We start from the raw sequence: 46483 nt of genomic DNA, 5'->3' as shown, positions 1-46483 counted from the left end.
CCAGGTTGATTTTTTCGGTGCGGCGTTTTCTCGGGGGGGTACACGGTGATGGTGGGGGCCCGGTGGGCGTGGGGGGGGGGGGGCCCATGCCCCGTCCGGGTCCCGTGCTAGCGGATCGGCATGCCCGAGATCGTGCGCGCGATCACCAGCCGCTGGATCTCGCTCGTCCCCTCGAAGATGGTGTAGATCGCGCTGTCGCGGTGCATGCGCTCCACCGGGTACTCGCGGGTGAACCCGTTGCCGCCGAGGATCTGGACCGCCTGCGCGGTGACCTTCTTGGCGGTCTCGCTCGCGAACAGCTTGGACATCGAGCCCTCGGCCGAGGTGAAGGGCTTGCCCGCGACCGCCATCCAGGAGGCCCGCCACACCAGCAGCCGGGCCGCGTCGATGGAGGTCCGCATGTCGGCGAGCTGGAAGGCGACGCCCTGGTTGTCGATGATGGGCCGGCCGAACTGCGTACGGGTCTTCGCGTAGTCCAGCGCCACCTCGTAGGCGGCGCGCGCCGTGCCGACGGCCATGGCGCCGACGGCGGGGCGGGAGGCCTCGAAGGTGGCCATGGCCGCGTTCTTCACGCGCTCGCCGCCGCCCGCCCTGGCCCGCTCGTGGGCCCGTGCGAGCCGCTCGTCCAGCTTCTCCTTGCCGCCGAGCAGGCAGGAACCGGGGATCCGTACGTCCTCCAGCACCACCTCGGCGGTGTGCGAGGCGCGGATGCCGTGCTTCTTGAACTTCTGCCCCTGGGAGAGACCCGGGGTGTTCGGCGGCACGATGAAGGACGCGTGCCCCTTGCTCCCCAGCTCCGGGTCGACGACCGCCACCACGATGTGGACGTTGGCGATGCCGCCGTTGGTCGCCCAGGTCTTGGTGCCGTTGAGCACCCACTCGTCGGTGGCCTGCTCGTACACGGCGCGGGTGCGCATCGCGCCGACGTCGGAGCCGGCGTCGGGCTCGGAGGAGCAGAACGCGGCGACCTTCACGTCGTCGGGGGTGCCGTACATCTGCGGGATCCAGGTCCCGATCTGCTCCTCGGTGCCGTTGGCGACGACGCCGATGGCGGCGAGTCCGGTGCCGACGATCGACAGGGCGATGCCCGCGTCGCCCCAGAACAGCTCCTCCATGGCCATCGGGATGCCGAGGCCGGTGGGGTCGAAGAACTGCTGGGCGTAGAAGTCGAGGGAGTAGATGCCGACCTTGGCGGCCTCCTGGATGACGGGCCACGGAGTCTCTTCGCGCTCGTCCCATTCCGCGGCCGCGGGGCGGATCACGTCGGCGGCGAAGCCGTGGATCCAGTCCCGGACCTGCTTCTGGTCGTCGTTCAGCTCCATGGTGAACTCCGCCATGTCCCCTCCATCTTTCGTCTCGCCTGCCGTACAGCTGGTCGCAAAGAAGTTGTTACCAACGGTAACCCCCACTCCGACTCCAGTCTGTTACCGGCCGGTAAGCACTGTCAAGCAGCAGCGATGACCGACCGCCGATGAGATCACCAGGGTGTGCGGGGTGTTACGTTGCGTGGGCCTCAGGACATCGCAAGGGCGGGGAGTGACACGGCATGGAGACCACACGGCAGGCCGGCGAGCCGGGAGCGGCCGAGCGCCGGCGGCGGGAGCTGCTGGAGGCCGCCGACCGGGTCGTCCTCAGGGACGGCCCCAAGGCGTCCATGAACGCCATCGCGGCGGAGGCCGGGATCACCAAGCCCATCCTCTACCGCCACTTCGGCGACAAGGCCGGCCTCTACCAGGCCCTGGCCGTCCGGCACACGGACGCGCTGCTCGACTCGCTGCGCGCGGCCCTCGACGCCCCCGCCGAACGGCGCAGGCGGGTGGAGGCCACCCTCGACACCTACCTCGCCGCGATCGAGGCACGCCCCCAGGTCTACCGCTTCCTCATGCACCCGGCCGAGGACTCCCAGACGCCGGAGCGCGGCTTCGACGTCGGCCTGCACTCGGCCCCGCTGCTGCGCCGCCTCGGCGAGGAACTGGCCCAGGTGATCGGCGAACGCGTCGACCTCGGCCCCGGCGGCGAACGCCTGGCCCGGGTCTGGGGCCACGGCATCGTCGGCATGATGCACGCGGCGGGCGACTGGTGGCTCGGCGAACGCCCCTGCGAGCGCGCGGAACTCGTCAGCGCCCTCACCGACCTCCTCTGGGGCCGCCTGGCCACAGCCGGCAACCGGGCGGACGGCCCGGGCTTCTGAGCCCACCCGGTCACATCCGGCCCCGCCAAATCCAGCCCCGCCGGGAGGCATCCGGCGCCGCCGGGGCCAAATCCAGCCCCGCCGGCGTTTGGGGCGCGGGGTCTGGGGCGGCGCCCCAGGGCCCCCGGCCCCGCCGGGCTCTCACTCGCCCAGCGCGTGGATCCCGGCCGCACCCCAGTCGGTCTTCCGGATCTGCCGCCGCAGCTTGCGCAGCCGCAGCCCGGTCACCCGGTCCGCGTACACCCCACCGGCCAGGTGATCGCACTCGTGCTGCAGGCACCGCGCGAAGAACCCGGTCCCGGAGATCCGTACGGCCGCCCCGTCCGAGGTCACGCCCTCCACCACCGCGCTGTCCCAGCGGAGCGTCCCCGCCTCCAGCCCCGGCAGGGACAGACAGCCCTCGGGTCCGGTGAACTCGTCCCCGTCCGCGGACACCAGGCGGGGGTTGACGATGTGCCCGACGTGGCGGACGTCCTCGTCGTCGGGGCAGTCGTATACGAACACCCGCTGCCCGACGCCGATCTGGTTCGCCGCGAGGCCGACGCCCTGCGCGGCGTACATCGTGGCGAACATGTCCTCGATGAGCCGGTCGAGGGCCGGACCGAACTCGGTGACCTCCGCGCAAGCGGAATGGAGCACCGGGTCGCCCAGCAGGCTCATGGTGCGGACGATGCCGGAGGTACCGGGGAGGGGGCGCTGTCGCATGGCCGTAAGGGTACGACGGGCGACTATATGAGGAGATCTTCGGCAGACCGGGGGCGCCGCGGTCGGGGCGCGGGCAGGTCATGGATAGGCTGGGGGCGACCGACGCAAGGAGGACAAGGGACGATGGCAGGCAACACGGAGCCGCTTTCGCCGCGGGCCAAGCTGGCCGTGACGGCGGGCAAGGCCGCGGCGGCGGTGTCGCGGGCCGCGGGACGCGGAAGCGGATCGGTGATCGGAGGCAAGGTCGCGCTCAAGCTCGACCCCGATCTCCTCGGCGCGCTGGCGCAGCATCTCGACGTCGTCCTCGTCTCCGCGACGAACGGCAAGACCACGACGACCCGGCTGATCGCGGAGGCCCTGCGGGCCAGCGGTCCGGTCGTCTCCAACGCGCTGGGCGCGAACATGCCCGCGGGCATCACCTCGGCCCTGGCGGGCGGTTCGGACGCCCGCTACGGCGTCATCGAGGTGGACGAGAAGTACCTGGCCGGAGTGGCCCGGGACGTCACCCCCAAGGTGATCGCCCTGCTGAACCTCTCCCGCGACCAGCTGGACCGCGCCGCCGAGACCCGCATGCTCGCGGAGAAGTGGCGCGAGGGCCTCTCGGGCTCCAAGGCGGTCATCGTCGCGAACTGCGACGACCCGCTGATCGTGTGGTCCGCCTCCTCCTCCTCCAACGTGGTGTGGGTCGCGGCCGGCCAGGAGTGGAAGGACGACGCCTGGTCGTGTCCCTCCTGCGGTGGCGTCATGCAGCGTCCGGGCGACGACTGGTTCTGCGGCGAGTGCGGTTTCCGGCGTCCCACCCCGAGCTGGGTGCTCTCCGGTGACCACGTGCTCGACCCGCACGGCAGCGCCTGGCCGATCAGCCTCCAGCTGCCGGGCCGCGCCAACAAGGCGAACGCGGCCACCTCGGCCGCCGTGGCAGCCGTCTTCGGCGTCCCGCCGCAGGTGGCGCTGGAGCGGATGTACCAGGTGCAGGCCGTCGCCGGACGCTACGACGTGGTGAGCTTCCAGGGCCGCGAACTGCGGCTGCTGCTCGCGAAGAACCCGGCGGGCTGGCTGGAGACGTTCTCCCTCATCGACCCGCCGCCGACCCCGGTGATCCTGTCGGTCAACGCGCGCGGTGCGGACGGCACGGACACCTCGTGGCTGTGGGACGTGGACTACCCGCGCCTGGCCGGCCACCCGATCTTCGTGATCGGCGACCGCAAACTGGACCTCGCGGTCCGCCTGGAGGTCGCGGGCCTGGACTTCCGGGTGTGCGAGACCCTCGACGAGGCCGTGCAGCTGGCGCCGCCCGGACAGATCGAGCTGATCGCCAACTACACCGCCTTCCAGGACGTGCGCCGCCGCGTCGGCAACTAGTACCCATAAGGACAAGAGCATGAGCGACAACAGCCTGCGTCTGGTGTGGGTCTACCCCGACCTGCTCAGCACGTACGGAGACCAGGGCAACGCCCTGGTCGTCGAGCGCCGGGCCCGCCGGCGCGGCCTGGACGTGCAGCGCGTGGACGTGCGCAGCGACCAGCCGATCCCGACCTCGGGCGACATCTACCTGATCGGCGGCGGTGAGGACCGGCCGCAGCGGCTGGCCGCGGAGCGGCTGCTGCGCGACGGCGGGCTGGAGCGCGCCGTCTCGAACGGGGCGATCGTCTTCTCCGTCTGCGCCGGGTACCAGATCCTGGGCCAGGAGTTCGTCAACGACGTCGGCCAGCGCCAGGAGGGCCTCGGCCTGCTGGACGTGGTGACCGTGCGCGGCGAGGGCGAGCGGTGCGTCGGCGACGTGCTGGGCGACATCGACCCGCGGCTCGGTCTGCCGCAGCTGACCGGCTTCGAGAACCACCAGGGCGTCACGCACCTCGGCCCGACGGCCAAGCCCTTCGCGCGGGTCTCCATGGGCCGGGGCAACGGCACGGGTGACGGCACCGAAGGCGCGTACAACGACACGGTGTTCGGCACGTACATGCACGGTCCCGTGCTGGCGCGCAACCCGCTGATCGCGGACCTGCTGCTGAAGCTGGCCCTCGACGTGAACGCGCTGCCGCCCATCGACGACCGCTGGTACGAGGCGCTGCGCGCCGAGCGGATCGCGGCCGCCACGCAGCCCGCGTAGCCTCCCCGCACCCGTCGTTCGGCCCGGATTCCCCTGCTGGGGTCCGGGCCGACGTGTTTTCGTACGACTGATCTGACCAGCATGTGGAGGATGGTTCAGTCCACCCTCGATCCGCTTGTAGGGTGCTGGGTAGTTCCAACCGGACGACGTGGTCCGGTCGTCGGCCCACGTTGCAAAGGTCCTCCTGCCATGCGCATTGGTGTGCTCACTTCCGGAGGCGACTGCCCCGGGCTCAATGCCGTCATCCGCTCCGTCGTGCACCGCGCCGTCGTCGACCACGGGGACGAGGTCATAGGTTTCCACGACGGCTGGCGCGGTCTGCTGGAGTGCGACTACCGCAAGCTCGACCTGGACGCCGTGAGCGGCATCCTGGCCCGTGGCGGAACGATTCTGGGCTCCTCCCGGGTCCAGCCCGCCCATCTGCGCGACGGCGTGGAGCGGGCCCGCGGCCACGTCGCCGACCTCGGCCTCGACGCGATCATCCCGATCGGCGGCGAGGGCACGCTGAAGGCCGCGAACCTGCTCTCGCAGGGCGGCCTGCCGATCGTCGGCGTACCGAAGACGATCGACAACGACATCGCCTCCACCGACGTCACCTTCGGCTTCGACACCGCCGTCGGGGTCGCCACCGAGGCCCTGGACCGGCTGAAGACCACCGCGGAGTCGCACCAGCGCGTGATGGTCGTGGAGGTCATGGGCCGCCACACCGGCTGGATCGCCCTGCACTCGGGCATGGCGGCCGGCGCGCACGCCATCGTCGTGCCGGAGCGCCCCTTCGACATCGAGCGGCTGACGGCGATCGTCGGCGAACGCTTCGAGCAGGGCAAGCGCTTCGCGATCGTCGTGGTGGCCGAGGGCGCCAAGCCCGCCGACGGCAGCTCGATGGCCCTGGAGAGCGGCGGCACCGACATGTACGGCCACGAGCGCTTCGCCGGCATCGGCAACCGCCTCGCCGTCGAGCTGGAGGAACGTCTCGGCAAGGAGGCCCGGCCGGTCATCCTGGGCCACGTCCAGCGCGGCGGCACGCCCACCGCGTACGACCGGGTGCTGGCGACCCGCTTCGGCTGGCACGCGGTGGAGGCGGCCCACCGGGGCGAGTTCGGGATGCTCACGGCGCTGCGCGGCACGGACATCGTCATGGTCCCCCTCGACGAGGCCGTGCAGACCCTGAAGACGGTCCCGTCCGAGCGCTACGACGAGGCGCAGAACGTCCTGTGATCTTTCCCCCTTTCTCCGCGTCACTCCCGTAATGGCCGCCCCCGGACGATTCCCGTCCGGGGGCGGCATTACTGTGGTGGGGCACCACGGGTCAAGGGAGTGAAGAGATTGAGTTACCTCGCGCACGACGGCATGGACATGGAGATGGACCTGCCGCCCTTCACCCTCGGGCGCGGGCTGGAGTTCTCCTTCGACGCCTTCTTCCTGATCGGTTCGGTCCTAGGCCTCGCGCTGTACGCGTGGGGTGTGGTGCGGCTGCGCCGGCGCGGGGACGCGTGGCCGGTCGGCCGGACCGTCGCCTTCACCATCGGCGTGCTGAGCGTGGCCCTGGTGATGTGCACCAAGCTGAACGACTACGGCATGGTCATGTTCAGCGTGCACATGGTCCAGCACATGGTGATCAGCATGCTCAGCCCGATCCTGCTGCTGCTGGGCGCGCCCGTGACGCTGGCGCTGCGCGCGCTGCCGCCGGCGGCCCGCGGCCACAAGGGGCCGCGCGAGCTGCTGCTGATGCTCCTGCACAGCCGGTACATGAAGGTGATCACCCATCCGGTGTTCACCATCCCGATGTTCATCGCCAGCCTCTACGGCCTGTACTTCACCCCGCTCTTCGACTTCCTGATGGGGTCGAAGACCGGTCACATCGCGATGATGGTGCACTTCCTCGCCGTCGGCCTCGTCTTCTTCTGGCCGATCATGGGCGTGGACCCGGGTCCGCACCGCCCCGGCTACGTGATGCGGATGCTGGAGCTGTTCGCCGGAATGCCCTTCCACGCCTTCTTCGGCATCGCGCTGATGATGGCGAGCGAGCCGATGATCAAGACGTACGCGAACCCGCCCGCCTCCCTGGGCATCGACCCGCTGCTCGACCAGCAGTGGGGCGGCGGCATCGCCTGGGCCTTCAGCGAGGTCCCCTCGGTGCTGGTCCTGATCGCGCTGGTCTACCAGTGGTACCACTCGGAACAGCGGGCGGCGAAGCGCTCCGACCGGTCCGAGGACCGCAACGGGGACCAGGAGCTGGCGGCCTACAACTCGTATCTCGCTTCGCTCCAAGCGCGTGGCCAGTAGCGCGGGAGCACCCTGAGGCGCCACCATGGGGCATGACCGGATCCGTGAAGGCGATGGCAGTGATGACCTTCGCCTCTCTGGTGGCGATCGCCACGTATTCCGTGGCCCTGGGAAGCAACGGCTGGCTGTGGTTCGGCTGGGTCGTGCTGGGGCTGCTCACCGCGGGAATGGCCGCCTCGGGCGGAACCTGAGTAGGTACCCGAGTACCAGCGCCCTCCACCCCCCGGCGACCCGTCCGTAGGATGTCCGTGACCACGGGACGTCGACGGGAGCCGCTTGGTGTTCTACCACTTGCTCAAGCACGTGATCCTGGGGCCGCTGCTGCGGCTCCTGTTCCGGCCCCGCATCGAAGGACTGGAGAACATCCCGGAGGACGGGGCCGCGATCATCGCGGGCAACCACCTCTCCTTCTCGGACCACTTCCTGATGCCCGCGATCCTCAAGCGGCGCATCACCTTCCTCGCGAAAGCCGAGTACTTCACGGGACCGGGGGTGAAGGGACGGCTCACGGCCGCCTTCTTCCGCAGCGCCGGACAGATCCCGGTCGACCGCTCCGGCAAGGATGCCGGTCAGGCGGCGCTGCGCGAGGGGCTCGGGGTGCTGTCCAAGGGCGAGCTGCTCGGCATCTACCCGGAGGGCACCCGCTCGCACGACGGACGGCTGTACAAGGGCAAGGTGGGCGTGGCCGCGATGGCGCTGGGCGCCGGGGTGCCCGTCGTCCCGTGCGCGATGGTCGGGACCTTCGAGATCCAGCCGCCCGGACAGAAGATCCCCAGCATCCGCCGGGTCACGATCCGCTTCGGCCGGCCGCTGGACTTCTCCCGGTACGAAGGGATGGAGGGCGAGCGGGCCGTGCTGCGGGCCATCACCGACGAGATCATGTACGAGGTCCTCGCGCTGTCCGGCCAGGAGTACGTGGACCGGTACGCCGCCGAGGTGAAGGCGGAGGAAGAGGAAGCACGGAAGAAGGCCCGGCGCAGGACGCGCTGAGCCTTCTCCCGTGAGGTGGTGCGGAGCGGTTGCCGCCCGGTTCCGGCTAGCGGATGGCGGGGAGCTCGTCGATCACCCGCTGGTCGGCGGCCGGGGCCGGCGCGATCAGCTTGGCGGCGACGGGGGCCGGGGCCACCGGAGTGGCGTGCGGAGCGCACTTCACGTCCTGGGCGTCGACCTTGCCGGTGAGCAGGTAGGTGTCCACCCGGGTGTTGATGCAGGGGTTCACCAGGCCGGTGACTCCGTGCGAGCCGGCGTTCTGCTCGGTGATCAGACGCGAGCCGGCGAGCCGGTTGTGCAGGGAGACCCCGCCCTTGTACGGCGTGGCGGCGTCACGCTCGGACTGGACGATGAGCACCGGCGGCAGGCCGCGGTGGGCGCCGACACCGACCTCGATGGCGTTGTGCTGCTTGGACTTCCAGGTGGCGCAGGGCAGGTTCATCCACGCGTTGGCCCAGGTCATGAAGGGGTACTGGGCGTGCAGCTTGGTGTTGTCCCGGTCCCACTTGGACCAGCTGGTGGGCCACTTGGCGTCGGCGCACTCCACGGCGGTGTAGACGGCGTTGCCGTTCTCCGCCGAGGCGTTGCCCGCGGTGTCGCTCATGTCGGGGGCGATGGCGTCGATCAGCGCCTGCGTGTCGCCGGCCTCGTACGCGGCCCAGGTCTGGGCGACGGGCACCCAGGAGGAGTCGTAGTACGGGGCGCTCTGGAAGAAGCCGATGAGCTCGGCCGGGCCGACGATCCCGCCGAGCGGGTTGGCCTTGGCCTTGGCGCGGAGCGTCAGCCACTTGGCCTCGACCGCGGCGCGGGTGGTGCCGAGGTGGAAGGAGGCGTCGTTCTTGGCGACCCAGTCCTCCCAGTCGTTCCAGCGCGTCTGGAAGGCGATGTCCTGGCCTAGGTTGGCCTCGTACCAGATGTTGTCGCGGTCCGGGTCGACGACGCTGTCCACGATCATGCGGCGCACGTGGGTCGGGAACAGGGTCGCGTAGACCCCGCCGATGTAGGTGCCGTAGGAGACGCCGATGAAGTTCAGCTTCTTCTCGCCGAGGGCGGCACGGATGACGTCCAGGTCACGCGCGATGTTCGGCGTGGTCATGAACGGCAGCATCTCGCCGCTGCGCTCCTTGCAGCCGTCCGCGTACTCCTCGGCGAGCTTGCGCTGGGCGTTCTTGTCGGCCTTGCTGTCCGGCACCGGGTCGGCCTTGGGGGCCTTGACGTACTCCTGCGGGTCGATGCAGGAGATCGGCGCGGAGTGGCCGACGCCGCGCGGGTCGAAGCCCACAAAGTCGTACGCCTTGGCCGTGTTGACCCACAGCGGGCTCTTGGTGGTGGTGCGCCGGGGGAAGCGCATGCCCGAGGCACCGGGACCGCCGGGGTTGTACAGGAGCGCGCCCTGGCGCTCGTCCTTGGTGCCGGTGCTGACGGCGCGGTCGACCGCGAGGTCGATCGTCTTGCCGAACGGCTTGCTGTAGTCCAGCGGGACCTTCACATAGCCGCACTGGATGGGCTTCTCGAAGCCCCAGTCGGCCGGACAGTCCTTCCAGTCGATCCCGGTGCGCGCCGCGCGGGCGGCGGCGATCGAAGTGCCGATCGTCTCGGCGATCTGGTTGTCGCGGCCGTAGGACCCGGACTCGAAGGTCTGGGCGGCCGACGCGGACGGGGCGAGCAGCAGGCTCGCCGCCAGCGTGCCGGTGATCAGTGTGGCGGCGCTCCCCAGCGCCGCGTTGCGTATCACGTGGTTGTTCCCCCTGCGTCATCTGCCGCCGTGAGCGGCGTGGTTCGTGCCGGTGTGGATGTGCGTCGGCACGTGCAGGGGATACTTCCGCCTGACCGGGAGCGGGCGACAGAGCACGGGGCGGTTCTTTGCCAACCCGATATCCGGAAATGCGTGTACCGCTGAGCGGTGTCGGGTTCGTCCCGGGTTCGCAGGCCCCCGGCCGGGGCCGCCGCCCGGCTTCACCAACCGTGGTCGGCGCAGGCGGAGTCGAGCAGTTCGCGCAGGCGCAGGGCGTCCGGGGCCAGGGCCGTGACCAGGACGGCCGGTCCCGCCAGCGGGGTGAGCGCCGCGAACTCCCCCAGCATCCCGGCCTGCGGCGGGGACTTCGCGAACTCCGGGTCCACCACCAGCAGCTGGCCCAGCGCCCGGTGGCCCGCCAGTCCCGCCGGACCGTCCCAGCCGCCGGGCGCACCGGGACCACAGGCCAGCTCCTGGTCCAGCAGCGGTTTCCCGTCCCGGGTCACGGTGAGCCGGGACCGCAGCAGGCCCGGAGCCTCCCCGGTGCGGCCGAGCACCTGCTCCTCGCGCAGCAGGAGCCGGGCGGTGGGCGCCAGTTCGGCCCGGGTGGACACCCGCAGGTCGCTGCCGCGCACCGAGACGAGGGGCTCCGGAAGCCAGCGCACCGCCGCCCCGTCCGCGAGCCGGAGCCGTACGTCGTACCGCGCGGGTTCCCCGTGCCGGCCGGGCAGCGCGAGGGTGGCGGCCGCCGAGCGGAGCACCAGCCGGGCGCCCGGTCCGGCGGTGGCCTCGATCCGCAGCCGGTCGCCGCCCAGGGGGGCGCTCATGGCGCCGACCAGCATGACGCCCGCCTCGCCGGGCCCGCCCCGGGTGCGGCGCAGGGCCAGCGGCCCCTCACCGGCCAGCAGCGGCAGCACGGTGGAGCCCCGGCCGTCGGCCACGGCGCCGATCCGGGCGGTGGCGCGGAGGCCGGCCGGAGGGGGCATTCCTTCCGGGCTCGCCGCGGGGAGCGCCGTAGGACTCGCCGTGGGGCTCGCCGTGGGGCTCACCGGGCGGTCCAGGCGGCGATCCGCTCGCGCACCCAGGCGGCCACCGGGGCCACCCCTTCCTCGCTGCGCAGGGACTGGAAGGCGACGGGCAGTTCGCCACGCTGCTCGGCGGCGTCGCGGGCCATCCGGCCCAGGTCCGAGCCGACGTGGGGGGCGAGGTCGGTCTTGTTGACGACGAGCAGGTCGGCGGTGGTGACGCCGGGGCCGCCCTTGCGCGGGATGTCGTCGCCTCCGGCCACGTCGATGACGAAGATCTGGGCGTCGACGAGGCCCCGGGAGAAGGTGGCGGTGAGGTTGTCCCCGCCGGACTCGACGAGGATCAGGTCGAGCCGGCCGAGCCCCTCGAAGGCCTCCTCCAGTTCCTCGACGGCCTCCAGGTTGGCGGAGATGTCGTCGCGGATGGCGGTGTGCGGGCAGGCGCCGGTCTCGACGGCGCTGATCCGCTCGGGCGGCAGGACGGCTTCGCGGAGCAGGAACTCCGCGTCCTCGCGGGTGTAGATGTCGTTGGTGACCACGGCCATGGACAGTTCCGTGCGCAGGGCCCGGCAGAGGGCGGCGACGGTGGCGGTCTTGCCGGAGCCGACGGGCCCGCCGAGGCCGATGCGCAGGGCCCTGCGGGTGCCGTCGGCGCGCAGCGGCTCGGCGCTGTGGGTGTGGCGGTGCGGGAAGGTCACCGTGTGGTCGAGGTGCATGGCAGGCTCCTTGAGCTGAGGCGGGGGGGCGGGTGCGGGGTGGGGCGCGGGTGGGGCGCGGGTGGGGCGCCCGCCCGTTCCGTACGGGGCGGGCGGGCGCCCGGTCAGGAGGCGAAGAGGCGTACCGGCCAGTCGGCATGGGCCTGCGCCGCGATGTCCAGCAGCGGCGAGGAGGCCGCGGGCAGGGTGTGCGTACCGTCGGCGCGGGCCCGTAGCGCGGCCCGCTCCGCGTGCCGGGACACGGAGTCCAGCTCGGGGGCGAGCCCGGCCAGGACCCGGCTCGCCTGGAAGGGGTCCAGGCCGAGCAGCCGTACGGTGGCGGTGGCCGGCCCGCTCACGCTCTCGTACGCCGCCACGTGCGCGGCGTCGAGCGCCCCGAGCCCCGCCGACCGGGCGGTGACGCCGAGCACCACGGGCTGGTGCGCCCCGCGCGGGAACGCCGCGGCCAGCGCGTCGAGTTCCGCGCCGGGCCAGGTGGCGCGGGCGGCCCGCATCAGCTGGCGCCCGAGCCGCCGCCCGGCCGCGCGCAGCGCGGGCGACGGGGTCCGGGCGTCCGCGGCTTCGTCGAGGTCCGCCGGGTCGATCCCGAGGGCGGCCGCCGCGGCGAGTGCGGCCGCGACGAGCCCGGCGGTGTGCAGCCGGCCCCGGCAGAACTCCGCCAGGGTGGCGGCGTCGTGGATCCGGCCCGCCTTGCAGGCGGCCTCGGCGCCGCCGGAGTGGGCGTGCCCTCCGGCGGGGAAGCGGCCGTCGGCGAGGACGAGGAGGGTGGCGAGGCTCATCGGAAGACCTCGCCCCTCAGAAGAGGCCCCATCAGAAAAGGAAGTAGCGTTGGGCCATGGGGAGTTCCGCCGCGGGGGCCGGTTCCACCACTTCGCCGTCGATGGTGACGGTGAAGGTGTCGGCGTCGACCTCCACCCTCGGCATGGCGTCGTTGTTGCGCATGTCCGCCTTGGTGACCTTGCGGGTGCTCTCGATGGCTACGAACTCCTTGCCGAGTCCGAGCCGTTCGGGCAGTTGGTCGTCGAGGGCCGCCTGGGCGGTGAAGTTCACCGAGTTGAGCCCGGGGGCCCGCCCGTACGCTCCGAACATGGGGCGCGGCAGAACCGGCTGCGGGGTGGGGATGGAGGCGTTGGCATCGCCCATCTGCGCGTAGGCGATCTGGCCTCCCTTGATGACCAGTTCGGGCTTGACCCCGAAGAAGGCGGGCTTCCACAGCACCAGGTCGGCGAGCTTGCCGGTCTCGATGGAGCCGATCTCGCGGGCCAGGCCCTGGGCGACGGCGGGGTTGATCGTGTACTTGGCGACGTAGCGGCGGGCCCGGTGGTTGTCGGCGGGGCCGTCGCCGGGCAGGGAGCTGCGCCGCTTCTTCATCACGTGGGCGGTCTGCCAGGTCCGCAGGATCACCTCGCCGACGCGGCCCATGGCCTGGGCGTCGGAGGAGATGATCGAGATGGCTCCGAGGTCGTGCAGGACGTCCTCGGCGGCGATGGTGGAGGGCCGGATCCGGGACTCGGCGAAGGCCAGGTCCTCGGGGACGGCCGGGTTGAGGTGGTGGCAGACCATGAGCATGTCGAGGTGTTCCTCGACGGTGTTGACGGTGTGCGGCCGGGTCGGATTCGTGGAGCTGGGCAGGATGTTCGGCTCGGAGACCACGGTGATGATGTCGGGGGCGTGCCCGCCGCCCGCGCCTTCGGTGTGGTACGAGTGGATGGTCCGGCCGCCGATGGCGGCGAGGGTGTCGGCGACGAACCCGGCCTCGTTGAGGGTGTCGGTGTGGATGGCGGCCTGGGCGCCGGTCTCCTCGCAGACGGTGAGGCAGGCGTCGATGACGGCGGGGGTGGATCCCCAGTCCTCGTGGAGCTTGAAGCCGAGCGCCCCGCCGCGCAGTTGGGAGTACATGCCCTCGCGGGACATGGTGTTGCCCTTGCCGAGCAGGCCGATGTTGACGGGGAAGGCCTCCAGCGCGGCGAACATCCGGGCCAGGTGCCAGGGTCCGGGGGTGACGGTGGTGGCCTTGGTGCCCTCCGCGGGGCCGGTGCCGCCGCCGACGAGGGTGGTGATGCCGGAGGCGAGGGCCTCCTCGATCACGGTCGGGGAGATGAAGTGCACGTGGGCGTCGACGGCGCCGGCGGTGAGGATCTTCCCGTTGCCGGCGATGATCTCGGTCTCGGGGCCGATCACCAGCGCCCGGTCGACGCCGTCCATGGTGTCGGGGTTGCCCGCCTTGCCGATGCCGCAGATCCGGCCGTCGCGGATGCCCACGTCGGCCTTGACGATGCCCCAGTGGTCGAGGATCACCACTCCGGTGATGACGGTGTCGGCGGCTCCTTCGGCGCGGGTGGTGCGCGCCTGGCCCATGGATTCGCGGATGACCTTGCCGCCGCCGAAGACGGCCTCGTCGCCGGCCCGGCCGGGGCCGCCCGCGAGGTCCTGCTCGATCTCGACGAAGAGGTCGGTGTCGGCGAGGCGGATGCGGTCGCCCGTGGTGGGCCCGAAGAGGTCGGCGTAGACCTGGCGCGATATCTCAGCCATCGAGCGGCCCTCCGGTCTCCCCGCGCAGTCCGGGTACGGTGCGCAGTCCTGCCAGCGGTACGAGGGCCACGGCGACCGGGATCCCCGGCTCGAAGCGGACCGCGGTGCCGGCGGCGATGTCGAGGCGCAGCCCGCGGGCGGCCCCGCGGTCGAAGTCGAGGCCGGGGTTGGCCTCGGCGAAGTGGTAGTGCGAGCCGACCTGGACGGGCCGGTCGGCGGAGTTGAGCACGGTGAGTCGGGTGACGGGCCGGCCTTCGTTGAGGCGCACCGGGCCGTCCCCGTAGGCGATTTCGCCGGGGATCATGCGGGTACTCGCTCTCAGACGATGGGGTCGTGGACGGTGACGAGCTTGGTGCCGTCCGGGAAGGTCGCCTCGACCTGGACGTCGTGGATCATCTCGGGTATCCCCTCCATGACCTCCTCGCGGGAGAGCACGGTCCGCCCGGAGGCCATCAGCTCGGCCACCGTCCGCCCGTCGCGGGCCCCTTCGAGAATGTGTGCGGTGATCAGGGCTATCACCTCGGGGTGGTTGAGGAGCACACCCCGCGCCCTGCGTCTCTCGGCCACGTCGGCGGCCACGTGGATGAGCAGTCTCTCCTGCTCGTGGGGGGTCAGCTGCACAGCTATCACCAAGCTTCCGGGACATGATCAACATCGCGCCGAGCCGACCCTATGGGCCTTCAACACTTTGTTGACCTGCGCATATCCGAGCCAAGCATGTCTTGCCCAACGCGGGGCAAGGCTTTCCGTCCCGCCCACCGCCGCTTTGCCCGCGCATGGGTGACCATTGACGGAAGGAACGTGGCCGCCACGCTAGGGGCCTCGCTTTTCCGCTGAGTTAACCCACGTTTCGCGCAGGTACCCGGTTCAGCCCCGGGCACCGCACAGCCCGGTTCCGTATACGGAGCCGTCCACGAGGAGCTGCATGTTCGTCAACCCCGTCCGCCACATCACCTTCGACGCGCAGGAGCCGTACCGGCTGGCGCAGTTCTGGTCCGCCGTGACCGGTTTCCCCATCCACCCCGACGACCAGCCGGACGACGACGAGATCCTGCTGGACCCGGGTCAGCCGGGCGTGCCCGGGGTGCTCTTCGTCCGGGTGCCCGAGGGGAAGTCGGCGAAGAACCGGGTCCACTTGGACATCCAGCCCGTGACCGGGACCCGCGACGAGAACGTCGAGCGGCTCATAGGGCTCGGCGCGAAGGTGCAGGCCGACCACCGCCGGGAGGGCGGCCTGGGCTGGGTCACCCTGACCGACCCCGAGGGCAACGAACTGTGCATCGAGCGCAGCGTGTCGGAGCGCGCCGAGGCCTGACGGGCCCCGCATCGGGTCCCGACCGGGCCCACGGCGGGCCCGACCGGCTTCACGGCGGGCCCGACCGGCCTCACCGCGGGCCCGACCGGCCCCACCGCGGGCCCGACCGGCCCCACCGCGGGCCCGACCGGCCCCACATCAGGTCCCGGCCGGCCTCAACAGCCGGTACGCGTCCCCGCCGGAGTCCCGGCGGCGGCCGTCCAGGGCAGGGCGATCCAGACGGTCTTGCCGCCGTCCTCGGTCGGGCTGACCGAGAGCCGGCCGCCGGCCTCCGCGGCGAGCCAGCGGATGATGACCATCCCCCGGCCGTTGTCCTGCTGGACGGCGGCCGGGAGCCGCTTGGGCCAGCGCGGGTGGCTGTCGGTGACCCCGATGCGGAGCCACTCCTCGCGCTCCAGGCGGATGTCCACGGTGAAGGTCGGCGACTGGCCGAAGGTGTGCTGCACGGAGTTGGTGGCCAGTTCCGAGACGATGAGCCGGATGCTGTCGGCGGCTTCGGTGCCCTCGGAGAGTCCCCACTCGCCCAGCACCTCCGCGACGTAGCGGCGGGCGGCCGCGACCGAGGCGGGATCGCTCGGCAGAGTGACGGATGCTTCCTGGTGATCTGCCATGGCGACGGTCCCTTTCCCACCGGGGCGAAGCCGCCCCGGATCTGTGCTGGACGCCAGAGTGCCACCCATCGTCCCGTCGTTTCCGCCGATCCCTCAAGATATGCATATATCTGTCGCTCAATGCGGTGAACTCTGCTACGGAAGAGCGTATTTGGACGGCAGACTGGTGCGACCTGTGCCGGTGGAAGGAGGCGGATGTGCAGCAGGGTCCCGCGGTGCGCCGGCGCAAGCTCGGCGAGGAGCTGCGTGCCCTCCGCGATCGGTCCGGACTCACCAGCGGTGAGGCGGCCCGGCTCGCGGGATGGCACCAGTCGAAGATCAGCCGCATCGAGACGGGGCGCAGCGGCGTCAAGGTGGAGGACATCAGGATCCTGCTCGACGTCTACGGGGAGGATGTCGTGAGCGCGCAGCAGCGCGCCCTGCTGGAGGCCCTCTCGGCCTCGGCGGCGGGCCCCGCCCCGGACGAGGACACCGGGCGCGGGCGCCAGTGGTGGCACGACTACCGGGGGCTGCTGCCGCAGGAGTACCGGGACTTCATCAGCCTGGAGGCGGGTGCGCGTTCGGCCCGCACCGTCGAGCTGTCGGTGGTGCCGGGGCTGCTGCAGACCCCGGAGTACGCGCGGGCGGTGACCCGGGCCGCGCTGGGCGGGCTGCCGGAGCCGAAGGTGGAGGCGCTGGTCGACGTACGCCTGGCGCGTCAGTCCGTCCTGCGGGCGGATCCGCCGCTGGAGCTGAGTGCCGTCCTGGACGAGGCGGTGCTGCGGCGCGCGATCGGCGGGGCGGGGGTGATGGAGGAGCAGCTGAGGCACCTGGTGGAGGTGTCGCGTTTGCCCCAAGTGCGGCTTCAGGTACTGCCGTTCAGCGTAGGGGGACATCTCGGCCTGACTGGACCGTTCGTTATCTTCTCATTTCCGAACATCGCCGATCTGGATGTGGTGGTACTCGACCATTTGACGAGTAGCCTCTATCTGGAGCGGAAGGAAGACCTTGAGGCGTACAGCGCCGCGTTCCGCACCATCCAGGCGCACGCCCTCCCGCCCCGCGATTCGTCGGATCTCATCAGCGCCCTCGCTGACGACGCGTAAGGAGGCACCTCCGTGTCCGCAACCCCCTTATCCACAGGCGGACTTCTGAACAGCGCGCGGTGGCGGCGAAGCAGCCGCAGCACCGGAATGAACAACTGTGTGGAAACGGCCGTCCTCGGTGGCGGCCTGCTGGCCGTCCGCGACTCCAAGCGGGCGGACGGCCCGGCCGTGCTCTTCACCGGGCCGGCCTGGCACGGCTTCCTCGTCACCGTTCGTGCGGATCTCGGGACGTAGGAACGCAGGACTCACCAACGCACCAGGTAGCACCAGGTAGCACCAGGTAGCACCGCACCAACGCACCAGTAGCACCGCAGGACGCAGGAACGCGGGAGCGCCCGTAGCGGCTCCGTTCAGCGGTCCGTGGCTCCGGCCGGAGCGGTCCTCAGGATCGTCTCCACCGCACGGCTGATCTCCTCCCCCGTGAGATCCGCCCGCGCGGTCAGTCGCAGCCGGGAGATGCCGTCCGGTACCGACGGCGGCCGGAAGCACCCCACGGACAGACCTGCCTCGCGGCAGTCGGCGGCCCAGCGCAGTGCCGCCGAAGCCGACGGGGCCCGTACCGACACCACGGCCGCGTCCGGCCGGGCCGCGGTCAGGCCGGACGCGGTGAGCCGCCCGTACAGTTCGGCAGCCACCGCGCGGGCCCGGTCCGCGCGCTCCGGTTCCCGCTGGAGCAGGCGCAGGGCGGCCAGTGCGGCGCCCGTCGCGGCCGGGGCCAGCCCGGTGTCGAAGATGAAGGTCCGCGCCGTGTTGACCAGGTGGCGGATCACCTTGGCCGGGCCGAGCACCGCACCGCCCTGGCTTCCCAGGGACTTCGAGAGGGTCAGCGTCGCGACCACCCCGGGAGCCCCCGCGAGCCCGGCCGCGTGCAGCGCACCGCGGCCGCCCTCGCCCAGCACCCCGAGGCCGTGCGCATCGTCCACCAGCAGGGCCGCGCCCTCGGCCCGGCAGGCCTCGGCGTGGGCCGCGAGCGGAGCGGCGTCCCCGTCGACGGAGAACACCGAGTCGGTGACCAGCAGCGCCCGCCCCCGGTGGGCGGCGAGCGTCTTGCGGGCGGCGTCCGGGTCGCAGTGCGGGACGACGGCGGTCTCGGCGCGCGACAGCCGGCAGCCGTCCACGATCGAGGCGTGGTTGCCCGCGTCCGAGGCGACCAGGGTGCCCCGGTCGCTGAGCGCGGTGACGGCGGCCAGATTGGCCGCGTACCCGGAGGAGAGCACGAGCGCCGCCTCGAACCCGCAGAAGGCCGCCAGCTCCCGTTCCAGCTCGGCGTGCAGTTCGGTGGTGCCGGTGACCAGGCGCGATCCGGTGGCCCCCGCGCCCCAGCGCTCGGCGGCCTCGCGCGCCCCCCGTACGGTCTCGGGGTGCCGGGACAGCCCCAGGTAGTCGTTGCTGGCGAGGTCGAGGAGCGGGGAGTCCGCCGGCCGCGGACGCAGCGTCCGGACGAGTCCGGCCTGCTCCCTGGCCCGCTCCGCGTCGTCGATCCAGGAGAAGACGTCCACGGGGGCGGGGGTGTGCTGGTGCGGCATCGACGGTCCTCGGGTTTTTGTCGGCAGTCCACAGACCTGCCCGACCCTAACCGCCCGTGACCCCTGCGTCAGGTGTGGCGATACACACACTCTCTTCCGGCCATGTTGTTCGATCTCTCCTTGGCCGGGAGTACCCGGGTGGGACAGGATCGGCATCATGGACCTGCTGAACACCCTCGTGGACAAGGGGCTGCGGCGTGAGCTGCCGACCCGCGAAGAGGCACTCGCCGTGCTGGCGACCTCTGACGACGAACTGCTCGACGTGGTGGCCGCGGCCGGCAAGGTGCGCCGACAGTGGTTCGGGCGCCGGGTCAAGCTGAACTACCTGGTCAACCTGAAGTCGGGGCTCTGCCCCGAGGACTGCTCGTACTGTTCCCAGCGGCTGGGATCCAAGGCCGAGATCCTCAAGTACACGTGGCTGAAGCCCGACGAGGCCTCCCAGGCCGCGGCCGCCGGCGTCGCCGGCGGGGCCAAGCGGGTGTGCCTGGTGGCGAGCGGGCGGGGTCCGACGGACCGCGACGTGGACCGCGTCGGCAAGACGATCGCGGCCATCAAGGAGCAGAACGAGGGCGTCGAGGTGTGCGCCTGCCTCGGTCTGCTGTCGGACGGCCAGGCCGAGCGCCTGAAGGACGCGGGCGCGGATGCCTACAACCACAACCTCAACACCTCCGAGGCCACGTACGGCCAGATCACCAAGACCCACACCTACGCGGACCGGGTCGACACGGTGCAGAAGGCGCACGCCGCCGGCCTGTCGGCCTGCTCGGGACTGATCGCGGGCATGGGCGAGAGCGACGAGGACCTCGTCGACGTCGTCTACGCGCTGCGCGAGCTCGACAGCGACTCGGTCCCGGTCAACTTCCTGATCCCCTTCGAGGGCACCCCGCTGGCCAAGGAGTGGAACCTCACCCCGCAGCGCGCCCTGCGCATCCTCGCGATGGTCCGCTTCGTCTGCCCCGACGTCGAGGTCCGCATCGCGGGCGGCCGCGAGGTGCACCTGCGCACCCTGCAGCCGCTGGCGCTGCACATCGCGAACTCGATCTTCCTGGGCGACTACCTGACCAGTGAGGGCCAGGCCGGACAGGCCGACCTCGACATGATCGCGGACGCCGGTTTCGAGGTGGAGGGCGCCGGTACGACGACCCTTCCCGCGCACCGCTCCGACGTCGCGGCGGCGGCCACCACCGGGGGCTGCGGTTCGAAGGGCTCCGGCGCCCCGGGCTCCGGCGCCTCGGTCTGCGGCTCCTCCGCCACGGCGGGCGAGTCCGGCTGCGGCTCGGCGTGCGGCGGCTGCTCGGGACACGCCGGGCACGAGGCCCCCGTAGCGGCTTCCGTGGCCGCTCCGGTCACGGAAGCGGTACCGGCTCAGGCGGAGGCGGGCGAGGTCCGGCCCGGTCTGGTGGCGGTACGCCGCCGCGGTGCGGGAACGGACCTCGCGCCCAATGCCTGACCAGCACCACGCGCAGCACTCGCACGACCCGGTCGGTTCGACCGACGCGCTGCCGGCCGCCGAACTGCTCGCGCTGGACCGGCAGCACGTCTGGCACCCGTACGGCCCGATGCCCGGGCGGCAGGAGCCGCTCGTCGTCGCCTCCGCCTCGGGGGTCCGCCTCCGGCTGGCCGAGCCCGCTCAGGGGCACGCCGAGCTGGTCGACGGCATGTCCTCCTGGTGGTCGGCGATCCACGGGTACAACCACCCGGTGCTGAACGAGGCGGTGACCGGCCAGCTCGGCCGGATGTCGCACGTGATGTTCGGCGGGCTCACCCACGAGCCCGCCGTCCGGCTGGCCACGAAACTCGTCGAGCTCACCCCGGCCGGCCTGGAGCACGTCTTCCTCGCCGACTCCGGCTCGGTATCGGTCGAGGTCGCGGTCAAGATGTGCCTGCAGTACTGGCGTTCGGTGGGGCGCCCCGGGAAGACCCGCCTGCTCACCTGGCGGGGCGGCTACCACGGGGACACCTGGCAGCCGATGGCCGTCTGCGACCCCGAGGGCGGCATGCACGAGCTGTGGTCGGGCATCCTCCCGCGCCAGCTCTTCGCGGACGCCCCGCCGAGCGGGTTCTCCGCTCCCGTGGACGAGGCCTACGTCGCCCACCTGCGCTCCCTGTTCGCCGCGCACGCGCAGGAGCTGGCAGCCGTGATCGTGGAGCCCGTGGTGCAGGGCGCCGGCGGCATGCGCTTCCACAACCCGGGCTACCTGCGGGTGCTGCGGGAGCTGTGCGACGAGTTCGACGTGCTGCTGATCCTGGACGAGATCGCCACCGGCTTCGGCCGCACGGGCGCGCTGTTCGCGGCCGACCACGCCGGGATCACCCCGGACGTGATGTGCCTGGGCAAGGCGCTGACCGGCGGTTACCTCACCCTCGCGGCCACCCTGTGCACGGAGCGGGTCGCGGACGGCATCTCGCAGGGCGAGGTCCCGGTCCTGGCCCACGGGCCGACCTTCATGGGCAACCCGCTGGCCACCGCGGTGGCCCTGGCCTCCATCGACCTGCTGCTCGGCCAGGACTGGCAGGGCGAGGTCAAGCGCATCGAGGCGGGCCTGCTGGAGGGCCTGGCCCCGGCCGCGGACCTGCCGGGCGTCCAGGAGGTACGGGTCCAGGGCGCCATCGGCGTCGTCCAGCTCGACCACCCGGTCGACATCGCCCGCGCCACGGCGGCGGCGGTCCGGGAGGGCGTCTGGCTGCGCCCGTTCCGGGACCTGATCTACACCATGCCTCCGTATCCGACGGCCGACACCGACGTGGCCCGCATCTGCCGGGCCGTGGTCGCGGCCGCTGCCGTGAAGGGGGCCTGACATGGCGGTACTGATGGTCTCGGGGACCGGAACCGAGATCGGCAAGACGGTCGTCACCTCGGCCGTCGCCGCGGCCGCGCTCGCGGCGGGCCTCTCGGTGGCCGTGCTGAAGCCGGCCCAGACGGGCGTCGCCCCGGACGAGCCCGGAGACGCTGCGGAGGTCGGCCGGCTGGCGGGCTCCGCCGTCACCACGGTGGAGCTGGCCCGCTATCCGGAACCCCTGGCCCCGGACACGGCGGCCCGGCGCTCGGGCCTCCCTACGCTCTCCCCGGAGCGGATCGCCGAGGCGGCCCGCGGGCTCGCCCTCTCCCACGACCTGGTCCTGGTCGAGGGCGCGGGCGGCCTCCTGGTCCGCTTCGACGAGGCCGGGCACACCCTGGCGGACGCGGCCCGCCTGCTCGGCGCCCCGGTGCTGATCGTGGCCCCGGCCGGCCTCGGCACCCTCAACTCCACCGCCCTGACGGCCGAAGCCCTCCGGGCCCGCGGCCTGACCTCCCCGGGCGTGGTGATCGGCAGCTGGCCGGCCGAACCGGACCTGGCGTCCCGCTGCAACCTGGCCGACCTGCCCTCGGTCTCCGCACTCCCCCTGCTGGGCATGGTCCCGGCCGGCGCGGGCACCCTCCCCCCGGCCGCCTTCCGCACCTCGGCGCCCGGCTGGCTCGCCGCCCCGCTCCACGGCACCTGGTCGACGCCCTCCGACTGAGCCCGCACCGGCCGGGGCGCGGCCCTGGTGAGGCCGGACGGGGGAACGGGTGGCTCCGCACGCTCACCCGGCGGTGTCGCGGTGGGGAGTCGCCGCGGGGCGGATGAGGATCGGGGCGTGGGCTTCCTCGTACCGGTCCTCTTCGCGCTCTTCGCGGCGCTCAGCAACGCCCTCGCGACCGTGCTCCAGCGGCGGGCGGCGCTCATCGTGCCGCAGAGCGACGGGTTCCGCTTCGGCCTGGTCCTCGACCTGCTGCGGCAGCCGCTCTGGATCGGCGGCATCCTGGCCGTGATCGCGGCCGGTGCCGGGCAGGCCGTGGCGCTGGCCACGGGCGCGCTGGCCCTCGTACAGCCGCTGTTCGTCCTGGAGCTGCCGCTCGCGCTCCTGATCGCCTCGCTCGTGACGCGGACCCGGATGCCGGGACCGCTGTGGCTCGCCGTGGGAGGGGTGGTGGCCGGGCTCGGGATCGTCCTGGTGGCCGCCTCACCGGCGGGCAACCGTACGGACGTTCCCGCCGACCGGTGGGTACTGGCCCTGGCGGCCTGCGCGGTGGCGGTGGCAGTGCTGTCCGTGACCGGCCTGCGGCGGCCGCCCGGCCGGATGCGGGCCGGCTGCCTCGGCGCGGCCACCGCCGTCTGCTACGCCCTGACCGCCGCACTGATGAAGTCGGCCATGCACGTGCTCGACGAGGACGGCATCGGCGCCTTCCTGCGCACCTGGGAGACCTACGCCTTCGGCGCGACCGGCATCTGCGCCCTTCTGCTCCTCGAACACGCCATGCAGGGCGGCCCGCTGGTCGCCTCTCAGCCCGCGCTGACGCTCGGGGACGCGGGCGTCAGCGTGGCGCTGGGCGTACTGCTGTACGAGGAACACCTCCGGACCCACTGGTGGCTGCTTCCGCAGCTGCTGGGCCTGTCCCTGATCTGCGCCGGGGTGCTCGCCCTGGCCAGGGACGGCTCGGGGGCCGATGCCCACGCGACGTGAGCCGAGCCCTCCGGCCCCCGGGACCCCGCCCGCGTCAGTGGCCGCCGCGGGGCTCCAGGCAGCCGCCCTCGACGTACACCCCGTGCGCCTCCACGGTCAGCGGCGGGCCCGGCCGGCCCGTCACGCACGGGCCGCTCTCGGGGACCGACAGGACGAAGGAGACGTTCACCGCCCCGGATCCGTACACGCCCCCGGCGTCGAACCCGTACCCCAGCCCGGTCAGGAGCGCGCGGACCTCGTCCACCGTGTGCGGCGCGCCCTTCCCCCCGGAGCCGCCGGCCATCGCCGCCCTGATCCGTGCGGCGTGCGCGTCGCCCCGGCAGCGGGCCTCGGGGGTGAGCCGGGCCTGCTGCTTGTAGGCGTGGTTCTCCGCGTACTTGCCCGCCTCGGGATCCGCGGGCAGCCCTCCCGCCGTGGCCCCCGGGCTCGCCGCGGCCGTGGCGCCCGTGGCGGCGTCCTTGCACCGCGCCGCGATCGCGGGGAACAGCGCGTCGTGGCGCGCGACCGCCTCCGCCGCCCGGGCCGCGTAGTCCACGGAGGGGCTGACGGATGAGGTCACGGACGGCGCCGGGGGCTCCGCCGCGTCCCCGGCCCCCGCGGTCCGCGTGCCGCAGCCGGCCAGCGCGATCGCTCCGGCGGCGAGGAACAGGGCGCCGACCCGGGTGCGGGTGCGATTGTGCCCGTCAGGGGTCACACCGTCTCCACCAGCGGCTTGACCCAGCGCCGCCAGTGATCCTCACGGTGGTACCCGGCCGCGGCCCAGGCCCGCTGCGCGCTCTCGTTCGCTTCGAGGACCATCGCGTCACCGCGGCGGCCCCCGACGGCGACGAAGCGCCGTTCGGCCGCGTCCAGGAGCGCCGTGGCGATCCCCTGGCGCCGCCGGGACGGCAGTACGGCCAGCCGGTACAGCGAGGCCCGCCAGCCGTCCCAGCCGGCGATCACGGACCCGACGAGGACCCCGTCGCTTTCCGCGAGGATCAGCGCGTCCGGATCACGGGTGACGAGCCGGATCACACCGTCCGCGTCGTCCGTGATCGACGTGCCCTCCGCCGCTTCCTTCCAGAAGGCGAGCACGGTCCCGGCGTCGGCCGGCAGGGCGGCCCGTATCTGTAGATCGGTCATGTCCCGGAGCCAAGCACGGCCGATCGGTGGCCCGCCACCGACTTCCGCCTGCCGAGACGTACCGTGGACGCGCCCGCGCCCATGCGCCGGACGCCGACGCGGGTGGGATGCGAAGATCGTTCACATCCGACCCCATCGGGGCACCACCCCCGGGGCCGGCCGGACGGATCCGCCGAAGGAATGATCCGCCCACTTTGCTCTTCCTTTACCCTGTAGGCAGCTGTTCCTCTTATCCCCCGCATTCTCCCCCCGAACGAAAGGTGTGAGCGTCCGTCCATGGGCGAGCCTCCCAGTCCCCTCCCTTCCCGTCCGCGACAGCGCGCGACACCCCTCCTCCTGGCTGATCATGGGACGGAGGTGAAGGACCGATGATTGAAGTGCTCCTGCTCGTCGTGGCGCTGCTGCTCTGCCTTGCCTGCGGAGTCTTCGTCGCGGCCGAGTTCTCGCTGACCACCATCGAGCGCAGCGAACTGGAGCGGGCCGTCGAGCGCGGCGAGCGCGGCGCCGACAGCGCCCTGGCCGCGGTCCGCAGCCTGACGTTCCAGCTCTCCGGCGCCCAGCTCGGCATCACCGTGACCGGCCTGGTCATCGGCATGCTCTCCAAGCCCTCGATCGCCGCCCTCCTCAAGGGCCCCTTCGAGGCCATGGGACTGTCCGCCGGCGCCGCGTCCTCCACCGCCCTGATCCTCGGCACCGTGCTGTCGACCGTCGTCCTGATGGTCGTGGGCGAGCTCGTCCCCAAGAACTGGGCGATCTCCTCCCCGCTGGCCGTCGCCAAGCGGGTGGCCACCTTCCAGCGGGTCTTCAGCCGCGCCTTCAGGCCCCTGATCAGCCATCTGAACACCACGGCGAACCACATGGTCCGCCGGTTCGGCATGGAGCCCGCCGAGGAACTCGCCTCGGCGCGCACCCCGCAGGAGCTGGCGGCACTGGCCCGGCACTCCGCGAGGGCCGGCGCCCTGGAGAAGGACACCGCCGAACTGTTCATGCGGACCTTGAACCTCGCCGACCTGACCGCGGAGAACGTCATGACCCCGCGGGTCCAGGTCACCGCCCTCGACCTGCAGACCACCGCCGAGGACGTGGCGAACGCCACGCTCGCCACCGGACTCTCCCGGTTCCCCGTCTACCGGGGCAACCTCGACAGCGTCGTCGGCACCGTCCACATCAAGGACGTGCTGGCCCTGCCGGCGGAGGACCGGCACCGCACCCCGGTGTCGCAGCTGCTGCGCGAACCCCTCCTCGTACCGGAGTCCCTGACCGTGGACCGGCTGCTGGACCGGCTGTCCGGGAAGCAGACGATGGCCGTGGTCATCGACGAGTACGGCGGCACGGCCGGTGTGGCCACGCTGGAGGACATCGTCGAGGAGGTAGTCGGCGAGGTGCGCGACGAGCACGATCCGCACGAGACCCCCGATCTGGCCCCGGCCGGGGAGGACGGCTCCGGGCGCTCCCTGTTCGAGGCGGACGGCTCCGCGCGGACCGACCAGCTCCAGCGGATCGGACTGCGCGTGCCTGACGGCCCGTACGAGACCCTGGCCGGTCTGATAGCGACCGAACTGGGGCGGATCCCGCTGGTCGGCGACAGCTTCGAGCTGGCCGGCTGGCGTCTGGACGTGGTGGACGCGAGCGGGCGGCGGGCCGCGCGGGTGCTGTTGCACGCGCCGGTCGAACCGACCCCCGGTGATGGTGTGGAGGAGGCCCGATGACCGCCGTCCAGTTGCTGATCGGCCTGGCGACCCTGGTCGTCAACGCCTTCTTCGTCGGCGCGGAATTCGCCATGATCTCCGTGCGCCGCAGCCAGATCGAACCGTACGCCGAGCAGGGCGACCGCAGGGCGCGCGCCGTGCTGTGGGGCCTGGAGCACGTGTCGGCGCTCATGGCGGCGGCCCAGCTGGGCATCACCCTGTGCACCCTGGTGCTGGGCGTGGTGGCCGAGCCGGCCATCGCCCACCTGCTGACCCCGGCGTTCGACTTCTTCGGGGTGCCGTCCGGGCTGACCCACGCGATCTCCTTCGTGGTGGCACTGGCCCTGGCCACGTACCTGCACATGCTCTTCGGCGAGATGCTGCCGAAGAACGTCGCGCTGGCCGAGCCGGTGCGCACAGCCCTGCTGCTGGGTCCGCCGCTGGTGGCCCTCACCCGGGGGCTGAAGCCGGTGATCTTCGCGATCAACGCCTTCGCCAACGCCCTGCTGCGCCTGCTGCGGGTGGACGTCAAGGACGAGGTCGCGGCGACCTTCTCGGACGACGAGCTGGCCCGGATCGTGAAGGACTCCAGCGACGCGGGACTCATCGACGACCGCGCGAGCGAGCGGCTGCACGATGCCCTGGAACTGGGGCGGCGGCCGGTGACCGATGTGGTGCTGCCGGCGGACCGGGTGGTTCCGGCCCGCGAGGGCATCACGCCGGCCGGCCTGGAGCGTTTGTCGGCCGAGTCGGGGTACTCCCGGTTCCCGATGATCGACGCCCAGGGCCGGATCCTGGGATACCTGCACGTCAAGGACGCGCTCGACGCGACCGAGCGGGACGAGCCCTTCCCGGTCACCGCGCTGCGGCCGATCGCGCAGGTCCGGGCGGAGACCCCGCTGGACGACGTGCTGACCGCAATGCGGCGCAGCCGTACGCACCTGGCGGCGGTGCTCGCGCCGGACGGGGTCATGACGGGCCTGGTCACGATGGAGGACGTGCTGCGGGAGCTGTTCGGCCGGCCGGCCGCGACGTAGCTTCCGGAGCACGTCGTGCGCGCGCGGTACCCCGGCCCCGCCTGCGGGGTGGGGGTACCGCGCGGTAGCATCGCTCCCGCCATGGAGATGAATGTGCGGTACACCAGTTTCGTCGCGGTCGGCGACTCCTTCACCGAGGGCATGTCGGACCTGCTCCCCGACGGCTCCTACCGGGGCTGGGCCGATCTGCTCGCCGACCGCCTCGCGGCCCGCGAGCCGGGCTTCCGCTACGCGAACCTCGCGGTCCGTGGCAAGCTGATCGGGCAGATCGCCGGGGAGCAGGCGCCCGTGGCCGCCGAGATGGGCGCCGACCTGGTGACCCTGGTCGGCGGACTGAACGACACCCTGCGCCCCAAGGTGGACATGGGCCGGGTGCGCGGGCACCTGGAGGAGGCCGTCGGCCTGCTGGCGCCCTCCTGCGGGACGCTGGTCCTGATGCGCTCACCGGGCCGCAACGGCCCCGTGATGGAACGTTTCCGCCCGCGCATGGAGGAGCTCTTCGTCATCATCGAGGAGCTCGCCGCGCGGCACGGCGCCCTCGTGGTCGACCTGTACGGGTCCTCCGCGCTCGGGGATCCGCGGATGTGGGACGTGGACCGGCTGCACCTGACGGCCGAAGGCCACCGCAGGGTCGCGGAGGCGGTCTGGCAGACCCTGGGCCTGCCTCCCGAGGCGGACTGGAGCGCCGGACTGCCGCCCGCCGTCCCCCCGGGCTGGACCGCGCGCCGCTCCCAGGACCTCAGCTTCGCCCGGCAGCACCTGCTCCCCTGGGTCGGCCGCCGTCTGACGGGCCGCTCCAGCGGGGACGGCCGGCCCGCCAAGCGCCCGGAACTGCTGGCCTACGAGGCTCCGGCGGGCGACCGGCTCGTATAACCCGCGGCCGGCCCGCCGCCGTCCCGCCGCCAGGGCCGTGGCGGCACGCGGGGGCCCCACGGCGCCACCCCGGTCCGCTCCCGCCCGCCCTCGCCCGCTCTCGTAGCAAGGCACAATCCCGACCGGGTCCCCTACCTGCGTAAACGCACAGCCGAGGCCCAAGTAGAATCCATCCACGTGACTGCCAAGCCCCGCATCCCCAATGTCCTGGCCGGCCGCTACGCCTCCGCGGAGCTCGCCGTCCTGTGGTCCCCCGAGTACAAGGTGACGCTGGAGCGGCGGCTGTGGCTCGCCGTGCTCCGCGCCCAGAAGGATCTCGGCATCGAGGTCCCCGACGAGGCCCTCGCCGACTACGAGCGCGTCCTGGAGACCGTCGACCTCGCCTCCATCGCCGAGCGCGAGAAGGTCACCCGGCACGACGTGAAGGCCCGCATCGAGGAGTTCAACGCCCTCGCCGGCCACGAGCACGTCCACAAGGGCATGACCTCCCGCGACCTCACCGAGAACGTCGAGCAGCTCCAGATCCGGCTCTCGCTGGAACTGGTCCGGGACCGCACGGTCGCCGTCCTCGCCCGCCTCGGCAAGCTGGCCGGCGAGCACGCCGAGCTGGTCATGGCCGGCCGCTCCCACAACGTCGCCGCCCAGGCGACCACCCTGGGCAAGCGCTTCGCCACCGCGGCCGACGAGCTGCTGGTCGCGTACGGCCGCCTGGACGACCTGCTGACCCGCTACCCGCTGCGCGGCATCAAGGGTCCCGTCGGCACCTCGCAGGACATGCTCGACCTGCTGGGCGGCGACGCCGCGAAGCTGGCCGACCTGGAGCAGCGGATCGCGTCCCACCTCGGCTTCGGCCAGGCCTTCACCTCGGTCGGCCAGGTCTACCCGCGCTCGCTCGACTACGACGTGGTCACCGCCCTGGTGCAGCTGGCCGCCGCTCCCTCCTCCATCGCCAAGACGATCCGCCTGATGGCCGGCCACGAGCTGGTGACCGAGGGCTTCAAGCCCGGCCAGGTCGGCTCCTCGGCGATGCCGCACAAGATGAACACCCGCTCCTGCGAGCGCGTGAACGGCCTGATGGTCATCCTGCGCGGCTACGCGTCGATGACCGGCGAGCTGGCCGGTGACCAGTGGAACGAGGGCGACGTCTCCTGCTCCGTGGTCCGCCGGGTCGCGCTGCCCGACGCGTTCTTCGCTCTCGACGGCCTGATGGAGACCTTCCTGACGGTCCTCGACGAGTTCGGCGCCTTCCCCGCCGTCGTGGCCCGCGAACTGGACCGCTACCTCCCCTTCCTCGCCACCACCAAGGTCCTGATGGGCGCCGTGCGGGCCGGGGTGGGCCGCGAGACCGCCCACGAGGTCATCAAGGAGCACGCGGTGGCCTCCGCTCTCGCCATGCGCGAGCAGGGTGCCGAGCGCAACGAGCTGCTGGACAAGCTGGCCGCCGACGAGCGCATGCCGCTGGACCGCGCCCAGCTGGACGCCCTGATGGCCGACAAGCTCTCCTTCACCGGCGCGGCCGGCGACCAGGTCGCCGCGGTGGTCTCGCACATCGAGGAGATCACCAAGGAGCACCCCGAGGCCGCGGGCTACACCCCCGGGTCGATCCTCTGACCCCCGAAGAGCTGAACGCCGCCCGCGACCGCGTCCTCCCGGACGTGGTCGCGGGCGGTCTTCGTGTCCTCTTCTGCGGCATCAACCCGGGCCTCCTCTCCGCCGCGACGGGCCACCACTTCGCCCGCCCCGGCAACCGCTTCTGGCCGGTCCTCCATCGGTCGGGCTTCACCCCGCGCCTCCTCTCCCCCGCGGAGCAGGAGGAGTTGCTGACCTACCGCCTCGGCATCACGAACGTCGTGGCCCGCGCCACGGCCCGCGCCGACGAGCTGAGCGCCGAGGAGTTCCGCGAGGGAGGCCGCATCCTGACGGCCAAGGTGGAACTCCTGCGCCCCCAATGGCTGGCCGTGGTCGGAGTCACCGCCTACCGCACCGCCTTCGGCGACCGGAAGGCCCGGATCGGCCCTCAGGACCGGACCATCGGCGCCACCCGCATCTGGGCCCTGCCCAACCCCAGCGGCCTCAACGCCGGCTGGACCGCCGCCGCCATGTCCGAGGAGTACGCCCGCCTCCGCGCGACCACCGAACACCCCGGGCCGGCCGACACCGAGCCCTAGGGGTTGTCTATCCTCCGGGGATGATCATCAGGCCGATAGAGCTCGTGATATTCGACTGCGACGGGGTTCTCGTCGACAGCGAACGGATAGCCGCCCGTGTACAGGTCTCCCTCGGAGCGGAGCTCGGCTGGCCCCTGACCGAGACCGAGGTCGTCGAGCGGTTCATCGGGCGCTCCTCCGCCTCCATCCGCGAACAGGTCACCGAACGGCTCGGTCCGCAGACGGCCGACCTCTGGTGGGGCCTGTTCGAGGAACGTCACCGGGAGGCGGTGGACCTCGGCCTCTCCCCCGTCGAGGGACTGCCCGAGGCACTCGACGCGATCACCCTGCCGACCTGTGTCGCCTCCAGCGGCTCGCACGAGAAGATGCGGCACACCCTCGGCCACACCGGTCTCTACGAACGGTTCGAAGGCCGCATCCACAGCGCCACCGAGGTCTCCCGCGGCAAACCCGCCCCTGACCTGTTCCTGTACGCCGCACGCCGGATGGGTGTGGATCCCGCCGCCTGTGCGGTCGTCGAGGACAGCAGGCCCGGCGTCCAGGCGGCCCGCGCCGCCGGGATGCGGGCCTTCGGCTACGCCGGCGGGCTGACCCCCGCCGAGCAGCTCGAAGGCCCCGGAACCGTCGTCTTCGACGACATGCGCCAACTCCCCGCCCTCCTCGCCGCCCACTGACCCCGCCGCCCGGCGGCGCAGCCTCCGCGACTGCCCGGACGAACCGGCCCGGCGGGGAACTCGTCCCGCCGCAGCCGGCCGGTCAAGCATGCGGGTCAAGCGGGCGGGTCGAGCCGGCCGGTCCCTCCGGTCCGGTGTCAGGCGTCCCGGCGCCGCACCGCCAGCCAGCCGCCGCCCACCGCGACCAGGGCCCACAGGACCATGACCCCGAGCCCGGCCCAGGGGGCGAGGCCCACCGAGGTGTCCAGCCGCATCATCATCTGGCCCGCACGGTCCGGAAGGTACTGGGCGATGCCCCCGGCCTGCGCCGCGAGGACGAACGAGACGATCAGCGTGAAGGGTATGAGGAGGCTCAGGACGGCCGAGGCACTGCGCAGCACCGCCGTCAGGCCGGCCGACAGCAGGGCCATCAGCGCGAGGTACGCACCGCAGCCGAAGATGGCACGGTAGGTGCCCGCACTGCCCAGTTCCAGGGTGTAGGGCCCCATGAACGACTGTCCGCCGAGGAAGGTGGCCAGGGCGGTGACCTGCCCCACCACGAAGGCGACCCCGCCCACCATGGCCATCTTCGAGAAGTAGAGCCGCGCCCGGTTCGGTACCGCCGCAAGTGACGTGCGCAGGGCTCCGTTGTGGAACTCGGAGGACAGCGCGGTCGCACCGAAGGCGAAGGCGGCGACCTGGCCGAAGTTGAGGCTGTAGAAGGCGGCGAGGAGCGGGTCGTCCCCCATGCTGCCGGCCTCCGCGTCACCTATGAGGTAGGCCGTCAGTACCTGGATGCCCACCGTGGCGCCGAAGACGGCTATCAGCGCTCCGAAGGTGCCGCGCAGGGACCGTATCTTGATCCATTCCGAGTGCAGGACGGGGACGGTGGGCAGAGCGGTGCTCATGGGGAGGCCTCCTTGTAAGGGATGGGTCAGCGGGTGGCGGCGAACTGGGCGCTGTCCGCGGTGAGATCGAGGTAGGCCTGCTCCAGGGAGGCCCGCTCGTCGATCAGTTCCAGCATCGGGATGCCTTCGCGGGCGGCGATGACACCGAGCTGCTCGGCCCGTATGCCGTCCACGGTCCAGCGCCCGCCCTCGGCGGTGACCAGCTCGAAGTCGTCCCGGGCCAAGGTGGCCCGGAGCCGGACGGGGTCCGTGGTGCGCAGCCGCACCCTCGGGGTGCTGCGGGAGTCGATGAACTCCTCGATGGAGGTGTCGGCCAGCAGCCTGCCCTGCCCGAGCACGATCAGGTGGTCGGCGAGGGCCGCGGTCTCGGTCATGAGGTGGCTGGAGACGAGGACCGTGCGCCCCTCGGCCGCCAGACCGCGCATGAGCTCGCGGATCCAGATGATGCCCTCGGGGTCGAGGCCGTTGGTGGGCTCGTCCAGGAGCAGCACTTCCGGGTCTCCGAGCAATGCGGCCGCTATGCCGAGGCGCTGACGCATGCCCAGAGAGAAGGTCTTGATCCTTCGCTTGGCCGCCGAGGCGATCCCGGACTGCTCGAGAACAGCCTCCACCCGGCTCATCGGGATGCGGTTGGAAGCAGCGAGGAAGCGGAGGTGGTCCCGGGCCGTTCGGCCGCCGTGCGCCGACTGCGCGTCCAGCAGGGCTCCCACCTGGTGGAGGGGATCGGGGATCTCGGTGAACCGCCGGCCGCCGATGGTGGCCGTCCCGGAGGTGATCCGGTCCAGGCCCAGCAGCAGCCTCATCGTGGTGGACTTCCCGGCCCCGTTGGGTCCGAGGAAGCCGGTGACACGGCCGGGCATGACATCGAAGGTGAGGTGGTCGACGGCCCGGGTCCGGCCGAATTCCTTGGTCAGTTCTCGGATCTCGATGCTGTTCATGTCTCAAGGTTCGCCGTCGGCCCCACCCCTCTTCCTCCCCCAAGCGAGGGTTCCTCCTCCCCCACGTGGGGGAGGAGTCGCACCGCTGCGAACTGCGACGATGAGGGGATGCACCGACTGTTCCGCGCCGCGCTGCGCCCCGTGACCTACTCGCGCTGGGTGCATCTGTGCGTGCCCATCCTGATGTTGGCCGTCTGGATGTTCATAGAGCCCGCGGCTCCGTGGGTACCGCTCGTCCTCGTCATACCGCTGGGCCTGCTGCCCTGGATGCGGGTGGCCGAGGGACTCCAGGCTCAGTTCCTCCTCACTCCGGCCGAGCGCCACGCCCGGGGAGCGGGCGAGGCCGGGGAGAACAGCTTCAGCGCCGTCGGGTCCCAGACGTGGAGCGATCGCTGGCGGACCTTGCTGTGGCTGGAGATACGGCTCGTCGTCTCCTTCTTCACCATGATGGCCACGGTGTGGCTGCCGATGCTGACGGTCCAACTGGTCACGACCGGCCTCGGCAGCAAGGTCACCGTCGACAATCTGATCCCCGCCGGATTCCCGGTCTGGGCGGTGTGGGCGCTGGCTCCGCTGCCCCCGGTCCTGCTGATCGTCCTCGTGATCCTGCTCGGCGACATGATCACGGCCATCGCCCGCCGCCTGCTGGGGCCTTCGGCCGCGGAGCGGCTCACCGCCCTGGAGGTGCGCACCGAGCAGCTGCTGGAGCGCACCCGCATCGCGCGGGAGCTGCACGACTCCATCGGTCACGCGCTGACCGTGGCCGTCGTCCAGGCGGGGGCCGCCCGGGCGGCGGGTGATCCGGAGTTCACGGACCGCGCGCTGAGCGCGATCGAGGAGACGGGCCGGGCCGCGCTGGAGGACCTGGACCGGGTGCTGCGCGTGCTGCGCGAGTCCGGTCAGCGGCCTTCGCAGCGGCCGACCCTGGTGGAGGCCGACCGGCTCTTCGAGTCGGCGCGCGCTTCCGGAGCCACCGTCGACGCACAACTGATAGGCCCGCTCGACACGTTGCCCGATCCCGTGAGCCAGGAGGGGTACCGGATCTTGCAGGAGGCGCTGACCAACGTGCTGCGGCACTGCGGTCCCGTGCCGGTACGGGTGCGGATCGGCATGGTCGCCGACCGCCTCGACCTGGAGGTGACCAATCCGCTGCCGGACCGGCCCTCCGTCATCACCGGCGGCGGCACCGGACTGCGCGGGATGCGCGAGCGGGCCGCGCTGCTCGGCGGGAGCGCCGAGACCGGTCCGTACAAGGGGGGTTGGAGGGTGCGCACGCGGCTGCCGCTGGAGCGAATACGCTGACCGGATGCCGGTTACCGTACTGCTCGTCGACGACGAACCCCTGGTGCGCGCGGGTCTGCGCGCCGTCCTGGACTCCCAGCCCGACATCGAGGTGATCGGCGAGGCCGCCGACGGGGCCGCGGTGGTCCCGCTGGTGCGGCAACTGCGCCCCGATGTCGTGGCGATGGACGTGCGGATGCCGCTGCTCGACGGGATCGAGGCGACCCGCGCGGTCCTGCGGAGCGTGGACTCGCCGCCGAAGATCCTCGTCGTCACCACCTTCGAGAACGACGAGTACGTCTACCAGGCGCTGCGGGCCGGCGCGGACGGGTTCCTGCTGAAGCGGGCCCGCCCGTCGGAGATCGTGCACGCCGTCCGGCTGGTGGCGGAGGGCGAGACGCTGCTCTTCCCCGCGGCGGTCCGCTCCCTGGCCGCCGAGTACGGGAACCGGCAGGCGCGGACCGTACTGAAGCGGGCGTCGCTGACCGAGCGCGAGGAGGCCGTGCTCCGGCTGATGGCGAAGGGGCTGACCAACATCGAGATCGCCCGCGAGCTGATCGTGGGCACGGAGACGGTGAAGTCCCACGTCAGCGCGATCCTGGGGAAGCTGGGCGCGCGGGACCGCACCCAGGCCGTGATCACCGCGTACGAGTCCGGATTCGTCGCTCCCGCATGACCGGCCCACGAGGGGAAGGCCGGATTCCGGCTGTTGGGGGGCCGCTTCTCGCCGCCGCGCCCCGTGCGCAGTACGATCCGGCTGACAAGCTCGCTAGCTGGGAGGACACACGTTGGGGCAGCTGACCGGCGGGGACCCCTCTCTGCTGCGGCGGATCAACTCCGCCGTGGTGCTGCGGGCCCTGCGTGCGGCCGAATCGCCGACGCTCACTGACCTCACCCGGGTCACCGGGCTCTCGCGTCCCACCGTCGAGGGGGTCGTCGAAGGGCTCATCGGGACGGGCCTGGTCGTCGAGGCGGGCGCGGAGGAGGGTGCGCGGCGCCAGGGACGCCCGGCCCGGCGGTTCCGTTTCCGCGCGGAGGCGGGGCACCTGCTCGGCGTGGAGATCGGGGCGCACCGGATCGCGGTGCTGCTGTCCGGGCTGGACGGCCGGGTGATCGGCGCCGGCACCAAGGAGGTCGCCGAGACGGCCTCCGCCGACGAGCGGCTCGAACGGGTCCGCGGTGCGGTGGCCGATCTGCTGCGCCGCGCCGGTGTACCCCGGGACTCCCTGCGGGCGGTCGGCGTCGGCAGCCCCGGCATCGTGGAGGCCGACGGCACCGTCCGGCTCGGCACGGCCCTGCCCGGCTGGACCGGGCTGCCGCTCGGGGAACGGCTCCGGCGCTCGTTCCGCTGCCCGGTGCAGGTGGAGAACGACGCCAACGCCGCTGCGGTCGCCGAGCACTGGAAGGGCGCCGCGACCGACACCGACGACATGGTCTTCGTGATGGCCGGGCTCAGCCCCGGAGCGGGCTCCCTGATCGGGGGCCGGCTGCACCGCGGCTTCGGCGGGGCGGCCGGCGAGATCGGTGCGCTGCACCTGCTGGGACGTGAGGTCACGCCCGAGAAGCTGCTGTCGACGACCGGCGAACCGCTGCACCCGCTGGACGAGCGGGCGGTGGCGGAGGTCTTCGCGATGGCCAAGCGCGGGGACGTGGGGTCGGTGGCCGCGGTCGAGCGGTTCATCCAGCGGCTGGTCCACGACGTGGCCGCGCTGGTCCTGGCCATGGATCCGGAGCTGGTCGTGGTCGGCGGCTGGGCGGCCGGGCTGGACGGGGTACTGGATCCCCTCCGCCGGGAACTGGAGCGCTACTGTCTGCGCCCGCCGCGCGTGGCGCTGTCCCTGCTGGGTGAGGCGGCGGTGGCCACGGGAGCGTTGAGGCTGGCGCTGGACCATGTGGAGGAAGAGCTCTTCGCGGTGGAGAAGACGGTCACGGCCCGGCGCCGCTGATCCTCTCGGGGCGGCGGGTGAGTGCGGTGCCCGGCGCCGCTGATCCCCTGCGGGTGCGGTGCGCGCCGCCGGTGCTGTGCGGGGCTGCGGATCGATGTGCGCGCCGCCGCTCAGGGCCCGGCGCCGGTCGGTCCTGCGGTTCGGTGTCGGCGCGTCCCTGCGGGGCGGAGTCCCCTACCCGCCCTTCGCCCGTTCCCCGGGCTCTGCCCGGACCCGGTCCTCAAACGCCGGACGGCTGAAAAGACCCTGGGCCCCGCCCGGACCCCGGCCCTGGGCTCCACCGCCGGACCCCGGTCCTCAAGCGCCGGACGGCTGGAAAGGTCTTGGGCTCCGCCCAGAGCCCGGTCGTCGAACGCCCGACGGGCGGGAAAGACCCTGGGTTCCGCCCGGACCCCGGGCGTCAAAACGCCCGAGGGACTGGAAGGCCCCTCGGGCTCCGGCCCAGAGCCCGGGCCTCGGACGCCGGACGGGCTGAGGATGGGGCGGGTGAGCGGGGCCGCCGCTGTGTTGCGGCCCCGGTCAGGAGGTGTAGCGGGCTGTCAGGAGGCGACTCGCGTGTCGTGGGTGATCTGTACGTCGCCCGAGTCGCCGAAGGTCAGGCGGCAGGTGTCCGCCCGGTAGGTGGCCACCGAGACGGCCGCCGTGCCCGCCGCCGTGAAGTAGCGGGTGGTGACCAGCAGGACCGGGGCGCCGGGCAGCCGGTCCAGTTCCTTCGCGTCCTCGGCGCGGGCGGAGCCGAGCTCCACCGAGCGGTCCTGTCCGTCGAGGACCAGCTTCTGCAGCTCGCGCATGACGGCGCGGGCGCGTGCCGGACCGGCCGGGGCGTCGATCGCGGAGAGGCCCGGCACCGAGGAGGCCGGTACGTACAGCAGCTCGGCGGCGAGGACCTGGCCCTGCTCGACGCGGCTCCGGCGCACCGCGAGCACCATGTCGCCGGCGGCGGTCCCGAGGAGCTTCAGGAGGGCGGGGGGCAGCACGGCCTCCTCCGCCGCGTCCACGGGCTCCCACCCGTCGACGCTCTCGCCGGGCCAGCTGTGCTGCGCACCGCCGACGTCGACGCCCACGCGCGGCGGGGCGACGGTGGTGCCGACGCCGCGGCGGCGCTGGAGGCGGCCTTCGAGCTCGAGCTGCTCCAGGGCCTGGCGCAGGGTGGCCCGGGCGACGCCGAAGCGGGCGGCGAGCTCGCGCTCGTTCGGCAGGATCTCGCCCACGGCGAAGTCCTGGTCGAGCGCCTCACTGAGGACGGTCTTGAGGTGCAAGTACTTCGGCTCCGGCACCGATTCGAGCTGCATGGTCCCCACCCTGACTCCTCCTGCAATCGCCGCACTCGCCGTGTTCCAGCGTGAGTTCCGCGCCTTTGTTTATTAAAGGTTCCTGCACTATGCCTGCGACGATAGGACGGCGCACCCCCTTGGTCAAGACCAATGCTCGGCTCTTTACCGGGCAGATCGGGCATATGCATCAAGCTGTTCACGGGATGTTCGCGAGCACCGCGCGTCGCGGGCGGAAGACGTCACGGAAGTCACCCCGAAACGCCGCCGAAGAGCCACCGAAGAGCTGCGGAGGGCCGCGCGAAAAAACACCGCGCCCGCCGATCTCCCGCCCCCAGGGGCTACCGGGCAGTAACCGGCCGCGAGACACTACTGACAAGCCGTCTCACACGGCCGCCGAAGCCGCCCGACCCCGACGAGGAGCAGCATGACCGCCACGGTCTCCTTCACGATCGATTCGCCGCTGGGCCCCCGCACCACCACCGCCGCCTACGAGCGCAAGGGCGCGGGCGAGCCGCTCCTGCTGCTCCACGGCATCGGCCACCACTTCCAGGCCTGGCGCCCCGTGACCGACGTCCTCGCCGCCGAGTACGACGTGATCGCCGTCGACCTGCCCGGCTTCGGCGTCTCGGAGCCGCTGCCGCACGGGGTTCCGTACGACCTGGGCACCATCGCCCCGGCGCTGGGCGCGCTCTGCGCGGCGCTCGGGGTGGAGCGGCCGCACGTGGCGGGCAACTCCCTCGGCGGGCTGCTCGCCCTGGAGATGGGGCGCGTCGGCCTGGCGCGCTCGGTCACCGCCCTCTCCCCCGCCGGTTTCTGGTCCGAGGCGGAACGCCGCTACGCCTTCACCGCACTGCGCGCGATGCGCGCCGGCGCCCGCGCCCTGCCCCACTCCGCCGTGGAACGGCTCTCCCGCAGCGCCACCGGACGCGCCGCGCTCACCGGCAGCATCTACGCGCGGCCGGGACGGCGTTCGCCCGGCTCCGTGGTCGCGGAGACCGTCGCCCTGCGCGAGGCCACCGGTTTCGAGCCGACCCTGGCCGCGGGCGGCGCCGTGCGGTTCACCGCGGACGTGCCCGGCCTGCCCGTCACCATCGCCTGGGGCAGCCGCGACCGGCTGCTCCTGCGCCGCCAGGGCGTCCGCGCCAAGCACACCATCCCCGGCGCACGCCTCGTCAGGCTTCCCGGCGCCGGGCACGTCCCCATGAACGACGACCCGGCCCTGGTCGCCCGCGTCATCCTGGACACGGCCGCTCTCGCCATCCCGGACCCGGCCGCTCTCACCACGCCGAACGCGGTCACGCTCACCACGCCCGACACCGGAAAGCGCGCCAACCGGAAGACAACCAAGCTCTCCCAATGAGGTGTTGACGGGGCGTCAGGCACGCGCACCACTGTTCACCCATGGTTCGCGTGCACGACGTGGGCGGTCCGGTGCGCCGCCGGTGTACGGCGGCACACTGGTCCGGCCCGTCCCCGCCGGCCTCTGGAGACGCACCGATGGCACCTCTGCCGCACACCCGACGCTCCCTGCTCGGCGGTTCCCTCGCCGTTCCGGTGGGGCTCGCCCTGTCCAGCGCCCTCACGGGCGCCCTGACCACTCCCGCCCACGCGGCGGCTCCCGCCTTCGTCCGCTCGGGCCGCCCGAACGCCTTCTGGGGGGTCCAGTCCGGCGAGATCACCGCCCACTCGGCCACCGTCTGGACGCGTTCGGACCGTACCGCGCGGATGTACGTCGAGACCTCCCCGAGCGAGTCCTTCCGCTACGCCGTCCGCCGCCACCGCGGCCCGCTGCTCGGCCCGGACACCGACTTCACCGGTACCACCACCCTGCGCGAGCTCCCGCCCGGACAGCAGATCCACTACCGGGTGATCCTCGGCGACCCCGAGGATCCGCGCCGCACCGGCGAGCCGGTCCACGGCACCTTCCGGACCACCCCCGTCTCCCGCCGCCGCGATGTGCGCTTCCTGTGGTCCGGGGACCTCGCCGGCCAGGGCTGGGGCATCAACCCGGAGCTCGGCGGCTACCGCGTCTTCGACGAGATGCGGCTGCGGGACCCCGACTTCTTCCTCTTCAGCGGGGACACCATCTACGCCGACGGGCCGATCCAGGCCTCCGTACCCCTGCGCGACGGAACCCTGTGGCACAACGTGACCACCGAGGAGAAGGCCAAGGTCGCCGAGACCCTCGCCGAGTACCGGGGCAACTTCCGCTACAACCTGCTCGACCGCAACCTGCGCGATTTCAACGCCCAGGTGCCGGTCCTCGCCCAGTGGGACGACCACGAGGTGCGCAACAACTGGTACCCCGGCCAGATCCTCGACGATCCCCGCTACACCGTGAAGGACGTCGACACCCTCGCCGGCCGGGCCCGCCGGGCCTTCGGCGAGTACTTCCCGGTCACCGACCTGCGCGGCGGCCGCGCCGAGGGGCGGATGTACCGGGTGATGCGCTACGGGCCGCTGCTCGACGTGTTCGTCCTCGACATGCGCACCTACCGCGACCCGAACTCCCCCGGCCGCCAGACCGACGACCCCATCGGCATCCTCGGCCCCGAGCAGCTGGCATGGATCAAGCGCGAGCTGTCGCGCTCCCGCGCCACCTGGAAGGTGATCGCCGCCGACATGCCGCTGGGCATCGTGGTGGCCGACGGGGCCGCGAACTTCGAGGCCGTCGCCCAGGGCGACCCCGGCGCGCCGCTCGGGCGCGAACTGCAGATCGCCGAGCTGCTGCGCCACATCAAGCACCAGCGCATCACCGGCACCCTCTGGCTCACCGCCGACGTCCACTACACGGCCGCGAACCACTACGCGCCCGAGCGGGCCGCCTTCACCGATTTCGCACCCTTCTGGGAGTTCGTCTCGGGGCCCATCGGCGCGGGCGGGTTCCCCGCCGGGCGGCTGGACGCCACCTTCGGCCCGGAGACGGCGTACGTCCAGTCCGCCCCCTTCGCCAACATGTCCCCGTCCGAGAACCCCCCGTACTACGGGGAGGTCGAGATCGACGGGGAGGGCGGCGAGCTCACCGTCCGGCTGCGCCGCCAGGGCGGCGGCGTACTGTTCACGCGGACACTGCGGCCCGGAAGGGTGGGGCAGTAGGGGCCCCCATCCACGCTGACATCTGAAATCGGCCGGAAAACAGGGCGAAATCGGCCAGATGGATCCTTAACCAGTCGGTCACAGATCGTTCGTGATCACGCAACACCCCTGCGTCACAGTGGTCTGCATGACTGAGCGTATTCCTGCCCCTTCCCAGCTTCCTCAGCGTCCCCACCGCCACCACTGGCGCCGTGACGTCGTCGAACTCGCCGCCCTCTTCTGCGCCGTCGCGGTCGCCGACGGCATCGCCAATCTCGTCGTGCACGGCCCGCGCGGCCCCGTGCTGCTCGTCGCCTCGGCGGTCGCGCTCCTGGTCACGGCGGCGTTCCACACCTGGTGGGCACGCCGCCACAGCCATGCGCCGCCTCCCACGGACACCGCGCTCCGGGACCCGGCAACGGGGACCGGGGCGCTCCCGGTCGCGGAGTCGGCGCCCACAGCGCCCAAGGCCGGTACGGACACCTCCCTGACCTCCGCCCTGTGGCGGATGCGGACGACCGTGCGCGACGAGCCCGGCAGCCTCGCCGCGCTCTGCACCGCCCTCGCCCGCAGCGGGGTCGACATCCTGACCCTGCAGACGCACCCCCTCCCCGAGGGCGGCACGGTGGACGAGTTCCTGCTGCGCGCCCCGCAGCAGCTCCCCTCCGCCGACCTCACCCGGGCCATCGCCGGCGCCGGCGGCCACAGCACGTGGATCGAGCGCGCCGACGCCCACGACCTGGTCGACACCCCGACCCGGGTCCTGGGGCTGGCCACCCGCACCGCGCTGGACGCCGCCGAGCTGCCGCTCGCCCTGCGCCAGCTGCTCGGCCGCTGCACCATCCACTCGATCCCGGCGACCACCCTCTCCGGGCGCCCCAACGCCGGCGCCGACGCGCCCGTCGAAGGCGTCCTGGAGTCCACGGTCATGAAGCTGCGCGACCCGTCCGGAGGGGCCATCACCATCGAGCGCCCCTACCTGCCCTTCACCCCGACCGAGTTCGCCCGCGCCCGCGCGCTCGTCGAGTTGGACGCCCGGCTCGGGCCGCGGGTCCCGCGCAGCCTCGACGTACTGACCCTCCCCGAGGGCAACGAGATCACCGTGCGCCGCGCCGACGGCTCCGACCTGCCCGCGGCCCGCGCCATGCACGACCGCTGCTCCGAGCGCACCCTCGGCCTGCGCTACCACGGCCCCGTCGCCGACGCCGACCGCTACCTCGGACACCTGCTGAGCCCGCGCTTCGGCCGCACCCTCGCCGCGACCACCGCCTCCGGCAAGCTCGTGGCCCTCGGCCACCTGCTCTGGGACGGCGACGAGACCGAGGTGGCGCTGCTCATCGAGGACGACTGGCAGCGCCGCGGCATCGGCTCGGAGCTGCTGGGCCGGCTGATCGGGATGGCCGTCGAGGCCGGGTGCGACAGCGTGTACGCCGTCACCCAGGCCTCGAACACCGGCATGGTCGCCGCCATGCGCGGGCTCGGCCTCCCCCTCGACTACCAGATCGAGGAGGGCACCCTGGTGATCACGGCCCGGCTGGACGCGACCCCGGTCAGCTCCCGGCTGCCGTACGAGCTCCCGGGCGAATCCCGCGGCCTGCCCCGCGGCCACCAGTGAGCTAGACCCCGGCCCCGATGACGGCCCCCTCCGGAGCCAGCGCCGCCTCCGGAGCCGTGCCCAGACCCGTCCCCTGGTCCGTGCCCCGGTCCGTCGCCCGGTCGAGCGCCTGGTCCAGATCGGCCCACAGGTCGTCCACGTCCTCCAGCCCGACCGACATGCGCAGCAGCCGGTCGCTCACGCCCGAGGCGTGCCTGTCCCCCTCGGCCACGATGCGGTGGCTGATCGAGGCCGGGTGCTGGATCAGCGTGTCGACACTGCCCAGGCTGACCGCCGGGGTGATCAGCCGTACGGAGGCGATCACCTCGTGGGGGTCGCCGGCCGTCTCGAAGGCCACCATGGCTCCGCCGATCGCCGGGTAGTGCACGCGCAGCACCCGCGGGTCGGCCGCGAGCCGCCCGGCGAGCTCCGCGGCGCTCGCGGAGGCCGCCCGGACCCGTACGGGGAGCGTCGAGAGCCCTCGTAGCAGCAGGTAGGCGGCCAGCGGGTGGAGCACCCCGCCGGTGGCGAACCGGACCTGGCGGAGCTGCCGGGCGAACTCCTCGTCGCAGGCGACGACCCCGCCGAGCACGTCCCCGTGGCCGCCGAGGTACTTGGTGGCGCTGTGCAGCACCAGCCGGGCCCCGCTCTCGGCCGGCCGCTGCAGGACGGGCGTCGCGAAGGTGTTGTCGACCAGCAGCGGAACCTCCCCGCAGGCCTCGGCGGCGGCGCGCAGGTCGATCTCCGCCAGCGTCGGATTGGCGGGCGACTCGATCATGACGAGACCGGTGTCCGGCTCGATGGCGTCCGCGATGCCCGAGGGGTCCACCCAGGTCACCCGGGTCCCCAGCAGGCCGCTGGTCAGCAGGTGGTCGCTGCACCCGTACAACGGCCGTACGGCGACCACGTGACGCAGCTCCTTCATCCCCCGCACCAGCAGGCACGCCGACAACGCGGCCATCCCGCTCGCGAAGGCGACGGCGCTCTCGGTGCCTTCGAGCCGGGCCAGGGCCGTCTCGAACCGGGCGGTGGTGGGATTGTCCAGCCGGGCGTAGACCGGCGGGCCCTCGGGCCGGGCTCCCGTCGTCGCGAACGCGTCGATGCGGGCGGCCTCCGCCCGGCTGTCGTACGACGGGTAGGTCGTCGACAGATCGAGCGGAGGCGCGTGCAGTCCGAGCCCGGCGAGGTCCTCGCGTCCGGCATGAACCGCTTCTGTGGCCAGTGACCGTCGTGCGGTCGGGGCGTTCGTCTCCATGGGCCGTACTGTGCAGAGCGCGACGGCTCCGGGGGGAAATCTCCGTGCTACGTTCGGCCAATGTCCGAATCCGTCGCTCTGGACCCGGTCGATCTGCAGATTCTGCGCCTCTTGCAGAACGACGCCCGGACCACGTACCGCGATCTCGCCGCCGAGATCGGCATCGCCGCGTCGACCTGTCTGGACCGGGTCGCCAGGATGCGCCGCTCCGGAATCATCCTCGGGAACCGGCTCCGCCTGGATCCGGCCAAGCTCGGCCGCGGGCTGGAGGCGCTGCTCCTCGTCCAGGTGCGCCCGCACCGCCGCGAGCTGATCGGCCCCTTCGTCGAGCGCGTGCGCTCGCTGCCGGCCTCACGGGCCGTCTTCCATCTGACGGGCCCGGACGACTACCTCGTCCACGTGGCCGTTTCCGATCCCGGCGAGCTCCAGCGGCTGGTCCTAGACGAGTTCACCTCGCGCCGCGAAGTGGCCCGGGTGGAGACCAGGCTGATCTTCCAGGAGTGGGACTGCGGGCCGCTGCTGCCCCCTACGGCCGCGGGCTGACGGTCTTCGCGTCAGCGCGCCGAGCGTCTTTGCGTCAGCAGGCTGACGATCTTTGGTGATGACGCGGACCCGTCCCGCATACGAAGATGTCCACATGTCAGACACCATCACCAGTGACAGCTCCGCACTGCTGCCCCGACAGGTCGCCGATGCCTACGTCGACGACCTCATCGCCATCGACCCGATCACGGGCACCTATCTCGGTGTCGCCGCGAGCTCCGGCAAGCTCCCGGACCTCTCCCCCGCGGGCCGCGCGGCCGCCGCCGATCTCCTCCGCGCCACGCTCGCCCGGCTCGACGCCGCCGAGCAGCTGCCGGGCGCCGACAGCGACGCCGAGCGCCGCTGCGGCCGCCTCCTGCGCGAGCGGCTCACCGCCGAACTCGCCGTCCACGAGGCCGACGAGGACCTGCGCGCGGTCAGCAACATCCACTCCCCCGCGCACTCGGTCCGCGAGATCTTCTCCCTGACCCCGGCCGACACCGACGAGGACTGGGCCGCGATCGCCGAGCGGCTGCGCGCCGTACCGGCCGCCTACGCGGGCTACCGCGAGTGCCTCGCGCTCGGCCTGGAGCGCGGCCTGTTCGGGAGCCCGCGCCCCACCGCCACCTTCATCGAGCAGCTCACCTCCTGGGCCGGCGAGGACGAGAGCGCGGGCAAGGGCGGCTACTTCGCCGAGTTCGCCGCCACCGGCCCCCAGGCCCTGCGCGCCGAACTCGACGGGGCCGCCGCCTCCGCCACCGCCGCCGTCGTGGAACTGCGCGACTGGATGCGGGACGTGTACGCCCCCGCGGTCGAGGGCAAGCCCGACCCGGTGGGCCGCGAGCGCTACGCCCGCTGGTCGCGCTACTTCAACGGCACCGACCTGGACCTGGACGAGGCGTACGCCTACGGCTGGTCGGAGTACCACCGGCTGCTGGCCGAGATGAAGACGGAAGCCGCCAAGATCCTGCCGGACGCGGGTCCGTGGGAGGTGCTCAAGCACCTGGACGAGCACGGCACGCGCATCGAGGGCGTCGACGAGGTCCAGGCCTGGCTGCAGGGCCTGATGGACGAGGCCATCGAGAACCTCGACGGCACCCACTTCGAACTCGCCGAGCGGGTCAAGCGGGTGGAGTCGCGGATCGCGCCTCCGGGCGGCGCCGCGGCCCCGTACTACACGAGCCCGTCGGAGGACTTCTCCCGTCCGGGCCGCACCTGGCTGCCGACGATGGGCCAGACCAGCTTCCCCGTGTACGACCTGGTCTCCACCTGGTACCACGAGGGCGTTCCGGGCCACCACCTCCAGCTGGCGCAGTGGACGCACGTCGCCGACCAGCTCTCCCGGTACCAGGCCACCGTCGGCGGGGTCAGCGCCAACTGCGAGGGCTGGGCGCTGTACGCGGAGCGGCTCATGGACGAGCTGGGCTACCTCAAGGACGCCGAGCAGCGACTCGGTTACCTGGACTGCCAGATGATGCGGGCCGCGCGGGTCATCGTGGACATCGGCATGCACCTGGGCCTGGAGATCCCGGCGGATTCCCCGTTCCACCCGGGCGAGCGCTGGACGGTGGACCTGGCGCAGGAGTTCTTCGGCCTGCACAGCGGCCGGCCGGGCGACTTCGTCGAGAGCGAGCTGACCCGCTACCTGTCGATGCCGGGCCAGGCGATCGGCTACAAGCTGGGCGAGCGCGCCTGGCTGCTGGGCCGTGACAACGCGCGTGCCGCGCACGGCGATTCCTTCGACCTGAAGGCCTGGCACATGGCGGCCCTGTCCCAGGGTTCGCTGGGCCTGGACGACCTGGTGGACGAGCTGTCGAAGCTCTGACCGCCGGGACCCGCCACGGTCGGGCGGACCGGGTTCAGCCCGTTCCGCCCGCCGTGCGGTGCCGCACCACCGAGCCTCCGCGCTGCTTGACGATCTCCAGCTGGGCCTGCACCCGGGTCCGCAGGTCGGCGACGTGGCTGACGATGCCGACGCTGCGGTCGCGCTCGCGCAGCGAGTCCAGTACGTCGAGCACCTCGTCCAGCGCCTGGTCGTCGAGGCTGCCGAAGCCCTCGTCGATGAAGAGGGTGTCGAGCCGCATGCCGCCCGCCTCGTCGGTGACCACGTCGGCCAGGCCCAGCGCGAGGGCGAGCGAGGCGAAGAAGGTCTCGCCGCCGGACAGCGTGGCGGTGTCCCGCTCGCTGCCCGTCCAGGCGTCGACCACGTGCAGCCCGAGCCCGGAACGCCCGCGTCCGCTCGCCTTGGCGTCGGAGTGCAGCAGGGTGTAGCGGCCGCCCGACATGCGCAGCAGCCGTACCGTCGCCGCGGCGGCGACCTGCTCCAGCCGGGCCGCGAGCACGTAGGCCTCCAGCCGCATCTTGCGCTCGTTGTCCGCGGAGGTGCCCGCGGTGAGTCCGGCCAGCCGGGCCACCCGCTCGTAGGCCTCGCGCAGCGGTCCCAGGGAGCGCAGCTCCCGCTCCGCCTGGAGGGAGAGCCCGTCGAGGTCCTTGCACCGGACCCGGGACGCGTCCACGGCGGACCCGGCCGTACGAAGCTTCGCCGCGGCCAGCGCCGCGTACGCCTCGGCCGCCTCCGGCGCGGCCGGGGGCAGGGCCGCCGCCGCGGCGGTGTCGGCCTCGCCGAGGCGGTCGGCCAGCATGGCCTCCTCCGCCTGCCAGGTGTCGGTGCGGCGTTGGAGCGCGCTGCGTTCGTATTCGGGGAGCACGGCCCGGGCCGCCTCGTCGGTGGTGTCGAAGCCCGCCTTGAAGGCGGCGTCGGCGAGCTGGTCGTCGGCCTCCTTCAGCCGGGCGGCGGTGGTCTCGGCCCGGCGCAGCGAGGCGGCCGCCGCCGTGAC

At 72.5% G+C, this 46483-nt stretch carries 46 protein-coding genes (1 of these 46 only partly in view); 28 read left to right on the top strand and 18 right to left on the bottom strand.

Features of this window, described 5'->3' with window-relative positions; all coding sequences use genetic code 11:
• Window positions 1-107 precede the first annotated feature (107 nt).
• The gene (locus ACFWNV_RS08095) at window positions 108-1337 is read right to left on the bottom strand and encodes an acyl-CoA dehydrogenase family protein (RefSeq protein ID WP_383942269.1); all 1230 of its coding nucleotides are present in this window, start codon (window positions 1335-1337) and stop codon (window positions 108-110) included.
• Window positions 1338-1546: 209 nt separating this feature from the next.
• On the opposite strand from ACFWNV_RS08095, the gene ACFWNV_RS08090 reads away from it, so the two are divergent.
• On the top strand, window positions 1547-2191 hold the full coding sequence (locus ACFWNV_RS08090) for a TetR family transcriptional regulator (RefSeq protein WP_383942266.1): 645 nt from the start codon (window positions 1547-1549) through the stop codon (window positions 2189-2191).
• 141 nt (window positions 2192-2332) lie between these two features.
• On the opposite strand, the gene def is transcribed toward ACFWNV_RS08090, so the two are convergent.
• On the bottom strand, window positions 2333-2896 hold the full coding sequence (gene def, locus ACFWNV_RS08085; RefSeq protein WP_383942263.1) for a peptide deformylase: 564 nt from the start codon (window positions 2894-2896) through the stop codon (window positions 2333-2335).
• Between the two features lie 123 nt (window positions 2897-3019).
• On the opposite strand from def, the gene ACFWNV_RS08080 reads away from it, so the two are divergent.
• The 6 genes from ACFWNV_RS08080 (at window position 3020) to ACFWNV_RS08055 (ending at window position 8282) form a co-directional block, all read left to right on the top strand.
• Window positions 3020-4258: a MurT ligase domain-containing protein gene (locus ACFWNV_RS08080; protein ID WP_383942260.1), complete on the top strand. Its 1239-nt coding sequence runs from the start codon at window positions 3020-3022 to the stop codon at window positions 4256-4258.
• Window positions 4259-4277: 19 nt separating this feature from the next.
• Window positions 4278-5006, top strand: a complete 729-nt coding sequence (locus tag ACFWNV_RS08075) for a type 1 glutamine amidotransferase (protein WP_383942258.1) — start codon at window positions 4278-4280, stop codon at window positions 5004-5006.
• 189 nt (window positions 5007-5195) lie between these two features.
• Complete coding sequence (locus ACFWNV_RS08070; protein ID WP_383942255.1) at window positions 5196-6224, top strand: 6-phosphofructokinase; 1029 nt, start codon at window positions 5196-5198, stop codon at window positions 6222-6224.
• A 138-nt stretch (window positions 6225-6362) separates the two neighbouring features.
• Window positions 6363-7292, top strand: coding sequence for a cytochrome c oxidase assembly protein (locus ACFWNV_RS08065; RefSeq protein WP_383942292.1), 930 nt, complete (start codon window positions 6363-6365; stop codon window positions 7290-7292).
• 32 nt (window positions 7293-7324) lie between these two features.
• Entirely contained in the window at window positions 7325-7483 is a 159-nt protein-coding gene (locus tag ACFWNV_RS08060) for a hypothetical protein (RefSeq protein ID WP_250740168.1), read from the top strand.
• Between the two features lie 88 nt (window positions 7484-7571).
• On the top strand, window positions 7572-8282 hold the full coding sequence (locus tag ACFWNV_RS08055; RefSeq protein ID WP_383942252.1) for a lysophospholipid acyltransferase family protein: 711 nt from the start codon (window positions 7572-7574) through the stop codon (window positions 8280-8282).
• Window positions 8283-8328: 46 nt separating this feature from the next.
• Here ACFWNV_RS08055 and ACFWNV_RS08050 read toward each other — a convergent pair whose 3' ends face one another.
• The 7 genes from ACFWNV_RS08050 to ACFWNV_RS08020 all read right to left on the bottom strand — a co-directional run bounded on the left by ACFWNV_RS08050 (window position 8329) and on the right by ACFWNV_RS08020 (window position 14911).
• Entirely contained in the window at window positions 8329-10017 is a 1689-nt protein-coding gene (locus ACFWNV_RS08050) for an alpha/beta hydrolase (RefSeq protein WP_383942249.1), read from the bottom strand.
• Window positions 10018-10238: 221 nt separating this feature from the next.
• Complete coding sequence (locus ACFWNV_RS08045; protein WP_383942246.1) at window positions 10239-11003, bottom strand: urease accessory protein UreD; 765 nt, start codon at window positions 11001-11003, stop codon at window positions 10239-10241.
• A gap of 59 nt (window positions 11004-11062) precedes the next feature.
• Window positions 11063-11758 (bottom strand): urease accessory protein UreG, encoded by a 696-nt coding sequence (gene ureG / locus ACFWNV_RS08040; protein WP_383942244.1) that lies wholly within the window; start codon window positions 11756-11758, stop codon window positions 11063-11065.
• A gap of 104 nt (window positions 11759-11862) precedes the next feature.
• Window positions 11863-12537, bottom strand: coding sequence for an urease accessory protein UreF (locus ACFWNV_RS08035; RefSeq protein WP_383942241.1), 675 nt, complete (start codon window positions 12535-12537; stop codon window positions 11863-11865).
• 31 nt (window positions 12538-12568) lie between these two features.
• Window positions 12569-14290: an urease subunit alpha gene (locus tag ACFWNV_RS08030; protein WP_383942237.1), complete on the bottom strand. Its 1722-nt coding sequence runs from the start codon at window positions 14288-14290 to the stop codon at window positions 12569-12571.
• Entirely contained in the window at window positions 14283-14594 is a 312-nt protein-coding gene (locus tag ACFWNV_RS08025) for an urease subunit beta (protein ID WP_383942234.1), read from the bottom strand. Before ACFWNV_RS08025 ends, ACFWNV_RS08030 begins: the two co-directional genes overlap by 8 nt.
• Before the next feature lie 14 nt (window positions 14595-14608).
• Complete coding sequence (locus tag ACFWNV_RS08020) at window positions 14609-14911, bottom strand: urease subunit gamma (RefSeq protein ID WP_383942231.1); 303 nt, start codon at window positions 14909-14911, stop codon at window positions 14609-14611.
• A 304-nt stretch (window positions 14912-15215) separates the two neighbouring features.
• Between ACFWNV_RS08020 and ACFWNV_RS08015 the strand changes: the two genes are divergently transcribed.
• The gene (locus tag ACFWNV_RS08015) at window positions 15216-15605 is read left to right on the top strand and encodes a VOC family protein (RefSeq protein ID WP_383942228.1); all 390 of its coding nucleotides are present in this window, start codon (window positions 15216-15218) and stop codon (window positions 15603-15605) included.
• A 155-nt stretch (window positions 15606-15760) separates the two neighbouring features.
• On the opposite strand, the gene ACFWNV_RS08010 is transcribed toward ACFWNV_RS08015, so the two are convergent.
• A complete protein-coding gene (locus ACFWNV_RS08010; protein WP_383942225.1) occupies window positions 15761-16216 on the bottom strand; it encodes an ATP-binding protein in 456 nt (151 codons plus the stop codon).
• Window positions 16217-16413: 197 nt separating this feature from the next.
• Between ACFWNV_RS08010 and ACFWNV_RS08005 the strand changes: the two genes are divergently transcribed.
• Window positions 16414-17301, top strand: coding sequence for a helix-turn-helix domain-containing protein (locus ACFWNV_RS08005; RefSeq protein ID WP_383942222.1), 888 nt, complete (start codon window positions 16414-16416; stop codon window positions 17299-17301).
• 12 nt (window positions 17302-17313) lie between these two features.
• Window positions 17314-17535: a DUF397 domain-containing protein gene (locus ACFWNV_RS08000; RefSeq protein ID WP_383942219.1), complete on the top strand. Its 222-nt coding sequence runs from the start codon at window positions 17314-17316 to the stop codon at window positions 17533-17535.
• Window positions 17536-17651: 116 nt separating this feature from the next.
• Here the strand turns inward: ACFWNV_RS08000 and ACFWNV_RS07995 are convergent, their stop codons facing one another.
• The gene (locus ACFWNV_RS07995; protein ID WP_383942216.1) at window positions 17652-18827 is read right to left on the bottom strand and encodes an 8-amino-7-oxononanoate synthase; all 1176 of its coding nucleotides are present in this window, start codon (window positions 18825-18827) and stop codon (window positions 17652-17654) included.
• Between the two features lie 157 nt (window positions 18828-18984).
• Here ACFWNV_RS07995 and bioB point away from each other — a divergent pair, with 157 nt between their 5' ends.
• The 4 genes from bioB (at window position 18985) to ACFWNV_RS07975 (ending at window position 23312) form a co-directional block, all read left to right on the top strand.
• Window positions 18985-20277: a biotin synthase BioB gene (gene bioB / locus ACFWNV_RS07990; RefSeq protein ID WP_383942213.1), complete on the top strand. Its 1293-nt coding sequence runs from the start codon at window positions 18985-18987 to the stop codon at window positions 20275-20277.
• A gap of 109 nt (window positions 20278-20386) precedes the next feature.
• Window positions 20387-21625, top strand: coding sequence for an adenosylmethionine--8-amino-7-oxononanoate transaminase (locus tag ACFWNV_RS07985; RefSeq protein ID WP_383942289.1), 1239 nt, complete (start codon window positions 20387-20389; stop codon window positions 21623-21625).
• Between the two features lies 1 nt (window position 21626).
• Entirely contained in the window at window positions 21627-22328 is a 702-nt protein-coding gene (gene bioD, locus ACFWNV_RS07980) for a dethiobiotin synthase (protein ID WP_383942210.1), read from the top strand.
• 117 nt (window positions 22329-22445) lie between these two features.
• Window positions 22446-23312, top strand: a complete 867-nt coding sequence (locus ACFWNV_RS07975) for a DMT family transporter (protein ID WP_383942207.1) — start codon at window positions 22446-22448, stop codon at window positions 23310-23312.
• Between the two features lie 34 nt (window positions 23313-23346).
• Here the strand turns inward: ACFWNV_RS07975 and ACFWNV_RS07970 are convergent, their stop codons facing one another.
• Window positions 23347-24006 (bottom strand): hypothetical protein, encoded by a 660-nt coding sequence (locus tag ACFWNV_RS07970; protein WP_383942204.1) that lies wholly within the window; start codon window positions 24004-24006, stop codon window positions 23347-23349.
• Window positions 24003-24434, bottom strand: a complete 432-nt coding sequence (locus ACFWNV_RS07965; protein ID WP_383942201.1) for a GNAT family N-acetyltransferase — start codon at window positions 24432-24434, stop codon at window positions 24003-24005. Before ACFWNV_RS07965 ends, ACFWNV_RS07970 begins: the two co-directional genes overlap by 4 nt.
• A gap of 368 nt (window positions 24435-24802) precedes the next feature.
• Here ACFWNV_RS07965 and ACFWNV_RS07960 point away from each other — a divergent pair, with 368 nt between their 5' ends.
• The 6 genes from ACFWNV_RS07960 to ACFWNV_RS07935 all read left to right on the top strand — a co-directional run bounded on the left by ACFWNV_RS07960 (window position 24803) and on the right by ACFWNV_RS07935 (window position 30874).
• Window positions 24803-26143 (top strand): hemolysin family protein, encoded by a 1341-nt coding sequence (locus ACFWNV_RS07960; RefSeq protein ID WP_383942198.1) that lies wholly within the window; start codon window positions 24803-24805, stop codon window positions 26141-26143.
• The gene (locus ACFWNV_RS07955; RefSeq protein ID WP_383942195.1) at window positions 26140-27159 is read left to right on the top strand and encodes a hemolysin family protein; all 1020 of its coding nucleotides are present in this window, start codon (window positions 26140-26142) and stop codon (window positions 27157-27159) included. Before ACFWNV_RS07960 ends, ACFWNV_RS07955 begins: the two co-directional genes overlap by 4 nt.
• Window positions 27160-27240: 81 nt before the next feature.
• Window positions 27241-28032, top strand: a complete 792-nt coding sequence (locus ACFWNV_RS07950; protein WP_383942192.1) for an SGNH/GDSL hydrolase family protein — start codon at window positions 27241-27243, stop codon at window positions 28030-28032.
• A gap of 177 nt (window positions 28033-28209) precedes the next feature.
• Window positions 28210-29643, top strand: a complete 1434-nt coding sequence (purB, locus tag ACFWNV_RS07945; RefSeq protein ID WP_383942189.1) for an adenylosuccinate lyase — start codon at window positions 28210-28212, stop codon at window positions 29641-29643.
• A complete protein-coding gene (gene mug, locus ACFWNV_RS07940; RefSeq protein WP_383942286.1) occupies window positions 29640-30200 on the top strand; it encodes a G/U mismatch-specific DNA glycosylase in 561 nt (186 codons plus the stop codon). Before purB ends, mug begins: the two co-directional genes overlap by 4 nt.
• Window positions 30201-30220: 20 nt before the next feature.
• Window positions 30221-30874 carry an HAD family hydrolase gene (locus ACFWNV_RS07935; RefSeq protein WP_383942186.1) on the top strand — a complete coding sequence of 218 codons (654 nt, stop codon included), beginning with the start codon at window positions 30221-30223 and terminating at the stop codon, window positions 30872-30874.
• Window positions 30875-31011: 137 nt separating this feature from the next.
• Here the strand turns inward: ACFWNV_RS07935 and ACFWNV_RS07930 are convergent, their stop codons facing one another.
• Together ACFWNV_RS07930 and ACFWNV_RS07925 are read right to left on the bottom strand one after the other, a co-directional pair.
• Window positions 31012-31761, bottom strand: coding sequence for an ABC transporter permease (locus ACFWNV_RS07930; protein ID WP_383942184.1), 750 nt, complete (start codon window positions 31759-31761; stop codon window positions 31012-31014).
• Window positions 31762-31787: 26 nt separating this feature from the next.
• Window positions 31788-32699, bottom strand: coding sequence for an ABC transporter ATP-binding protein (locus ACFWNV_RS07925; protein WP_383942181.1), 912 nt, complete (start codon window positions 32697-32699; stop codon window positions 31788-31790).
• 108 nt (window positions 32700-32807) lie between these two features.
• On the opposite strand from ACFWNV_RS07925, the gene ACFWNV_RS07920 reads away from it, so the two are divergent.
• The 3 genes from ACFWNV_RS07920 to ACFWNV_RS07910 all read left to right on the top strand — a co-directional run bounded on the left by ACFWNV_RS07920 (window position 32808) and on the right by ACFWNV_RS07910 (window position 35926).
• The gene (locus ACFWNV_RS07920) at window positions 32808-34001 is read left to right on the top strand and encodes a sensor histidine kinase (protein ID WP_383942178.1); all 1194 of its coding nucleotides are present in this window, start codon (window positions 32808-32810) and stop codon (window positions 33999-34001) included.
• 4 nt (window positions 34002-34005) lie between these two features.
• Window positions 34006-34656, top strand: a complete 651-nt coding sequence (locus ACFWNV_RS07915; protein WP_383942175.1) for a response regulator — start codon at window positions 34006-34008, stop codon at window positions 34654-34656.
• A gap of 112 nt (window positions 34657-34768) precedes the next feature.
• Complete coding sequence (locus ACFWNV_RS07910; protein ID WP_383942172.1) at window positions 34769-35926, top strand: ROK family transcriptional regulator; 1158 nt, start codon at window positions 34769-34771, stop codon at window positions 35924-35926.
• A 539-nt stretch (window positions 35927-36465) separates the two neighbouring features.
• On the opposite strand, the gene ACFWNV_RS07905 is transcribed toward ACFWNV_RS07910, so the two are convergent.
• The gene (locus ACFWNV_RS07905) at window positions 36466-37227 is read right to left on the bottom strand and encodes a GntR family transcriptional regulator (protein ID WP_383942170.1); all 762 of its coding nucleotides are present in this window, start codon (window positions 37225-37227) and stop codon (window positions 36466-36468) included.
• A gap of 397 nt (window positions 37228-37624) precedes the next feature.
• On the opposite strand from ACFWNV_RS07905, the gene ACFWNV_RS07900 reads away from it, so the two are divergent.
• From ACFWNV_RS07900 to ACFWNV_RS07890, 3 genes are all read left to right on the top strand, one after another.
• Window positions 37625-38560, top strand: coding sequence for an alpha/beta fold hydrolase (locus ACFWNV_RS07900; RefSeq protein WP_383942167.1), 936 nt, complete (start codon window positions 37625-37627; stop codon window positions 38558-38560).
• Window positions 38561-38697: 137 nt separating this feature from the next.
• On the top strand, window positions 38698-40296 hold the full coding sequence (locus ACFWNV_RS07895) for an alkaline phosphatase D family protein (protein ID WP_383942164.1): 1599 nt from the start codon (window positions 38698-38700) through the stop codon (window positions 40294-40296).
• 127 nt (window positions 40297-40423) lie between these two features.
• A complete protein-coding gene (locus ACFWNV_RS07890) occupies window positions 40424-41890 on the top strand; it encodes a GNAT family N-acetyltransferase (RefSeq protein WP_383942162.1) in 1467 nt (488 codons plus the stop codon).
• A 1-nt stretch (window position 41891) separates the two neighbouring features.
• Here ACFWNV_RS07890 and ACFWNV_RS07885 read toward each other — a convergent pair whose 3' ends face one another.
• Window positions 41892-43124: a trans-sulfuration enzyme family protein gene (locus tag ACFWNV_RS07885; protein WP_383942159.1), complete on the bottom strand. Its 1233-nt coding sequence runs from the start codon at window positions 43122-43124 to the stop codon at window positions 41892-41894.
• A 60-nt stretch (window positions 43125-43184) separates the two neighbouring features.
• On the opposite strand from ACFWNV_RS07885, the gene ACFWNV_RS07880 reads away from it, so the two are divergent.
• Together ACFWNV_RS07880 and ACFWNV_RS07875 are read left to right on the top strand one after the other, a co-directional pair.
• Complete coding sequence (locus tag ACFWNV_RS07880) at window positions 43185-43667, top strand: Lrp/AsnC family transcriptional regulator (protein WP_383942157.1); 483 nt, start codon at window positions 43185-43187, stop codon at window positions 43665-43667.
• 94 nt (window positions 43668-43761) lie between these two features.
• The gene (locus ACFWNV_RS07875) at window positions 43762-45471 is read left to right on the top strand and encodes a DUF885 domain-containing protein (protein WP_383942154.1); all 1710 of its coding nucleotides are present in this window, start codon (window positions 43762-43764) and stop codon (window positions 45469-45471) included.
• A gap of 34 nt (window positions 45472-45505) precedes the next feature.
• Here the strand turns inward: ACFWNV_RS07875 and ACFWNV_RS07870 are convergent, their stop codons facing one another.
• A protein-coding gene (locus ACFWNV_RS07870) for an AAA family ATPase (protein ID WP_383942151.1) crosses the window boundary here: on the bottom strand, window positions 45506-46483 show its final stretch. 2034 nt of this gene lie beyond the right edge of the window; the window shows 978 of its 3012 coding nt (coding positions 2035-3012); its start codon lies beyond the right edge, outside the window; it ends in the stop codon at window positions 45506-45508.

Source organism: Streptomyces sp. NPDC058401 (genome assembly GCF_042722885.1).
Lineage (GTDB): Bacteria > Actinomycetota > Actinomycetes > Streptomycetales > Streptomycetaceae > Streptomyces.
The sequence above is the reverse complement of the archived record's forward strand: the minus strand, read 5'-3'. Positions and strand labels throughout refer to the sequence as shown.

What these genes read in the sequence shown, in the direction of transcription:
- ACFWNV_RS08095 (WP_383942269.1), bottom strand. Translation starts at nt 1,337, where the DNA reads ATGGCGGAGTTCACCATGGAGCTGAACGACGACCAGAAGCAGGTCCGG.
- ACFWNV_RS08090 (WP_383942266.1), top strand. Translation starts at nt 1,547, where the DNA reads ATGGAGACCACACGGCAGGCCGGCGAGCCGGGAGCGGCCGAGCGCCGG.
- def (WP_383942263.1), bottom strand. Translation starts at nt 2,896, where the DNA reads ATGCGACAGCGCCCCCTCCCCGGTACCTCCGGCATCGTCCGCACCATG.
- ACFWNV_RS08080 (WP_383942260.1), top strand. Translation starts at nt 3,020, where the DNA reads ATGGCAGGCAACACGGAGCCGCTTTCGCCGCGGGCCAAGCTGGCCGTG.
- ACFWNV_RS08075 (WP_383942258.1), top strand. Translation starts at nt 4,278, where the DNA reads ATGAGCGACAACAGCCTGCGTCTGGTGTGGGTCTACCCCGACCTGCTC.
- ACFWNV_RS08070 (WP_383942255.1), top strand. Translation starts at nt 5,196, where the DNA reads ATGCGCATTGGTGTGCTCACTTCCGGAGGCGACTGCCCCGGGCTCAAT.
- ACFWNV_RS08065 (WP_383942292.1), top strand. Translation starts at nt 6,363, where the DNA reads ATGGAGATGGACCTGCCGCCCTTCACCCTCGGGCGCGGGCTGGAGTTC.
- ACFWNV_RS08060 (WP_250740168.1), top strand. Translation starts at nt 7,325, where the DNA reads ATGACCGGATCCGTGAAGGCGATGGCAGTGATGACCTTCGCCTCTCTG.
- ACFWNV_RS08045 (WP_383942246.1), bottom strand. Translation starts at nt 11,003, where the DNA reads ATGCCCCCTCCGGCCGGCCTCCGCGCCACCGCCCGGATCGGCGCCGTG.
- ureG (WP_383942244.1), bottom strand. Translation starts at nt 11,758, where the DNA reads ATGCACCTCGACCACACGGTGACCTTCCCGCACCGCCACACCCACAGC.
- ACFWNV_RS08035 (WP_383942241.1), bottom strand. Translation starts at nt 12,537, where the DNA reads ATGAGCCTCGCCACCCTCCTCGTCCTCGCCGACGGCCGCTTCCCCGCC.
- ACFWNV_RS08030 (WP_383942237.1), bottom strand. Translation starts at nt 14,290, where the DNA reads ATGGCTGAGATATCGCGCCAGGTCTACGCCGACCTCTTCGGGCCCACC.
- ACFWNV_RS08025 (WP_383942234.1), bottom strand. Translation starts at nt 14,594, where the DNA reads ATGATCCCCGGCGAAATCGCCTACGGGGACGGCCCGGTGCGCCTCAAC.
- ACFWNV_RS08015 (WP_383942228.1), top strand. Translation starts at nt 15,216, where the DNA reads ATGTTCGTCAACCCCGTCCGCCACATCACCTTCGACGCGCAGGAGCCG.
- ACFWNV_RS08010 (WP_383942225.1), bottom strand. Translation starts at nt 16,216, where the DNA reads ATGGCAGATCACCAGGAAGCATCCGTCACTCTGCCGAGCGATCCCGCC.
- ACFWNV_RS07995 (WP_383942216.1), bottom strand. Translation starts at nt 18,827, where the DNA reads ATGCCGCACCAGCACACCCCCGCCCCCGTGGACGTCTTCTCCTGGATC.
- bioB (WP_383942213.1), top strand. Translation starts at nt 18,985, where the DNA reads ATGGACCTGCTGAACACCCTCGTGGACAAGGGGCTGCGGCGTGAGCTG.
- ACFWNV_RS07985 (WP_383942289.1), top strand. Translation starts at nt 20,387, where the DNA reads ATGCCCGGGCGGCAGGAGCCGCTCGTCGTCGCCTCCGCCTCGGGGGTC.
- bioD (WP_383942210.1), top strand. Translation starts at nt 21,627, where the DNA reads ATGGCGGTACTGATGGTCTCGGGGACCGGAACCGAGATCGGCAAGACG.
- ACFWNV_RS07965 (WP_383942201.1), bottom strand. Translation starts at nt 24,434, where the DNA reads ATGACCGATCTACAGATACGGGCCGCCCTGCCGGCCGACGCCGGGACC.
- ACFWNV_RS07960 (WP_383942198.1), top strand. Translation starts at nt 24,803, where the DNA reads ATGATTGAAGTGCTCCTGCTCGTCGTGGCGCTGCTGCTCTGCCTTGCC.
- ACFWNV_RS07955 (WP_383942195.1), top strand. Translation starts at nt 26,140, where the DNA reads ATGACCGCCGTCCAGTTGCTGATCGGCCTGGCGACCCTGGTCGTCAAC.
- ACFWNV_RS07950 (WP_383942192.1), top strand. Translation starts at nt 27,241, where the DNA reads ATGGAGATGAATGTGCGGTACACCAGTTTCGTCGCGGTCGGCGACTCC.
- ACFWNV_RS07935 (WP_383942186.1), top strand. Translation starts at nt 30,221, where the DNA reads ATGATCATCAGGCCGATAGAGCTCGTGATATTCGACTGCGACGGGGTT.
- ACFWNV_RS07930 (WP_383942184.1), bottom strand. Translation starts at nt 31,761, where the DNA reads ATGAGCACCGCTCTGCCCACCGTCCCCGTCCTGCACTCGGAATGGATC.
- ACFWNV_RS07925 (WP_383942181.1), bottom strand. Translation starts at nt 32,699, where the DNA reads ATGAACAGCATCGAGATCCGAGAACTGACCAAGGAATTCGGCCGGACC.
- ACFWNV_RS07920 (WP_383942178.1), top strand. Translation starts at nt 32,808, where the DNA reads ATGCACCGACTGTTCCGCGCCGCGCTGCGCCCCGTGACCTACTCGCGC.
- ACFWNV_RS07915 (WP_383942175.1), top strand. Translation starts at nt 34,006, where the DNA reads ATGCCGGTTACCGTACTGCTCGTCGACGACGAACCCCTGGTGCGCGCG.
- ACFWNV_RS07900 (WP_383942167.1), top strand. Translation starts at nt 37,625, where the DNA reads ATGACCGCCACGGTCTCCTTCACGATCGATTCGCCGCTGGGCCCCCGC.
- ACFWNV_RS07895 (WP_383942164.1), top strand. Translation starts at nt 38,698, where the DNA reads ATGGCACCTCTGCCGCACACCCGACGCTCCCTGCTCGGCGGTTCCCTC.
- ACFWNV_RS07890 (WP_383942162.1), top strand. Translation starts at nt 40,424, where the DNA reads ATGACTGAGCGTATTCCTGCCCCTTCCCAGCTTCCTCAGCGTCCCCAC.
- ACFWNV_RS07885 (WP_383942159.1), bottom strand. Translation starts at nt 43,124, where the DNA reads ATGGAGACGAACGCCCCGACCGCACGACGGTCACTGGCCACAGAAGCG.
- ACFWNV_RS07880 (WP_383942157.1), top strand. Translation starts at nt 43,185, where the DNA reads ATGTCCGAATCCGTCGCTCTGGACCCGGTCGATCTGCAGATTCTGCGC.
- ACFWNV_RS07875 (WP_383942154.1), top strand. Translation starts at nt 43,762, where the DNA reads ATGTCAGACACCATCACCAGTGACAGCTCCGCACTGCTGCCCCGACAG.